Source organism: Mycobacterium sp. NGS48 (genome assembly GCF_059812585.1).
Window position 1 is genome coordinate 1 of sequence record NZ_JCALCY010000008.1, and the last position, 56,935, is coordinate 56,935.

Consider the following 56,935-nt stretch of genomic DNA (forward strand, 5'->3'; position numbering starts at 1 on the left):
GCGCAAATCCCACCATCAGCGCACAGTGGAATCCCTGAGCGCACCCTCGACGAAAAGAGCAAACCACCGTGCCAGCCGACGCTGACCTGCCCCGCCCGCCGCTAGACGCAGCGGTGATCGGCGACGGGCTGGTCGGGCCGGAGCTGGCATGGCGTCGGCTCGACGTGGTCGCCGAGACCGGCTCCACCAACGCCGACCTACTGGCCCGGTCGGCCGCCGGCGTAGACATCGACGGATCGGTGCTGCTGGCCGAATACCAGAACGCCGGTCGCGGGCGCCATGGCCGGCAGTGGTCGGCACCGCCACGCACCCAGGTCGCGTTATCTGTCGGCGTCGACGGATCGTCGGTGCCCCGGTCGGGATGGGGTTGGCTGCCGCTGGCCACCGGTGTTGCCGTCGTCGATGCGCTGGCCGCAGAAGCCGACGTCGCCGCGGGCCTCAAGTGGCCCAACGACGTGCTGGTCGGTGACGGCAAGCTGGCCGGGATTCTCGCCGAAGTTGCCGCGCCGGCGGCGGCGATCGTCGTCGGGCTGGGCCTCAACGTGACACTGACGGCGGCGGAAGCACCCGACCCGGTGGCCACCTCGCTGCTGATGACGGGATCGGCAGTTGATCGAAATGCGTTGGCCCACCGCATACTTCGCGAACTGGCCAGCCGAATCGATGCTTGGCGAACCGCTGGCGGCGCCGATCCGAAGCTGTTCGCCGACTACCAGCGCTACAGCGTGACGTTGGGTTCACGAGTGCAGGCGCTGCTGCCCGGCGATCGGGAGGTCGTCGGCGTGGCCCGGGGCGTCGACGAGTTGGGCCGACTGTGCGTGGACGCCGGTGCTCAGACCGTGACGGTGTCGGCCGGAGACATCACGCATCTGCGTTCCGCCGTCTAGAGTGCTGCCGTGGGTTACCCCGATAACGTGCTGGCCGGCGACGAACAGGTGGTCCTGCATCGACACCCGCACTGGAAGCGGTTGATCGGCGCGGTCTGTGTCCTGCTGCTGGCCACCGCGCTGGCCTCATTCGTCGCCGCCGTTGTCAGCACCACCGATTGGGATCGCAACGCCAAGAACATCATCTTCGCGGTCATCTGGGCGATCTGGCTGGTGGTCGTCGGCTGGCTGACGCTGTGGCCGTTTCTGACCTGGTTGACCACCCATTTCGTGATCACCGACCGGCGGGTGATGTTTCGCCACGGAGTGTTGAGCCGCAGCGGAATCGACATTCCGCTGGCCCGCATCAACAGCGTGGAATTCCGGCACGGCATCGTCGATCGGATCATGCGTACTGGGACGCTGATCATCGAGTCGGCGTCACAAGATCCGTTGGAGTTCTATGACATTCCGCGCGTGGAGCAAGTCCACGCGCTGCTGTATCACGAGGTCTTCGACACCCTGGGATCCGAGGAATCGCCGAGCTGAGAAAACCGGCTGCGGCGTGACCGCCAGGCGCGCAACAGCGTGACATTGCCGCTGCCCTCGATGTTGTTCTCGAGCACCTCGGCGATCCCGCCGGCGGTGAGAGCGGATTCCAGCGCCTGATCCGCGGTTCGGCCGAACTCGTCGGGGAATACCCAGCGCCGGAACGCCCAGAACCGGAATCCCATCTGCAGCAGGTTGCCGATGATGTAAGCCGAGATGAAGTCGGCGATGTTCTCCACCGTCAGCGACACGTGCGGCACCCGCAGTTCCAGGATGTAGCTGGAGAACCACAGCGGCGCCATGGACAGCAGCACGCCGACACCGCTGAACACGAAGAACAACAGCGCCTCGTGGTGGCGTTCCCGGCCGCCGCGCTGCCGGAAGCTCCATTCCCTGTTCAGGATGTAGGACGCGATGACTGCGACGATGCCGGCGATGACCTTGGCGGTCACCGGCTTGGGCTCCAGAATCGTCAACTTGAGGGTGTAGAAGATCGCCGAGTCGATGATGAATGTGGTGGCCCCGACGATGGCGAACTTGATGAGTTCGTGATGACGTTCCGCATACGGTCGGATCAGCCGCGGCAACCGCTCGATCGTGGCATCGGCAAAGGACACAGTGTCGCAGTGTACGTTTTGTCGGTTACTGGTGCGTCACGACTGTGTCACCACCGTCAAATACCGCGGTCAGCCGCCATGACACCATGATGGCCGTGCCAAGTACACCCTCCACTCCGCCGGTGGTCGCGATGGTCGGCGGCGGCCAACTGGCCCGGATGACCCATCAGGCCGCGATCGCGCTGGGCCAGACGCTGCGGGTGCTGGCCGCCGACGCCGACGACCCCGCCGCCCAAGTCAGCCCCGACGTGGTGATCGGTTCGCATACCGATCTCGATGACCTGCGCCGGGTGGCGGCCGGGGCCAACGCGTTGACCTTCGACCATGAGCATGTCCCCACCGAGCTGCTGGACAAGCTGGTCGGCGAGGGCGTCAATGTGGCGCCGCCCCCGCAGGCACTGGTGCATGCGCAAGACAAGCTCGTGATGCGGCGCCGGCTGGAGGAATTGGGGGCGCCGGTGCCGCGCTACGCCGCGGTCGACGAGCTCGACGATCTGGACGCGTTCGCTGCCCGCGTCGACGGCCCGCTGGTGGTCAAGGCGGCCCGCGGCGGCTACGACGGGCGCGGGGTGCGGATGGCCGCCGACCTGGCGCAAGCCCGGGAGATCGCCCGCGACATCGTGGACTCTGGCGTGCCCGTGCTGGTCGAGGAGCGGGTCGCGATGCGGCGCGAACTGTCGGCGCTGGTGGCACGCTCGCCGTTCGGCCAGGGCGCGGCGTGGCCGGTGGTGGAAACCGTGCAGCGCGACGGCATCTGCGTGGAGGTGATCGCGCCGGCGCCCCAGTTGTCCGCTGACGTGGGCATCGAGGCGCAGGAGTTGGCGCTGCGCTTGGCGGCGGAGCTCGGGGTCGTCGGTGTGCTGGCCGTCGAGCTGTTCGAGACCGTCGACGGCGCTCTGCTGGTCAACGAGCTGGCGATGCGGCCGCACAACTCCGGGCACTGGACCATGGATGGCGCCCGAACCAGCCAGTTCGAACAGCATCTGCGCGCGGTGCTGGACTATCCGCTCGGCGACACCGACGCCACAGTCCCGGTGACGGTGATGGCCAACGTCTTGGGAGCGCCGCAAACGCCGACGATGAGCGTCGACGAACGCCTGCACCATTTGTTCGCGCGGATGCCCGAAGCCCGGGTCCACCTGTACGGGAAAGGGGAACGGCCGGGCCGCAAGATCGGCCACGTCAACTTCTTGGGCTCCGACATGGCCGAGCTGGCGACGCTGCGTGAACGCGCCGGGCGGGCGGCACACTGGTTATCACACGGGCAGTGGACGGACGGATGGAACCCACATGGTTAACCAGGCGAATCAGCCCCGAGTCGGCGTGATCATGGGCAGCGACAGCGACTGGTCGGTGATGCACGATGCCGCCGACGCGCTGGCCGAATTCGAGGTGCCCTACGAGGTCGGGGTGGTCTCGGCGCACCGCACACCCGAGCGGATGTTCGGCTACGCCCGGGACGCGGGCGACCGCGGCATCGAGGTGATCATCGCCGGTGCCGGCGGCGCCGCTCACTTGCCGGGCATGGTCGCGTCGGCCACCCCGTTGCCGGTGATCGGGGTCCCGGTGCCGCTGGCCAAGCTCGACGGCCTGGACTCGCTGCTGTCGATCGTGCAGATGCCGGCCGGGGTGCCGGTGGCCACCGTCTCCATCGGCGGCGCCCGTAACGCGGGCCTGTTGGCGGTGCGCATTCTCGGGGCGTCCGATTTGGTGCTGCGCAGCCGGGTGGTCGCGTTCCAGCAGCAGCTGGCGGAGACCGTGCGAATCAAGGACGAAAAGCTGCGGAGTAAAGTTACCGGCCAGTAGCCCGGCGACGATGCGGGCTGGGCGGCCCGCGATGGAGCCGGGCAATCGAACTGTGCAAGGAGGTCGGTATGGCTGGATGGGCCGGAGATCCATCATTTGATCTGTTCAAGTTGCCCGAGGAGCACGACGAGCTGCGGGCGACGGTTCGGGCGTTGGCGGAAAAAGAAATCGCGCCCTATGCCGCCGAGGTCGACGAGGAGTCGCGGTTCCCTGAAGAAGCACTAGTGGCGCTCAATTCCTCCGGCTTCAACGCCGTGCACATTCCCGAAGCGTACGGCGGTCAGGGCGCGGACTCGGTGGCCGCCTGCATCGTGATCGAGGAGGTGGCCCGGGTCGACGCGTCCGCCTCGTTGATTCCGGCGGTGAACAAGCTGGGCACCATGGGGCTCATCCTGCAGGGTTCGGAGGAGCTGAAAAAACAGGTGTTGCCGAGTTTGGCCACCGACGGGGCGATGGCGTCGTACGCATTGAGCGAGCGCGAGGCCGGCAGTGACGCGGCGTCGATGAAAACCCGGGCAAAGGCCGACGGCGATGACTGGATTCTCAACGGCGCCAAGTGCTGGATCACCAACGGCGGCAGGTCGACCTGGTACACCGTGATGGCGGTGACCGATCCGGACAAGGGTGCCAATGGTATTTCGGCGTTCATGGTGCACAAGGACGACGAGGGATTCAGCATCGGCCCGAAGGAAAAGAAGCTCGGCATCAAGGGCTCGCCAACAACTGAGCTGTATTTCGAGAGTTGCCGCATCCCGGGCGATCGGATCATCGGTGAGCCCGGCACCGGGTTCAAGACCGCGCTGCAGACTCTCGATCACACCCGTGTCACCGTTGGTGCGCAGGCCGTGGGTATCGCGCAGGGCGCGGTGGACGCCACGGTTGCTTACACCAAAGACCGCAAGCAGTTCGGCAAGTCGATCTCGGAGTTCCAGGGTGTGCAGTTCGAGCTGGCCGATATGGCGATGAAAGTCGAAGCCGCCCGGTTGATGGTCTACACGGCGGCTGCGCGCGCCGAACGCGGCGAGCCGAATCTCGGATTCATTTCCGCGGCCGCAAAGTGCTTCGCCTCCGACACCGCCATGGACGTGACGGAATCGGCGGTGCAACTCTTCGGTGGCGCCGGCTACACCACCGACTTCCCGGTCGAGCGGTTCATGCGCGACGCCAAGATCACCCAGATCTATGAGGGCACCAACCAGATTCAGCGGGTGGTCATGTCACGCGCGCTGCTGCGTTGACGTGACATGCGCTCGGCCACCGATAGAGGACGCTCCGCGCCGCTTTGCCGGGTCCGTCATGAGGGGCTATCGTCCATAATTGTGGACGACAGCGCCAAAGACCCGGCGATCGTTCTGCCTTACCTGGTCGGCAGGCCGCTGGCGGCTACTGAGGTTTACGAAGCCTTCGGCTACCGCAAGTCCGCCTATTACAAGGCGGCTCGCGAGGGCCGGCTGGTCACCGCTGACAACCTGATCAAGGCGGCTAGGTACTTCGGGCTGAACCCGGTTGAACTGCAAGTTCGCTACGGGTTGATCGAGCCGGAATCGGTCGCCGAGTTCGTCGAGTCAGAGCGCCGCCTGCCCAGAATGCGCGAACTATATCCTGATCCCAACAGTCCGCCCGTCTAAGCGGCGCTGCTGGAAACCACCTGATGATAAAAACCACCCTCATCGCCGCGACGCTGGTTGCGATCGCGTACAGCCTGTGGATCCGCCGTCATACATGGCAATCCAGTTGGGAGGCTGGCGCGACCCTGAACGTCGCGCTGCAGGGTTGCGCGGTGTTGCTGATGTCGCACTGGGCGGCTGCCGTCCTCGGGCCGCCCCTGCACCGCATCTTCGGGCTGTGGAATGTGCAACATCTCCTCGGGCACATCTGCTGGATCTTTGCGGTGACGGCGATAATCCAGCATGGGCTGGCCCGGCTCGCCAACGAAACCCACGTCCGCGGACTGCTGCGCAAATTCGTGGCGCGCCCGGTGTGGTTGGGTGTTCCGCTGCTGGTGGCCGTGTTCGTGATCGCCGACGAGGGCCATCACCCGGACATGTTCGCCGCCCATGTCACCGACGTCTGGCTAGGGGTCTACTGGCTGGTGCTGGGCGGGTTGCTGATCTACCTGCTCGGCTACGCCGTTCAGGTGCTGCTGATCCTGCGCAGAGACCCCCGCTCGACGACAACCGTTGACCTCTACCTGATCTCGGCCGGGTTCGGGCTGGTGGCTCACGTGATCCAGATAGGCACGGCCTGGGCACACATCGATGTCGCCTTGCCGGTCTGGTTGTGCGCGTGCCTGGGCGCGATCGGCTTCGCCTATGCATCCGCCCGGTCCTGGCAAGCCAAGGTTGCCTGGTTTACACCCGGGAAATAGCCCCGGGGCTTGACGGTGGCCTACCCGGCCGACAGCGGGCGCGCCATCACGCTGTGGCGGAACCCGTACCGTTGGCCGATGTCGCCGCCGGACTGCCGGCCCGAACCCGGAAAAAGCGGAATTCCGCGCAGCATGCCCTCTGGTCTACCTCCGGCGCCGGCGCTGATGCTGCTGACAGGTGAAGCCGCGCTCGCAGCATTTGTCGCCGGTGCCGCTGCGGCCCAACTCTGCGGCACCGACAAGTTGCCGACCGTGCCTGCGTGACCCACACTCGCCGAGACGCCCGCTGACATGGGCCCACCGCCGCCCAGCATTCCACCGACACCGGGCAGGCTGGCCGCCGCTGCAGCCCCTTTGCTTGCTGCCGCGGCGGGAAGCACATCCTCCCAGACCTTGATCATGTGATCCCAGCTGCCCAGGCCGGAATAAGCGCCGCCCAGGAGGTTGGAATACATGGAAGGCGTCAAGAGCTTGCCGATCGGCGATGTGGGCGAGCCAGGCGACCCCGGGGATTCACCCAGCAGTCCGCTGAACACTGACCTCAAACTCCATAGCCCGGAGGTTGGTGAACTGGACGACGATGTGGGCAAAGCCAGGGCCTGCAACGCGGCGGGCACCGACGGCAGGGGCTGCGCACTCGTGCCGGCAGCCGTCTCGGCGGCGTGAGCAACCGCAGCGGCCTGACCGGCATGCCCCAGCGGATTGGTGGTCGGCGGCGGCTGGTCGAACGTAGTCAACGTCGATGCGGCCGCTGAGGCGCCGGCGTAGCCATACATCGCTACGGCATCCTGGGCCCACATCTCCGAGTAATGAATCTCGGTCGCCGCGATAGCCGGAAAGTTCTGCCCGAAGAAGTTCGTCGCGATCAGCGTCATCAGTTGGACCCGGTTAGCCGCGATCACCGGCGGCGGCACCGTCATCGCAAAGGCGGCCTCGTAGGCGATGGCGGCCGCCTTGGCCTGGACCGCCGCCTGCTCGGCCCGCGCCGCGGTGGTGGACAACCACGCCACATAGGGCGCGGCCGCCGCGGCCATCGAAATCGACGCCGGGCCCGACCACAGGCCACTGATTTCGGAGATCGCCGAGCCGTAGCAGGATGCCGTGGTGTACAGGTCGGCGGCCAACACGTCCCAGGCTGCGGCGGCCGCCAACATCGGTCCCGCGCCGGCGCCGGCGTACATCCGGCCAGAGTTGACCTCCGGCGGTAGCGCTCCGTAATCCACTACGTGACGCCCTGGCCTCGCCGCCGGTCGCGGGCCCCCGCCGATCTCCTCGGCTTTGTTGTCACGGATGCGATGCCTTTCCTCGCCACTGTCGACAGCTGCGATCCACCATCTGAGACATAAGTTCACTTATGAAGATATAAAGCTTCTATTGGCGTCATCGGTACGTACTGATGAACTCTTTCTATCTCTAGGTGAACACTGGTCGTTGGTAGTGCACAATCGGCTCCCGGCCATCTAACGTCGCTAGCGAGCGGCTCGTGAAGGCCGCTGAGACCGATCACTGAGGAGAAATCAGCGTGGCGTTCGTAGAAACCCAGCCGGAGGTGCTATCCGCTGCAGCTCGCAATTTGGCTGCTATCGGCGCGTCTGTGGCGGCGCAGAATGCGGCTGCGGCAGGCCCGACGACGGGAATAGTTCCGCCGGCAGCCGATGAAATTTCGGCGCTGACGGCGGCGCAGTTCGCCACGCATGCCCGGATGTATCAGGCGGCCAGCGTCCAAGCCGCGGCAATTCACGACATGTTCGTGAACATGCTGGGCACCAGCGCCGGTTCGTACGCGGCCACGGAAGCCGCCAACGCCGCCGCGACCAGCTGAGGACACGCAGTGCTGGATTTCGGGGCGCTACCGCCAGAGCTCAACTCCGCTCGCATGTATACCGGGCCGGGGTCGGCGGCGATGATGTCCGCGGCGTCGTCCTGGCGGTGGCTGGCCGCCGAGTTGGAGTCCGCCGCAATCGATTACGACAGGGTGATCACGCAGCTGACCAGTGAGTGGCGCGGCCCGGCGTCGGCGCAGATGGCCGACGCGGCCGCACCCTATATCGCGTGGATGAGCAGCAGCGCCGCCCAAGCCGAGCAAGCGGCTGCCCAGGCCAGGGCCGCGGCCGGCGCTTACGAGGCTGCGTTCGCCGCGACGGTACCTCCGCCGCTGATCGAGGCCAACCGCATCCAGCTGGCACAGGCGGTATCGACCAACGTTCTCGGTCAAAACGTGCCGATCATCGCGCAGTTGGAAGCCCAATACGGCGAGATGTGGGCCCAAGATGCCGCGGCGATGTACGGGTACGCCGGTCAGGTCGCGCCCACCACAAAGGTGACGCCGTTCACCGCCCCGGTGCAAACCACCAACCCCGCCGGACAGGGCATGCAGGCCGCCGCGGTCACCCAAGCCGCTGCCACATCGGCCGGAACCGGCGCGCAGTCGGCCGAGTCGCAGCTGCTGTCGTCGGTGCCACCCGCGTTACAGACTCTCGCAAGCCCGGGGATGGCGAGCGCGTCGACACCGTCGTCGCTTTCGGACGCGCTGGGAAAAATTCCCATAGTGGACCTATGGGCGGAATACATGAGCCCTGCTCAAAACACCGTCGCGATGATGTATCGCTTCACCGGCATGTCGACCCACTTTTTGTCACTCTCCAAGGCGCTGGCGCCGGCCGCCAAGGCTGCCAGCGACGGGGCCAAAGCTGCGGCGGGCTTACCCGGTTTAGGGGGACTGCTGGGCGGCCTGGGGGGCGGTGCGCCGGTCTCGGCGGGCCTGGGCGCTGCGGCCCCGGTCGGCGGGCTTTCCGTGCCGCCCGCCTGGGGTGCGGCGGCATCACCGGCGGCGGTCCCCGGCGCTTCGCCATTACCGGTCAGCGCCGTCACGGCAACTCCCGAGACGGCGGCGGGAGGCAACCTGCTGGGCGGGATGCCACTGGCGGGCGCGGGCGCCGGCGCGAGTGGTGCCGGACCGCGATACGGGTTCCGGCCCACCGTCATGCTGCGTCCGCCATTCGCCGGATAACTGCCAATCTCAGTGAGGCGTTTCCCGCGCAGCGGCCAGAAACTCGTCGTTGTGGGCGCCCAACGCCGGCGGTGGATCTGTCACCGCGGAGTTGAAGGAGGAGTAGCGCGCCGGTGCGCGAATCACCGTAACGGTGTCGTCGTCGCTCCCGACCTCCAATGCGAGATCGTTTTCGGCGAACAGGGGTGTACCGACAACCTGCTTCCAGGTATACGGGAGGCAAGCCATGATGCCGTTGGCGCACAGCAATTCGGCCCACTCGGTTGCCGGTCTGGTGCTCAGCGCGGCCTCCAATTCATCGGTCAACTCGCCGTAGTTGATCGACCGTGAGCGCTGGTCGGCGAACCGCTCGTCGTCCAGAAGGTCGGGCCGGCCGATCGTATGGCATAGCAGCTCCCAGTGTTTGGGCACGTAGGCGCTGATGACGATGTACCCGTCGGCGGTGCGGAACGCGTCGGACGGCTGGGTGGCAAAGCCAACGCCTTTGCGCCGCTTGGGTTTCTGCACCGGCAGATCGCTGGGCCGGTTGAGGTGCACCATCAGCTGGTTGGCCTGCAGGCTCACCGCGACGTCATACATTGCGACGCGCACGATGTCGGCGACGCCGTGCCGCTCGCGGTTGAGTAGTGCGGCAAGCACGGCTTGCGCCAGGACGTGGCCGCTGGCGTTGTCGACGAGTTGAAACGGGATGATTTGCGGTTTGCCGTCCGCTGTGCGCATTCCCGACGTCATCCCGGCCTCGGCGGCGACCATCAGGTCGACGCCCGGCCGGTTGCCGTGCGGGCCGTTGCCGCCATATGCCGACAGCCGGGCATAGATCAATTTCGGGTTGCGGGACTGCAATTCGCCAGGCCCCAGGCCGAGTTTCTCCATCACCCCGGGCCGGAATCCTTCCAGGACGACATCGGCAGTGTCGGCCAGTCGCAGTATCTGCTGCCTGGCTTCGGTGGTGCTCAAATCCATGCACACCGATTTCTTGCCCCGGTTGTTGGGCAGGAAATACGTTGCCAGCGGTGGACGTCCGGGAAGCACCGAGGTGATGTGCCGGCCGGCTTCCCCGGCGGGCGCCTCGATCTTGATGACTTCGGCGCCCAGGTCGGTCATTACCTGGCCGGCCAGCGGGCCCGCGACATTCTGGGTGAAATCCAAGACCCGATACCCGTCGAGAGGTTTGGGGCTAGCGCTGCTCACGATCCCGGCCCAACACGGCGGTGCAGTAGTAGTTGTGGCTGTCGGCGCTGAGCATCGGTAATCCGCTGTCGGCCAACAACTGGTTGGCCAACGTGCGATCCGTCCGCCAGCCTCGCTCGCCCAGATAGGCCGCCACATCATGGCGCTCGGCGGGGTAGCCCAAGTTGTCGATGTGCACATCCAGGCCGTTCTCGTACCACTTGCGGGTTGCGGCTTGCTGTGCTTGCACGGATTCCGGGGAGTTCAAGAAAATCTCGACGATAGCTCGGCTGCCTTCGGCGCTGAGCTCAGTGATGTTGTCCAGCAAGCGGTCCTGGGCCTCCGGCGGCAGGAATGCGACCAGCCCCTCGGCGATCCAGGCGGTCGGCTTTGCGGGATCGAACCCCGCTTGCTGCAGCGCGGCCGGCCAGTCGTGGCGCAGATCGATCGGCACCGCCCGCAGATCGGTGGCCGTCTGGGCGCCGAGCGTGGCCAGGGTGGCGGCCTTGAATTCGAGTACCTGCGGTTGGTCGATCTCGAACACCGCCGTCCCCGACGGCCAGGACAGCCGATAGCCGCGCGCGTCGAGGCCGGAAGCCAAAATGACCGCCTGGCGGATGCCGGCTGCGCCCGCCTCGGCGAAGAATGTGTCGATGAAGCGGGTGCGCACCGCCAGCAGGTCCGTCATCGGCTGCATGCCCCAAGGCAGGTCGGGAATGTCGACCTCGGTGGAGTCGAGTTCGCCGGTGGCCCACCGGGTGAAAAAGTCGATTCCGACCGCTCGTACCAACGGATCGGCGAACCGGTCGTCGATGAGCCCGGATGCGGTGGCGCGCGCCCTGCCGGCGGCCACCATCGTCGCCGTCGCCCCCACGCTGCTGGCCAGGTCCCAGGTGTCGTTGTCGGTGCGCGTCATGCTGAGCAGCGTAGCGACCCTTAAGATCGTCTGGTGACCGTCTCGCACTCGCACAACCCCGCCGCCCTGGCCGGCGACGCCTGCCGCGAACGGGACGCGGGATGGCTTCGGCGCGCCCGGTGGGCGCGACGGCTGGCCTGGGTCAGCATGCTCGCGATGCTCGTCGAAGGTGTGCTGGGCTTGTGGCAGGGCCTGGCGGTCGGCTCGATAGCGCTGACCGGCTGGGCCTTGGGCAGTGCCCCCGAAGGCTTGGCCAGCGCCATGGTGGTCTGGCGGTTCAGCGGCTCACGCACACTTTCGACGACTGCGGAGCGGCGGGCACAAATCGGTGTCGCGGTATCCTTCTGGCTCACCGCCCCGTATATCGCCGCGGAATCGCTGCGCCACCTGCTCGAAGAGCACCACGCCGAGACATCGGTCATCGGTATCGCGTTGACTACTGTCGCCCTGGTGCTGATGCCCACCCTCGGTCGCGCCAAACACCAACTGGCGGTGCGGTTGCACTCAGCGGCCACCGCGGGCGAAGGCACCCAGAACTACCTGTGCGGAGCACAGGCGGCCGCGGTGCTGGTCGGTCTTGCGGTCACCGCCGCCTGGCCCGGCGGTTGGTGGCTAGACCCTGCGATCGGTCTGGGTATCGCCGCCGCTGCGGTCTGGCAGGGTATTCGGTCCTGGCGCGGCCAGAACTGCAGCTGCTGAACCGGCGTCACCCGTGCCGAAAGCCGTTGCCGGCGCGGTCCAGCGGGTCGGGGCCCAGCCCCAGGTAGTCGGCGCGCAGCCGCTCCCACAGTTCCAGCTGTCCCCAGGCGGGCTGGTCGCGGATCTGCTGATCGTTGGTCAGAAACGGATTCGGCAGCATCACCGTCATCAGCTGTTCGTCGCGCCCGTTGTAGAGGCGCACTCCCCACGAGGTGGGGTAGCCGTCGTCGGCGATCCGACGATACATTTCGGCGCGCGCGCATCTTCGGATCCGGCCGAGGTCGGGGCCGCTTGCCGTGTGTTCCCCGATGCACAGGTGGAAGTGCCAGCGGCCGAAGTCGACTGTGGCGTACCCGTCGTACATCGAGATGCGCTTGGGCGCGTTGGGCGCCGCCACTTCCCAGGCCGCGCCTTCGACGATGATGCCGAACCAGATTTCGTCCCAGTACTCGTCGAAGCACAGGTGGATCAGATCGAGCAGCCGCGCTTCGTCGGTCGGTAACGGCCAGCGCTGCTCCTGCCCGCCGTCCTCGGTCTCGACGACGGCGGGATCGGCTTCGGTCATAGCGTCTCCTTTTTCCGCTTGGCCGCCAGCACACACTCGCCGCAGAACCCGCCCACCGGCGTGCGGTAGTACAGGCAGCAGCTGGTACGACGATAGCTGCCGTTGCTGAAATGGATTGTACCGGTGAGTCTCTCGTCGTCACACAGTCTGCGGGCCAACTGCCACCCCGCGCCGGATGCGCACTTGTCGTCGAACACACGGGCAGCCCCGAGCAGCGCGGATGCCGCATTGCCCCGCAGCACCTTTGTCGAGATCGGCCCGAGTCGGCGCACCGCCGCGGACAGCGGCGCCAGGTGTGACTCGAGGACCATGTCGGCCAGCATCGGCTCCAGATCATCGCCCCGCCACCCAACGGGGTGCTCGATGTGCAGGTGCAGCTGACCGTCGGTTTCGCGAAACAGCAGATGCTCGGGACACAGATCAGGCAGCAGGCGATGACCGGCAACCGCGCCGAGCCCGATCGACCACAGCCGCGCAGCGAAGCCGAGCTGAAACGTCGACACCGCAACCCGACGCTCCGCGGCGCCGATGCGGATCTGCACCCGGCCAACGATGCCGTCGAGCACGTCGGTGTCGGTATAAAGCAGATGCACTGGCCGCCAATCGCTTTCAGCCATCGGTCCGGTGCTCACCGCGAAATACGGGCTGACCTTCGACAATTCGGCGTGCATCGCCGCCGTGATCTCCTCGGAAGCACAGTCGCTACCGCCGGGTGGATGGTCGCGCAACAACGCCGGCAGCCCGCCCAGCGCCGTCAATACCGCCGGACGACCGCCGGCCCGCAGTGTGATCTTCTCCGGATCGGCGGCGGAGACCACGATCTCGGCGGGTTCGCATGTGCGCCAACCCTCCCTGGCGAGCACCCGTTCGACGGCGCCCTCCAGCGGATCGGATGCGTAAACGCGCGCGTTTCTCCCGGTTGTGCCCCGCACCACGAACACCCCGCCGACCGCGTCGAAACGCAATGTGCCGCAGTCGAATAGCTCGCCGATGTGTCCGGCGAGCATGAGTTCCTCGGGGATGGCGTCGAGCAGAGCACCGTCCGGACCGAGCAGCCACACCCGGTCGGCGACCCGTAACGCGAGTTCCAGGTCATGAGTTGACATCACGATCGCCAGGCAATGGTCACGGGCCAGGCCTCGCAACATCTCGACCAGGCCGGCCCGCGACGGCACGTCCAGGAAGGCCGTCGGCTCGTCGAGCACCAGCACCGAAGGCTGTTGCGCCAGCGCCCGAGCCGTGAGCACCCGCTGCCGTTCGCCGTCGGAGAGTTCGACGGCCGGGCGCGCGGCCAGGTTGCTTGCGCCGACCGCGGCCAACGCCCAGTCGATGACCGCGGTGTCGTCAGCCGTGAGCCGCGCGCTGCGGCTCAGGTACGGGATGCGGCCCAGCCCAACGAGTTCACGCGCCGAGAGCAGGCCCGGGTCGATGCGGTCGGTGAGCACCACCGCAACCCGCCGGGCCAGCTCGTCGGGCGGCACCGCAGCCACGTCACTCCCGTCCAGCAGCACCTGCCCCCCGAGAGCGGGTTGCAATCCGCACAGGGTTCGGATCAGCGTGGACTTCCCGCATCCGTTGGGCCCCAACACAACCGTCAGCTCACCGCGGCGGGCCACCGCCCGCAGCCCGGCGGCCACGGTGCTGGTCCGACGCCGGCTGCGGTAGCCGATGGCCAGCTCACGCAACTCGATCATCGCTCGATGCCCACACCGCGACGGCTGCGCAGCAGCACGGCGACGACAATCGGTGCCCCGATCAGCGCGGTGACCGCGTTGAGCGGCAGCACGGCGTCGCTCCCGGGCACCTGGCTGACAATCGCGCAACCCAGCGCGACAGCCGCACCCATCAGGACCACTCCGGGAATCAACACGCGGTGATCGGAGGTGCCCAACGCAATACGGGACAGGTGCGGAACCGCCAGCCCGAGAAAGGCGATCGGACCGCAGAACGCCGTCGTCGCACCGGCCAACAGCGACGCCGACGCCACCGCGACCGCCCGGGCCCGCCCCACGTCGATACCCATCGTGCGGGCGTAACCCTCGCCGAGCAGCAGCGCGTTGAGAGCGCGGACCGTCATCGCCGCAGCCGCCACGCCGACTGCGACGCACGGCAACAGCAGGCGCAAGTCGGCCCAGGTGGTGCCGGCGAAGCTGCCCAGCCCCCACAGCAGATACTGCTGGACACGCTGGGGATCCGCATACACCAGAAGCACACTGACAACCGCGGTACTGGCCGCGCCCACCATCACGCCGATCAACAGCAGCGTCGCGGCCGACCGCACCCAGCGGGCCAGCGCCAGCACCATCGCCAGCACGATCGCGGCCCCCAGCGCCCCAGCGAGCACCACGCCGGCGCGACCGCCGCCGGCCAAACCCGCGGTGAATCCGGCGGCGGATCCGGCGCCCGCGATCACCACGACGGCCACCCCGAGGCTGGCCCCCGAGCTGACGCCCAACACGTACGGGTCGGCGAGCGCGTTGCGGAACAGCGTCTGCATCTGTAGCCCGGCCACGCCCAGCCCGGCCCCGGCCGCGATCGCGGTCAGCACGCGCGGCACGCGCATGCTCGCCACGATCACCTGCCAGCGAGGGTCCGACGGGTCGGCACCGGCCACGACGCGGACCGTGTCGAACAGCGGCACCCGCACCGGACCCAGAGCAATTCCCAGCAGCGTCAGCACCACCACCGCCGCTGCCAGCGCCGTCAACGCGGCCGCCGCCCTGCTCACGCGCCGGTGACCTGTCGATAGAACTCGAAGCGGTGGTTGAGTGCCAGCTCGGGGTGCAGGATCGCCACCAGATCTGCCAGCACCAGGTCCGGTCGGGCCACGCCGCGCTCCCAGTAATCGTTGCCGCCGCCGGGCCCGATCGCCTTGGCCGCCGACCAGACTTGCCCGTCGCGGACCGCCGTCAACTCGCCATAGCGGTTGTCGGCGGCCAGTGCATCATCGAGCGTTGTCCAGCCGGTGCTCACCAGCCACACGGGAGCATGTCCGGCCTTGGCGTAGACGGATTCGAAGCTCAGCTGCAGGCTTCCGGTGTTGGGGTCGCGCGACCACGGATATTCACCGCCGGCGTCGACAATCAACCGGCCGGCGTAGTCGCCGCCGGCCGGCACCGACCAGGTGCCTTGGTACATCGTTCCGGGCAGCACCTCGGCGGGCCGCACGCCGGCCGTCTTGGCTGCGACGTTGCGATAGTCGTCGCGCAACCGGTCGTAGATTCCACCGGCCTTCTTCTCGGTGCCGGTCAGCGCGGCGAACACCTTGACCCACTCCGCCCGGCCCAACGGCGTCGTCTCCAGCCATTCGGCGTCGGCAACCATCCGGATCCCGGCGTCGCGCAGCTTGGCGTAACTCGGATCGTCGGTGCCGCCAGTCACCAGCACATCGGGATGGCCGGCGATCACCGACTCGACATTGATCTGCTGGCCAGGCGCGTAGTCGACGACCTTGCCGGCATCGACGCGCCGGCGGATCTGCGGACTGACGGTATTGGCGGTATCGGCCAGGCCGGTGACCACGTCGGTTTGGTCGAGTTCGTCGATCATGCCCAGATGGGTGGTCGACGCCGAATACAGGCTGGTGACGGGCACCGTGATCTGCGGTGCGTGGGCCAGGTTGCCGGTCAACGCCGGCGCCGGCGCCCCACAACGCACCAGGACATACGACTGAGGCGATCCGTTCGGGTAGGGCTGTTTGACGGTCAGGACCTGATAGCTGTTGTGGTAGCTGATCGTGAAATTGGTGGCGTCCTGGACCGCCGACTTGTCCGGGAAGTAATCGGCATTCGGGTCGAAGTCGCTGATGCAGCCTGGTTTATCGGGGGCGCTGGTGTTGGACGGCTTGTCCGACGACGCGCAGGCGCCCACGGTGAGCGCCAGGGTGGTGATGACGACGAGGGCTATCCACGGCGGACGTGACATCGGTCAGCTCTCTCGGGGTGCACCGCCCCGGTTCGCAGGACGCGATGACGCCAGTGTCCTGGCTTTCGGATCGTCGCTCGCCTCGCCTTCCAGCCTGCTGGCCGTGGCCGATGAGGGTCGCTCCCCGATGACAGTGGCGGGACCGCGCCGGACTCACACCGGCTTCCTGCATCGTCATCGCCTTAACGGCGACATTGTTGCACGGCGCCGCTAATCCAAGCGGTAGCGGATCAACCGCGAGCTGTTGGCGACGACGGCCACCGACGACGCGTTGTGCAGGATCGCGGCCAGCACCGGCGACAGTGCGCCGCCCGCGCCGATCAGCAGCCCGGCAGCATTGACCGCGATGGACATGCCGTAGTTCTGCCGGATCACCTCGACCGCACGCGACCCGAGATCGCCCACATCGAGCAGGCGCCGTAAATCGTCGTTGGCCAATGCGACGTCGGCGGTTTCGACGGCGACGTCGGTTCCGGCCAGCCCCATGGCGATTCCGATGTCGGCGGCCGCCAGCGCGGGAGCGTCGTTGATGCCGTCGCCGACCATCCCGACAACATGCCCCTCGTCCTGCAACTGGCGTACCACTTCGAGTTTGTCCTCCGGCAACACCTCGGCCCGCCACTCGTCGATGCCCAAGTCGGCGGCAACCACCTTCGCGATCTCCGGGTGGTCGCCGGTGAGCATGACGATGCGGCGAATACCATTGCCCCGCAACTGCTGTAAGACATCGGTGGCCTCGGAGCGCACTTCGTCTCGCAAGCTGATCAGTCCCACCAGGATGCCGTCGACCGCCAGCAGCAGCGGCGTTTCGGCCTGCTTGCGCAACTTGTCCACCCAGTCGGCCGCTTCGGTTGACACCGCCACGTTTTCGGAGCGCAGCAGCGACGGGCTGCCCAGCAACAGCGTGCGACCGTCGGCCCAGGTCCGCATGCCCAGGCCGACCAGCACCTCGCATTCCTCGTGCGGCGGAATGATGATGCGGCGTTCCTCGGTGGATCGGATCACCGCCTCGGCAAGCGGATGCCGGGAATGCAGCTCCGAGCTGGCGGCATAGGCCAGGACCTGCTCGGGTTGCCAATCTCGGTGGATGGCAATGATGTTGGTGACGACCGGACGGCCGACAGTGAGCGTTCCGGTCTTGTCGAACACGATGGCGTCCACCCGGCCGGCCTGCTCGAGGTGTGAACCGCCCTTGATCAGGATACCGCGACGAGCACCGTTGCCGATCGCCGCGCTGATCGCTGTCGGTGTCGCCAGCCCCACGGCGCACGGGCATGCGATGAGCAGCATGGTCATCGCGCGTCGCACATCTCCGGTGACCGCCAGGGTGATCGCCGAGACGATGAACGAAATCGGAACGAAGCGGCGGGAGAAGTTCTCGCCGACGGTTTGGATTGGCGCTCGATCTTGTTGCGCCTCTTCGACTCTGGTGACGATACGGCCGATGGCTGTTTCGTTGCCGACCGCGCGGGCGCGCACTACCAAACGCCCGCGCAGCACCACCGATCCGGCATGCACGTCAGAGCCGGTGACGATGCTGACCGGCAGGGTTTCGCCGGTGATTGCAGACTGGTCGACTACCGCCTCGCCTTCGACCACTTCGCCGTCGACCGGTATCGCCACGTGGTCGTAAATCACCACGTCGTCTCCGACCTGCACGGTGTCGATCGGCACCTGCACCTCGTTGCCGCCGTCCAGCCGTATCCAGGCGGTGTCGGCGGTGCCGCGCAGTAGATCCGAAATGGCCCGTCGGGTCCGTCGCAGCGTCAAATCTTGTAGATACTCACCGATATTGAGCAGCCACAGCACCGTGAGCGCGACGACGTTCTCGCGCAGCACCAGGCTGGCGACCGTCGCCGCGGTCACCAGCGCATCGGTGCCGGCACGGCCGGACCGCAGCGATCGCAGCGCGCCGCGCAGGAAGGGATAGCCCATGAACACCGTTGCGCCGGTCGCAACCAACTGGCCGCTCGAACCCAGCAGCGGCGGCCGATTGAAGACGTAGCGGCGCACCCCGAGCAATGCCAGCGCCGCGCCGCCGACCACCATGCGCAGCACCTCGGTGTTGCGGACATCGGCCGAGCGTGGCGTGCGTGCGGGAATCAGTTCGGCCGCAACGTGTTCGGCCGAGTCGATCGCGACAAGCACCGCCGAGCGGTCGCAGCGTTTCGGCGAATACCACACGACGACCGAGCCGGTGTGCGGGTAGGCGTGCACCGCCCGCACCCCGTTCTGCTTGTCAACCGCCTCTTCCACCGCGACGGCGCGCCGGGAGTTCGACCGCACCCACGGGACCTGCACCCGCATCCGCCCGGCCGCGTCGGAAATGACGGCAAGGTCAGTCATGACCAAAGATCAGTGTTCGTGGTCGCCGTGGTCGCCGATCGCCGGCGGCGGCGCCTCTTCACCGATGCGCTCGCGCGCCTCGGCCACCACGTCGGCCACTTTGAGCCGGGCCGACTCCGCTGCCTCCTCGGCGCGCCGCGTTCCGCGCAGACTCCACTCGGTCGCGGTGACCGCGGCGTTGTGAACCGGCGCCGAGCCCAGCGCTTTGCGCAACGCTTCGTAGGCACTTACCCCGACCAGCCCGGTGACCACCGTTCCGGCCGCTTTCCCGAGTAGCCCGTGCACCAACATCGCCACACTCCATCCTGTCGGGGCTGTCCGCTTCCGACGTTAACATAGAAATATTGCGATACCAATATATGTAGGTCGAAGGCTAGTCGAGAACACGGGTGACTTTCTCGGTCTCCACCTTGCGTGGCAGCGCCGCGGCATCCGGGTTGGCGACCTGCACCAGCGACCCGCCGGCCGCCAAGATCGCCAGCAAGCGGTCGACCAGTTCAGCTGGCTGCTCCCACGGCGCGGTCGCAAGTACCCGGTCTGCTCCCGTCAATCCCCGCGCTGCAGCGGAGCTTTGACAGTCGGCGAAGATGTCGTCGGCTGATCGGCCCGCCAGAGCGGGGCCCGGGTGGCGCTCGGCGACGATCTGGTCGCCGTGGACGCGCACCGCGGTCGCGTAGTCGGTGACGCCGACCGGCAGGTCGGGCACCGGGCGGCCGAACGGATCCAGCGACAGCACCGCCACCTCCGCGGCGCCGGTGCTGTCAGCCTCGTCCAGCCGGGCCGCGGTGCACAGCGCGATGTCGGCCTCGGGCCCGTCGAGCAGGGCTTCGGCGCCGATCCACCACACGCCGAACAACGCCGCCGCGGTCTGCCAATGGGCCGGCAGCAACACCGCCACCCGGCTGCCCGGCCCAGCGCCCAGCTCGTCGCGCAGCAGGTTGCCGGTCTTGGCGGCCCAGTTGGCCAGTGTCACCGCCGAGAGCTCGATGCGCTCGCCGGTGGCGTCGTCGTAGTAGGTGATGCGCGGGCCGACCGGGTCGGCGCGCAGCATCGGGTCGAGAATCGCCTCGCTGAGGTTGATCGCTTTAGTTGACACACTCCGGATTGTCCGACCCGGCGGTCAGGATCGGCGACGGCGGGGGAGCGGTACTGTCGCTTGTGCCGGCGTTCGATGCCGCCATCGGCATCACGCCGCCGTCGAGCCCGGAGCCCGGGCCGGTGTAGTCGTTGGCCAGCACCACCCGCACCGACCCCGGCGGCACCGAGGTATTGGCGATGACCGGCAGCCCGCCGAGATCTTTCGCGACCGCCTGCGCGCCCAAGTCGTCGGCCTTGGCGGCTTGCACCTGACTGCCCGTCACATGTCCGGCGTCGTTGTTGCCGACGCTGCCACTGTTGAAACCTTTGGACGCCAACACATCTGAGACTGCCGCTGCCAACCCGTTGATGTCGGTGTCGTTGAGGACGTTGGCGGTGGTCTTGGAGGGTGTGTAGGCGATCTCCTCGGTTTTGCCCTCGTCTTGGTCATGCAGCAGACCGGCGACCCAGTCCTGAACCTGATGCGGATTCACCCGCACTACGCTGTGCATGCCGTCGTCACTCCAGCCCGCCTCGTCGAGCACCGGAATGGTGGCGAAGGCCACGTTCCCGCCGGCGAGCTTCTCCAGCTGTTGCACGAAATCCATGATGTCCCAACCGGAAGACAGCACCACCGAGCGCTGAATGGCGCCTTGGAGCCGGTCCAGCGTGGCCGGGCTGGACAACGTCTTGCCGGAGATCACCTGATGGGCCAATGACGCCATCACCACCTGCTGGCGCACCACCCGGTCGAGGTCACCGCGCGGTAGGTCGTGGCGCTGACGGACAAAGCTCAGCGCTTGCGGGCCGCTGAGCTTCTGCCAGCCGGCCGGGAAGTCGGCGCCTGAAAGTGGTTCGTACACTGGCTCTTTGAGGCAGACGTTCACTCCGCCGAGTGCATCGGTGATCAACGCGAAGCCCAACAGCCCGATTTCCGCGTAGTGGTCGACCGTGACGCCGGTGAGGTCTGCAACGGTCTTGATCAGGGCCTCGCGCCCGGCTTCGGTTCCGCGGCTCTCGGCCTCGGCCGCGTCGATCCCCGATTCGACGAGAGTGACCCTCTTTTCTTCCTTGACTTGGCCGTAGACGCCGTTGATTTTCGTCTTGCCCAGCCCGGGCGCCTGCACATAGGTGTCGCGCGGAACCGAGATTGCGGTGGCGGACTTCCCGTTGTTGGGCACCCGCACCAAGATGATCGTGTCGGTGTTGGTGGCGACCTCGTCGCCGGCCCGAAGCGTCGCCAGTTCCTCGGCGCTCAACGGGTTGCCGTGGGCGTCGGCGCGGCTGTCCATGCCGACCAGCAGGATGTCGATCGCGCCATCGTCGCCGCCCTGGCCCAGTGAGGGAGCGAAGACGTGGTAGATCCCGTCCTCGAATGACCGGATTCTGCTCCACGCCACCCCGGTGCCGAGCACGACGACGACGGCCATCACGGTCGCAACCACACGAACCACGCGTTCCGCAGGCATCACAATAGATTACTTACGCCACAGCCGTATCGCTGGTAGCCGAGGCTTCGGCGTGGCCGGGCCGTGCCAGACTTGTGACCGTGCGCAGCAGGATCGTGATCACTGGGGCCGGCGGGCAGGTCGGCAGGTTGCTGGCAGAACAGGCCGGCCAGCAGGGACGCGACGTGCTGGCGCTGACTTCGTCCCAGTGGGATATCACCGACCCGGCCGCTGCCGACCGGTTCATCGAACGCGGCGATGTCGTTGTCAACTGTGCGGCCTACACCGATGTCGACGGAGCAGAAAGTGACGAGAAGACCGCGCATGCGGTCAATGCGGAAGGCCCTGAGCACCTGGCGCGAACGTGCGCGCGAGTGGGCGCGCAACTGGTCCATATCTCCACCGACTACGTGTTCAGTGGCGACTTCGGCGGCTCGGCGCCGCGCCCCTACGAGCCCGGCGATCAGACCGCACCGCTGAGCGTGTACGGACGTACCAAACTGTCCGGCGAGCTGGCCGTGCTGTCGGCGTTGCCGGAGGCCACCGTGGTGCGCACCGCCTGGGTCTACACCGGCGCAGCCGGCAAGGACTTCGTCGCCACCATGCGCCGGCTGGCCGGCGGCGATCGCACCCTGGAGGTGGTCGACGACCAGATCGGCTCACCGACCTATGCCGGTGATCTGGTGGGTGCGTTGCTGCAGGTGGTCGACGGACGGGTGACCGCCCCGGTGGTGCACGCCGCCAACCAGGGCGCCGTCTCCCGGTTCGAGCAAGCCCGCGCGGTGTTCGAGGGGGTGGGGGCCGACCCCGAACGCGTACGCCCGGTGAGCAGCGACCGGGTGCCGCGGCCGGCGTCCCGACCGCCCTACACCGCGCTGTCCAGTCGAGCCTCCGCGCAGGCCGGGCTCTCACCGCTGCGGCCATGGCGGGAAGCGTTGAGCCAAGCGCTGTCCGTGCCCGTGGACGCCTGACCGTTACCCTCTACGCGTGAGTGACGTCCTGCCGGTCGTGACGGTGACCTATTCGCCGGGCCCGCACCTGGACCGCTTTTTGGCTTCGCTGTCGCTGGCCACCGAGCGGCCGGTGAGCGTGCTGATGGCCGACAACGGCTCGACCGACGGAGCGCCGCAGGCGGCGGTCGAGCGGTACCCGAACGTGCGGATGTTCTCGACGGGCGCCAACCTCGGCTACGGCAGCGCGGTGAACCGCGGGGTCACCCAATTGGGCGACGGTGAGGAATGGCTGATCGTGGCAAACCCGGATGTGCAGTGGGGCCCGGGCAGCATCGACGCCCTGCTGGACGCCGCCGCCCGGTGGCCGCACGCGGGGACGCTGGGCCCGCTGATCCGCGAACCGGACGGGTCGGTGTATCCGTCGGCGCGGCATCTGCCGAGCCTGGTCCGTGGCGGCATGCACGCCGTCGTCGGCCCGCTGTGGCGCAACAACCCGTGGTCGACGGCGTACCGCCAGCAGCGGCTGGAGCCCACCGAGCGGGCGGTGGGCTGGCTGTCGGGGGCGTGTCTGCTGGTGCGCCGCGCGGCCTTCGATCAGATCGGCGGCTTCGACGAGCGCTACTTCATGTACATGGAGGACGTCGACCTGGGCGACCGACTCGGCAGGGCCGGCTGGCTGAACGTCTACGTCCCGTCGGCCGAAGTGCTGCATCACAAGGGCCACGCCGCCGGACGCGATGCGGCCCGCAACCTGGTTGCCCACCACGAAAGCACCTATAGATTCCTCGCCGACCGGCATTCTGGGTGGTGGCGCGCCCCGCTGCGCGGGGCCATGCGGAGCGGGTTGAAGGTGCGTGCGCGGCTGCAGGTGCGTAGCTCGCGGCGCAACCTGAAAGAAGGATGACAGTGGCGAACCCCCAAGTCGATGCGGTTGTGCTGGTCGGTGGCAAGGGCACCCGACTGCGGCCGCTGACCCTGTCGGCGCCCAAGCCGATGCTGCCGACCGCTGGGCCGCCGTTCGTCACCCACCTGCTGTCGCGGATCGCCGCGGCCGGTATTGAGCACGTCATCCTGGGCACTTCGTATCAGCCGGCGGTGTTTGAGGCGGAGTTCGGCGAAGGCTCCGAACTTGGTTTGCAGATCGAATACGTCACCGAAGACCAGCCGCTGGGCACCGGCGGCGGAATCGCCAACGTCGCGCCGCGGCTGCGCCATGACACCGTGATGGTATTCAACGGTGATGTGCTCTCTGGCGCAGACCTGGGGCAGCTGCTGGATTTCCACCGCGCCAACGAGGCCGATCTGACTCTGCATTTGGTCCGGGTCTCCGACCCCCGGGCGTTCGGCTGCGTCACCACCGAAAACAGCAGAGTAACCGCGTTTTTGGAGAAGACACAGGATCCGCCGACCGACCAGATCAACGCCGGCTGCTACGTGTTCTCCCGCGAGACCATCGACCGGATTCCGCGCGGCCGGGAAGTCTCGGTGGAACGCGAAGTGTTCCCGGCGCTGCTCTCCGACGGGGTGAAGGTGTGCGGCTACGTCGACACCAGCTACTGGCGGGATATGGGTACGCCGGAGGATTTCGTGCGCGGCTCGGCGGACCTGGTGCGCGGCATCGCACCGTCGCCGGCGCTGCGCGGGCATCGCGGCGAACAATTGGTGCACGACGGCGCGGCGGTGTCGCCCGGCGCGCTGTTGATCGGCGGCACGGTCGTCGGGCGGGGCGCCGAGATCGGCCCTGGCGCCCGGTTGGACGGCGCGGTGATCTTCGACGGAGCGCGGATCGAGGCAGGCAGCGTGATCGAGCGCTCGATCATCGGCTTCGGCGCCCGGATCGGCCCGCGAGCGCTGATCCGCGATGGCGTGATCGGCGACGGCGCCGACATCGGCGCCCGCTGCGAGCTGCTGCGCGGCGCCCGGGTGTGGCCCGGAGTCTCGATCCCCGACGGCGGAATTCGCTACTCGACCGACGTCTAGGTGCCATCTTCACCCGACGGTCCTGCCAAAAAGTTCGAGTCAGTGAAGTCTGCTATACTCGAACATATGTTCGATGAGGCGGCGCGGGTGGCGGTGATCGCTCGGTTTGATGAGCTGTTCGAGCGGCGCCATCCCTCGACCACGCCGGAGTCGAGTGCGCTGGTGGAGCGGATCTGTGCGTCCTCGCGGGCGGAGAACCAGGCAGCGGCCGCGCAGCTGACCGCGATTGGGGAATTGTTCGGTTACCGGTTGTCGCGGTGCTCGAACACCGAAGAATGGGCCATTGATACTGAAGAGGCGGTGACGGCTGAGGTGGCCGCGGCGCTGCGGATCAGTCAGGGGCTGGCGGCAAGTCGGCTGCGGTATGCCCGGGCCATGCGCGAGCGGCTGCCGAAGGTGGCAGCGGTGTTCAAGGCCGGCGATATCGACTATCGGGTGTTTCAGACGATTGTGTTTCGCACCGATTTGATCACCGATCGCGACGTGTTGGCCGCGGTGGATGCGCAGTTGGCCGTGAATGTGCCGCGTTGGCCGTCGATGACGCAGGGTCGCCTTGCCGGGCAGGTCGACAAGATTGTGGCCAGGGCTGACGCCGATGCTGTGCGGCGGCGCAAACAGCGCCAGGGTGATCGAGACATTTGGATCGGCGATGCCGACTCGGGTATCTCGGAGATCCATGGGAGCCTGCTGACTGCCGATGCGCATGCTCTCGACCAGCAATTGGATGCGTTGGCTGCCACGGTGTGTGAGCACGATCCGCGGACTCGCGATCAGCGCCGTGCTGATGCGTTGGGTGCCCTTGCGGCACGGGCTGATCGACTGGGCTGTCGTTGTGGGCGGCCCGATTGTGCCGCTGGAAAGCAGCCTGCTGCATCACCTGTGGTGATCCATGTGGTCGCCGAGCAGGCCGCGATCTCGGGCAGCGGCTCGGCAATGGCTTCCGAGGTCGGGGCCGATGGGCTGATCCCACCTGAACTGGTTGCGGAGCTGGCTAAAACGGCCAAGCTGGTGGCGTTGGTTCACCCGGGCGATGCGCCACCCGAGCCGGGGTATGTGCCGTCCAAGGCGTTGGCGGATTTTGTGCGGTGCCGGGATTTGACGTGTCGCTGGCCGGGCTGTGACCGGCCGGCAGGCGATTGCGATCTCGACCATACGATCCCGTATGCCGTTGGCGGGCCGACGCATGCGTCGAATCTCAAATGTTATTGCCGCACTCATCATTTGGTGAAGACGTTTTGGGGTTGGCGCGATCAGCAGTTGCCCGACGGCACCCTGATTTTGACGTCGCCTTCGGGTCAGACCTATGTCAGCACTCCGGGCAGTGCGCTGCTGTTTCCCAGCTTGTGCCACTCCACCGGCGGCATCTCGGCGATCGAAGCCGATCTCCCGGATGACTACTGCGGCGAGCGCAGCGCGATGATGCCCAAACGCCGCCGCACCCGCGCCCAAAACCGCGCCCACCGCATCGCCGCCGAACGCCGAGCCAACCACGAGGCACGCACAGCACGGCGAGGCGAGCGCATGAGCTACTTCGGACTGCCCCCACCCGACCCAAACGACGAACCACCACCGTTCTGAGTTGAGCCCACGCTCGAAGCCCGGGCGACCAAATACGCCAGCGCGGCGTCGCTGCCTACGGGCAATGCGTCGGCCGGCCACCACCGCAGGTCCTCTGATTCGTCGCTGAGGACGATCTGCGCGTCGGGCGGCGCGTGTGCGACGAACTCCAGGTCGAGATGGCGGGTCGGCACGCCCAGCGAGCAGGTGACCGGATGTACATGCACGGCAACGAGATCGGGTGCAAGCCGCAGGCTCGCGACACCGGATTCCTCGGTAGCCTCGCGCAGCGCCGCAGCGAGAATGTCGTCGTCGCTGTCCTCGCAGTGCCCGCCCAGCTGAACCCATCGGCCCAGCCGCGGATGCAGGGTGAGCAGCACCTGGGCGCCGGACTGGTCGAGCACCAGCGCTGAGGCTGTGACGTGCCCGGGCACGCACTCGCGGCGGCAGGCGTCCTCGCGGGCATACAGGAAGGCGAGCACGGCATGCCGCAGTGCGTCCTGCGCCGGATCCGGCGCCTGCCAATCGGACAGCAGCGCGATCGCGGAGTCCCGCACGCTCACTTGCGCACCAGCAGATCGGCGACGGGTACCGGATCTTTGGGCTCCTGCGGCTGCGCCGGGTAGCCAATCGCGATGGCGCCCAACGGCTCCCAATCGCGCGGAAGTCCCAGCTCGTCGCGAACCAGGTCGGCGGCAAAGATCGTCGAGCCGATCCAGCAGCTGCCCAGCCCGCGTACCGCCAAGGCGACCAGCAGCCCTTGCACCGCCGCGCCCACGGCGACAGTGAACATCGTCCGCTCGGCATCGGTGCGGGCAGCATCGGGGTAGCTGTGCGCGCCGTCGGGGGCCAGCATGGGGACGATGACTTCCGGAGCGTCGTAGAGGATCTGGCCGCGCGCCACTCGCCGCTCGATGGCATCGGCGGGCTTGCCGTCACCGGCCAGGTCGGTGCGCCACTTGTCGCGCATGCGGTCCAGCAGGCGGGTGCGGGTCGACGGAGTCTGCAGCCACACGAACCGCACCGGCCGGGTGTGGTGGGGAGCGGGTGCGGTGAGCGCCTCGGCGACAGCGGCCTCGACGAGGTGCGGCGGTACCGGCTCGTCGGCGAACTGGCGTACCGAGCGGCGCAGCAACTGAGCCTGCCGGCGGCCCTGCTCCAGCGCTTCGGCGGTACCGAGCCAAAACAGGTCTTCGGTGCCCGGCCGAACCAATTGCCGCGCCGTCGTGCCGTCGTCGAGTATGGGCAGGCCGCGCACCACGGCCACGGGGATCGCGGTCAGCTTGCCCTTGACCAGATCGGCGGCAGCCGCGATCTCGTCGGCGACGGCGACCTCGGTGACGACCAGCTCGTTGCCGTGCGGGTCGACGGCGCCGGCATAGTTGTGCAGCACCGCCAAACCCGCCGAGCCGACGGTGGCGTCGATCTGCCCGTTGCGCCAAGCGCGACCCATCGTGTCAGTGATCACCACGGCGACGGTGATTCCCAGCCGCTCATGCAGTTGGGTGCGCAACGCCGCGGCGCTGGCGTCGGGGTCGATGGGCAACAGCGCCAGCTCCGCGACGCCGACGTTGGAGCCATCCACGCCCGCAGCGGCCTGCACCAGCCCCTGTCGGTTTTCGGTGATCAGTGTGCGGCCCTTGCGGGCCAGTACTCGCACCGCCTCGCTGTCGACGAGCTTGCGCCGCAACGTGTCCCGCGCATCGGGGTCATCGGGCGCTGGGACCAGTCGGCCCTCGCATTTGGACACCACCTTGCTGGTGACCACGACCACGTCGCCGTCGCGCAGCCAGGGTGCGGCCGCGGCGATCCCGGCGCTCAAATCGTCGCCCGGGCGGAATTCGGGAAGACCGGGGACGGGCAGGATTTCGACCGCCGACGCACTGCCGTGCTCGCGAGCGCTGCGCTGCTCTGGCTTGTCGTCGGGGGTCACGCCGCCACGCCTGCGAGTTCCAAACCGGCGCTGACCATCTGCGCCGTCGCATCGGGATCGGCCATCAGCAGTGGTATCGAGCGCACCGCCACACCGTCGATGTCGGCATGGTCACCGTCGTGGATCAGCCAGCAGTCCAGGATGCCGGTACCTGCGCGCGAGCCGTAGTGCCGACCCACCGCCTCGGCGGTGGATGGCACGCCGATGACGGTCAGACATTCATGAGCCATGCCGCGCAGCGGTTTTCCTCCGACGATGGGGGAGTAGCCGACGACGGGAGCACTGGTCGACCGCAACGCGCCACGGACACCGGAAATAGCAAGGAGGGCGCCGATGCTCACCACCGGGTTGGACGGCGCCAGCAGGACGATATCGGCATCGGCGATCGCATCCGCGACTTCGGTTGTCGCCTGAGCCTTTTCGGCGCCAACAAAGGCGAAGCTGTGGGTGGGCACCTGGGCGCGGTAGCGCACCCACCACTCCTGGAAGTGGATCGCACGTTGATTGCCGTCGCTGGGATCGGTGATGACCACATGGGTTTCGCAGCGGTCGTCGCTGACCGGCAACAGCGTTGCGCCCGGTTGCCACCGGTCGCACAGCGCGGCGGTGATCTGTGACAGCGGATAGCCGGCCCGCAGCATCTGGGTACGCACCAAGTGGGTCGCCAAATCGCGGTCACCGAGCTCGAACCAGTCCGGCTGCACGCCGTAGCGCACCAGTTCCTCCTTGGCGTGCCAGGTTTCGTCGCGATGACCCCAGCCGCGCTGTGGGTCGACACCGCCGCCCAGGGTGTACATGCAGGTGTCCAGATCCGGGCAGATACGCACGCCGTGCATCCAGGCGTCGTCGCCGATGTTGACGATTGCGGTCAGTTCGTGCTGATCGCCTGTCGGCCCGGGGGCGAATTGGCCCAGGCTCAGCAGCCGTTGCACACCGATGAGGAAGCGGGCGCCGCCGACCCCGCCAACGAGAACCGTGACCTTCACATCGCACGACAGTACGCGCGACGAGGAGGCCCGCCGAACAGCGGCGTGAGGCGCGCACGGCGAGGTGGTCGGGTCTTCGGAGAAGCGTCGCCGACCCACCCGGGCCCGACACGCGGAGGGTCAACCGGGGCAGTGCCATCAAAAAATGGTCACGAGATGATATGGAATTCCGTCCAATCGCTTGACCTGCGGTGCTAACACGTGTGTAATCTCATCAGTGTCATTTCCCGGTTAGCCGGCCGGATTCGGTGTCGCAGACCGAGATTCGATCGTTTGTTCGAATCGAGATGGCCGCACATCAAAACAGTGGCGACATTCACGATCAACGAAACCAGGTGAGGAGGCGGAGCATGTCCTATGAACACCTTCGGGGCCTAATGGGAAGCACACCGCACACCACTGTCGGCTCGGCGATGATGGGGGCCACCGCACGACCCCATTTGAGTTTGGTGCCCGAAGCACCGGAAGTCTTTGAGCCGACGCCGGTTACACCCGACCAATGGCAAGACCGCGCCTTGTGCGCGCAAACCGACCCCGAGGCGTTCTTTCCCGAAAAGGGCGGCTCCACCCGCGAAGCCAAGAAGATTTGCCTGGGCTGCGAGGTGCGCACCGAGTGCCTGGAATACGCCTTGGCACACGACGAGCGCTTCGGCATCTGGGGTGGCCTTTCCGAACGGGAACGCCGCCGCCTCAAGCGCGGGATCATCTAGCAGCGCGTGGCTACTCGTCGTCGATCGTCGGGTCGATGACCGAGGGCTCGACGTCCAGATAAGTGGCCACCTGCGCCACCAGAATCTCGTGCAGCAAGTCGGCCAGCTCGACAGTGTCTTTCGCTCGCCGCTCGATCGGCTTGCGGAACAATACGATCCGCGCCCGGGTGGCACTGCCCCGCACGTCGACACCGGCGGGGATCAACCTGGCCAGTGCGATGGGCCCGTCAGCGACTACCTCGGGCGGCCACTGCACGCTGGCGGGATCTTTGGCCGAGATCCGCGGGATCTCGTCGACCGCCACGTCGAGCCCCGACAACCGCTCCTGCCAGCGGCGCTCGATCGGCTCGTAGGCCTCGAGCACCGCCATATCGAACCGCTCGCCGCGCGTGCGCCATCCCGGCACCGTCGGCGGCAGCAGAGGACCGCGCATATCGCGACCGCGGCGGGAAACCGGTCTGCGTATCGACCGGCCGGAGCTGCGCGAATCGCTCACGCGCCGATGGTAACGGTTGGGAATCGCGTCCGACCGCAATGCGCGTGTCCGCCGCTGTGGGGGCCTTTGGGCGCGATAGCCTTCCGAACGTGAATCTTCCGCGTCGCTGCTGTCGGCCGGGGTGCCCGCACTATGCGGTGGCGACGCTGACGTTCGTCTACTCCGACTCGACGGCGGTGGTCGGCCCGCTCGCGACCGCGCGTGAGCCACACTCCTGGGACCTGTGCGTCAGCCACGCCAGCCGCATCACCGCGCCGCGTGGGTGGGAGCTCGTCCGGCATGCCGGCCCGCTGCCCATCTATTCCGACGACGACGACTTGATCGCGTTGGCCGAAGCGGTGCGCGAGGGCCGCGAGGTGGTGGCGAGCGGACCGCCGGTCAACGGGTTTTCCGAGGCTCACAACGGCGGTGTGTCGCCCGCGGTGGCCGACGGCGGCGTGCTGGCGTCGACCGTGCAGCGGCCCACCGGCACCGGGCGCCGGCGCGGTCACCTGCGGGTGCTTCCAGACCCCGCTGATTAATACGATCGATCCTCCGCACGCTTCCGGACCGACCCGGCCTGCATCGTCGCCGGGCTAAGCTGACGGCCAAGAGTCCCCATAGTCAGGAGCCTTTTCATGTCTCGGCCCGCCGCGGCTGTCAACCGTGTGATCAAGGCTTATGACGTGCGGGGCTTGGTCGACGACGAGATCGACGAATCGTTTGCCGCCGACGTCGGCGCAGCCTTCGCCAAGCTGGTGCGCGACGACGAGGCCGGCCGGGTCGTCATCGGCTACGACATGCGGGACAGCTCACCGTCGTTGGCGGATGCCTTCGCGACAGGGGTCACCGAGCAGGGTCTGGACGTCGTCCGCATCGGTCTGGCATCCACCGATCAGCTCTACTTCGCCTCCGGGATGTTGGACTGCCCCGGGGCGATGTTCACCGCCAGCCACAACCCGGCCGCCTACAACGGCATCAAGATGTGCCGGGCCGGGGCCAAGCCGGTCGGTGCCGAAACCGGGTTGACCGCCATCCGCGACGATCTCGTCGCCGGCGTCCCGCACTACGACGGCGCGCCGGGCAGTATCGCCGAGCAGGACGTGCTGGCCGACTACGGCGCCTTCCTGCGCTCGCTGGTAGACACCTCCGGGCTGCGTCCGCTGCGGGTCGCCGTCGACGCCGGCAACGGCATGGCCGGCCATACCGCGCCGGCGGTGCTCGGCGCCATCGAGTCGATCACGCTGTTGCCGTTGTACTTCGAGCTCGACGGCACCTTCCCCAACCACGAGGCCAACCCGCTGGACCCGGCCAATCTGGTGGACCTGCAAAAGTATGTGCAGACCAGCGGGGCCGATCTCGGCCTGGCCTTCGACGGCGACGCCGACCGGTGTTTCGTGGTCGACGAGTGCGGCCGGCCGGTGTCACCGTCGACAGTGACTGCACTGGTCGCCGCACGGGAGCTCACCCGAGAAATCGGCGCCTCCGTCATTCACAACTTGATCACCTCCCGCGCGGTACCCGAATTGGTGGTGGAGCGCGGCGGCACACCCGTGCGCTCCCGGGTCGGGCACTCCTACATCAAGGCCCTGATGGCCGACACCGGCGCGATCTTCGGTGGCGAGCACTCCGCGCACTACTACTTCCGCGACTTCTGGGGTGCCGATTCCGGGATGCTGGCGGCGCTGCATGTGCTGGCGGCACTCGGCGAGCAGCAGCGGCCGCTGTCGGAGCTGACCGCTGACTACCAGCGGTACGAATCCTCCGGCGAGATCAACTTCACCGTCGCCGACGCCGCGTCGGCCACCGAGGCGGTCCTGAAGTCTTTCGGCACGCATATCCACTCCATCGACCACCTGGACGGGGTGACGGTGGACCTGGGCGACGGCAGCTGGTTCAACCTGCGCAGCTCCAACACCGAGCCGCTGTTGCGGCTCAACGTGGAGGGCCGCTGCGCCGAAGACGTCGACGCGGTGGTGCAACAGGTCAGCGCTCAAATCAACGCCGACATCGCCGGGCAGACATAGGCCGTCCCGTGAACGCGACACACGCCACCATCGACCTCGACGACACCGACGCCCTGATCGCCGCCGACCACGACGGGCTGCTGAGGGCGGCGTCGATGGCGGGCGCGCAGGTGCGCGCGACGGCCGCTGCGATCGACGAGGGCGCCCTGGATCCGGTGCGCGGCGACGATCGTCCCCGGACGGTGATCTGGGTGGCCGGCCGCGGCACCGCCGAGACCGCTGGCAGCCTGCTCGCCGCGACGCTGGGCCGGTCGGCCGCCGAGCCGATCGTGCTCGCCGCGGAAGCCCCGCCCTGGGTCGGCGCGCTCGACGTGCTGGTCGTGGCCGGCGACGACCCCGGCGATCCGGCGCTGGTGGGCGCCGCCGCCACCGGCGTTCGCCGCGGTGCGCGGGTCGTGGTCGCGGCACCCTACGAAGGCCCGCTACGCGACACCACCGCCGGGCGGGCGGCGGTGCTCGAGCCACGGTTGCCGGTTCCCGAGGAGTTCGGCTTGCCCCGGTACCTGGCCGCCGGCCTGGCCGCGTTGCACGGCGTCGACGCCGGCCTGCGCACCGACTTGGCTGCGCTGGCCGACGAGCTGGACGCCGAGGTGTTGCGCAACAGCGCCGGGCGCGAATTGTTCACCAATCCGGCCAAGGCACTGGCCGCGCGCATGTCGGGACGCCGTGTCGCGCTGGCCGGCGATTGTGCGGCGACGCTTACGCTGGCCCGGCACGGGTCTTCGGCGCTACTGCGGACGGGTCACCAGGTGGTCGCCGCGACCGGCCTGGCGGATGCGCTGATCGCGGTACGCACCGGGCTGCCGTCCGGATTCCGGGATCCGGCAGACGCGCTGTTTCACGACGACCAGATCGACGGGCCGTTGCCCGACCGGCTGCGGGTGCTGGCTCTGACGCTGGCCGCCGAGCGGACGGTGGTCGCGGCCAGAGTCGGCCGCCTCGAGGACGTCGACGTCGTCGGCGCGGGGGATGTGCCCGACGCGTCCGAAGCGGCCGGCGGGCCGTCGAGCCCGCTCGGCCCGCAGCGGCCCGAGCACCAGCTGGCAATATTGGCTGTTCGGTTGGAGATGGCCGCGGTTTACCTGCGCCTGCTGGGGGAATAGACGACAGAAGTGGAACTACTACGGGGAGCGATACGGACGTACGCCTGGGGCTCGCGTACGGCCATCGCCGAATTCACCGGACGACCGGTCCCGGCCGCCCATCCGGAAGCCGAGCTCTGGTTAGGTGCACATCCGGCCGACCCGGCCTGGCTGGCGACAGCAGGCGGCGAAACCTCGTTGTTGCAAACATTGGTCGCCGACCCCGACGGCCAACTCGGCTCGGTGGCCCGGGCGCGGTTCGGCGATGTGCTGCCGTTTTTGGTCAAGGTCCTTGCGGCTGACGAGCCGCTGTCGCTGCAGGCCCATCCCAGCGCTGAGCAGGCGGCCGAGGGGTACCTGCGCGAGGAGCGGCTGGGCATTCCGGTGTCGTCACCGGTGCGCAACTATCGCGATTCCAGTCACAAACCGGAGCTGTTGGTGGCGCTGCAGCCGTTCGAGGCGCTGGCCGGGTTCCGTCCGGCGGCGCACACCATCGAACTGCTGCGGGCATTGGCGGTCTCCGACCTCGACCCGTTCATCGAGCTGCTGAACGACCAGTCCGACGCCGATGGTTTGCGCGCGCTGTTCACCACCTGGATCACCGCCCCGCAGCCTGACATCGACGTGCTGGTGCCCGCAGTGCTCGACGGCGCTATCCACTACGTCAGTTCCGGCGCAACGCAATTCGCCGCCGAAGCCAAGACCGTGCTGGAGCTGGGTGAGTGTTATCCCGGCGACGCCGGTGTGCTGGCCGCGTTGCTGCTCAACCGCATCAGCCTGGCGCCCGGCGAGGCGATCTTTTTGCCGGCCGGCAACCTGCACACCTATCTACGTGGCATCGCCGTGGAGGTTATGGCCAACTCCGACAACGTGTTACGGGGCGGCTTGACGCCCAAACACGTCGACGTGCCCGAATTGCTACGGGTGTTGGATTTCACGCCCACCACCGAAGCGCAGCTGCGGCCGCCGACGCACCGCGACGGGCTGGCGCAGGTTTACGACACCCCGAGCGATGAGTTCGCGGTGTCGGTGCTGACCCTCGATCACGATTACCTCGGTCACGAGGTCGACGCGCCGTCGCGCCACGACGGTCCGCAAATCCTGCTGTGCACCGAGGGCCGCACCACGGTGCACGGGAAAACCGGGGTGTTGACGCTCGAACGCGGCGCAGCCGCTTGGGTGGGCGCCGATGACGGGCCGATCCGACTTGTCGCTGACCAGCCCAGCAAGTTATTCCGGGCGACCGTCGGCCTGTGAGCGAGGCCGGTAGCACCCGTGCGATTCTGGCCGCGCTGGCCGCCAACGCCGGCATTGCCGTCGCCAAGTTCTTCGGATTTGTGATCACCGGCAGTTCCTCGATGCTCGCTGAGGCGGTGCACTCGGTGGCCGATACGTCCAATCAGGCACTGCTGCTGTTGGGGCAGCGCGAAGCGCGCAAACAAGCCGACGCCCTGCACCCGTTCGGCTATGGCCGCAGCCGGTACTTCTGGTCGTTCGTCGTGGCGTTGGTGTTGTTCACCCTCGGTGCGGTATTTGCCCTCTACGAGGGCTACCACAAGATCGCTCACCCCACCGAGCTCAATTCCCCGGTGGTGGCGCTGATCATCCTGTTCGTGGCAATCATGTTGGAGACGTTCAGTTTTCGCACCGCCATGAAGGAATCACGGCCGCTGAAGGGCGACGCGAGCTGGTGGCGTTTCATCCGCAACTCCCGCAATCCCGAACTGCCGGTGGTGTTGCTGGAGGACACCGGTGCGCTCATCGGGTTGGTGTTCGCGCTGGCCGGTGTCGGCTTGACCGTCGCCACCGGTGACCCGGTCTGGGACGGGATCGGCACCATCGGCATCGGGCTGCTGCTGGGCCTGATCGCGATCATCCTGATGGTCGAGATGCACAGCCTGCTGATCGGCGAAGGCGCCACCATTGCCCAAACACAAGCGATCCGGGCGGCGCTGGAGTCAACCGAGCACGTCGATCGGCTGATCCACCTCCGTACCCAGTACCTGGGCCCCGACGAGCTGCTGGTGGCGGCCAAGATCGCGGTGGGCCCGCACGTCGAGTTGGCCACGGTCGCGGCCACCATCGACGCGGCCGAGGCCAACATCCGGGCGGCGGTGCCGGCTGCGCGGGTGATCTACCTCGAACCCGATTTGGATCGCACGCTTTCCGGGTAGCCCCGACCCCGGGCTTGCCGGCGCTCGGTCAGCCAAAGTCGCATGTTGTGTCGGATCGCGCGGCCGACGAGTCGCGCCGAGGGCACCATGTAGAGGCTGTCGAGCAAGGAGAATCGGCGCAAAAACCATTCGGCCAGAACGGGATCCGTCTCGGCGGCGCCGAGGAACTGGTCGAACAAGTTACCGATCGGGCGATACCAGCGCGGCATCGGGCCGCCGGCGTGATGGAACGAATAGTCGCCGATGGCGTTCATCGTCCACACCGGGAAGGTGGTCTTGGCGGTGGCCCGGTTCAGTTCGCTCGCCACATCGCCGTCCGGTTGCTGCAGCGCCCGGCGAAGGTGGCCGGCCTGCAGCGACGTCATCGTCATCCCTTGCCCGTAGGTCGGGTCGAAGCTGGCTACCGCATCCCCGAGCGGGACGATCCCCGCCGGGAAGCGGTCGAGCTTGTCATAACGGCGCCATCTGCTGGTCGGGAAGCGATGGAAGGCCATCTCGCCGATTGGTTCGGCCTGGTCGAGCGCGGCGGTGAATTCGGCGGGCAGCAGCTTTTTGGCAAGCGCCAGCATTTCGGAAAAGTCATGCGGTGGTTCGGCTTTGGCTACGCCGAAGGTCGTCAGCATCCAGGTCCCATCCTCGTAACCCAGCATGCCCAGCCCGAGCGGCTGCCGGCGGGATGCGCCGGCAACGACCACCCGTTCCCGGATGACTGCATCGGGCAGGCGGAACTGGTGTGAGGCATAGCCGATGCCGACGTCGACCACGTCCTCACGCGGCCGCTGATATCCCCACTGCTCCAGCCACACCGGTAGCCGGGTGCCCCGGCCCGCTGCGTCGACGACGAGGTCGGCGGCGACTTCGGTCGGGTCATCGTCGCCCGCTACCAAGACGCCGGTCACCCGTTGCGCGGCAGCATCGAAGCGTGGTTCGCCGACTGCGCGTCGCTGGATCTCGACGTTGCCGATTTCGCGCACCCGGCGCCGGATCTGCCATTCCAGTTGCGGCCGGCTGGGTACATAGGCGGTGAACTCGTCGCGCAGGGTGTGGCCGGTTCCCAGCACATGGCCGGCGGCGCCGAAGTAGATGCAGTCCGGCCGGTTTTCCAGAATCGGCACCCCGGCGGCCACCATGTCGTCGAGCAGACCCGGGAACAACGCCTCGAATTCCACCGCGCCGCGCGCCATCAGCAGGTGCACATGCCGGCCCTGCGGGACCGCCGAGCGGTTGGCGGGCTCGCTGGGCATCTCGTCGCGCTCGAACACCGTCACCCGGTCATAGAAATCCGAGAGCACCCGCGCAGCGCAGAGCCCTGCGATGCTGGCCCCGATGACGGCTGCATGCCGCCGTGTGCTGTCCCCACCCATTAACCGCAGCGTACTCGGTACTGTGCCGTCAGATCGTGGGGAAAGGATGGGGGCATGGCCGGTCGATGGCGCACCAAATCGGTCGAACAGTCGATCGCCGACACCGACGAGCCGAGCACCAGGTTGCGCCGAGATCTGTCCTGGTGGCATCTGACCGTCTTCGGGGTCTCGGTGGTGATCGGCGCGGGGATCTTCACCGTCACCGCCTCGACAGCGGGCAACATCACCGGTCCGGCCATCTGGGTGTCGTTTTTGATCGCCGCCACCACCTGCGGATTGGCGGCGCTGTGCTACGCGGAGTTTTCCTCGACGCTTCCGGTGGCCGGCAGCGCCTACACTTTCTCCTACGCCACCTTCGGTGAGTTCCTGGCCTGGGTGATCGGCTGGAACCTGGTGCTGGAGTTGGCGATTGGCGCCGCTGTGGTGGCGAAGGGCTGGTCGAGTTACCTGGGCATGATCCTCGGATTCCAAGCGGGCGTGGTCATCTTCGATTCGGTCATGCTGGACTGGGGTGCGCTACTCATCGTCGCGCTGGTGGCCACGTTGCTTGCGTTGGGCACCAAGCTCTCATCGCATTTCTCCGCCGTCGTCACTGCGATCAAGGTCGGCGTGGTGGTGTTGGTCGTGATCGTCGGAGCGTTCTACGTCAAACGCGCCAACTATTCACCGTTCATCCCGCCGCCCGAAGCCGAGCACGCCGGAACCGGTGTCGACCAGTCGGTGTTGTCGCTGCTGACCGGTGCACAGAACAGCCATTACGGCTGGTACGGCGTGTTGGCCGGGGCATCGATCGTGTTCTTCGCGTTCATCGGGTTCGACATCGTCGCCACGATGGCCGAGGAGACCAAGCACCCGCAACGCGATGTCCCGCGCGGCATCTTGGCCTCGCTGGGAATCGTCACCGTGCTCTATGTCGCCGTGTCGATCGTGCTGTCCGGGATGGTGCCGTACACCGTGCTTCGGGACCGCCCTGATGGCCGGCACGCCAACCTCGCCACTGCGTTCACCGCCAACGGCGTGCATTGGGCCTCCAACATCATCTCCGTCGGGGCGCTGGCCGGCCTGACCACCGTGGTGATGGTGCTGATGCTCGGCCAGTGCCGGGTGCTGTTTGCGATGTCACGCGACGGGTTGCTGCCCCGACAATTGGCCAGGACCGGCCCGCGAGGCACCCCGGTGCGCATCACCGTGGTGGTCGCACTGCTGGTGGCGTTGTCCGCCTCGGCGTTTCCGATGACCAAGCTCGAAGAGATGGTGAACGTCGGGACACTCTTCGCCTTCGCACTGGTGTCGGCCGGTGTGATCGTGCTGCGTCGGACCCGACCGGACCTGCCGCGCGGCTTCCGCGCCCCCTGGGTGCCGTTGCTGCCGATCACGTCGGTGTGTGCGTGCCTGTGGCTGATGCTCAACCTGACCGGGGTGACCTGGATCCGGTTCGGCGTGTGGATGGCCATCGGCATCGTCATCTACGCCGGCTACGGGCGTCGGCATTCCGTCGTGGCAATCCGCGAGGCCGAAGCCGCCAACGTCCAAGTGGCCGCTAGCACCGCCGGGCCCTAGGCACTAGTTTTACAAAATAGGCCTTTGTGTCTAGACAAGAGACACGCGAGCAGTTAGTGTCAATCTCAACGTGCTCTGATCCACAAGGAGGGATTGACGATATGACCGCCGGACCCGGCCTCGACACGATGGTGTGGCAGGACAAAAAGCGCTACCTCTGGCTGCTCGGGCTGATCGCTCCGACCGCGTTGTTGGTGATCCTGCCCCTCGTGTGGGCGATGAACCAGGCCGGTTGGCGGGCCGCCTCGACGGTGCTGTTCTGGATCGGGCCGATCCTGGTCTATGTGGTGCTGCCCCTGCTCGACGTGCGCTACGGGCCCGACGGGCAAAACGCGCCCGACGACGTGATGGAACGGCTGGAGAACGACAAGTACTACCGCTACTGCACCTACGTCTACATCCCGTTCCAGTACCTTTCCGTCATCGTCGGCGCCTATCTGTTCACCGCGTCGGACCTGAGTTGGCTGGGTTTCGAGGGGGCGCTCAACTGGCCGGCCAAGATCGGTTTGGCGCTGTCGGTCGGCGCGCTGGGCGGTATCGGCATCAACACCGCCCATGAGATGGGACACAAGAAGGACTCGCTGGAACGCTGGCTATCCAAGATCACCCTGGCGCAGACCTGGTACGGGCACTTCTACATCGAGCACAACCGCGGCCATCATGTGCGGGTGGCCACCCCGGAAGACCCCGCGTCGGCCCGCTTCGGCGAGACGTTCTGGGAGTTCTTTCCCCGCAGCGTCATCGGCAGCCTGCGTTCGGCTTGGCGGCTGGAAGCACAACGGATGCGTCGGCTCGAGAAGAGTCCGTGGCACCTGTCCAACGACGTGCTCAACGCCTGGCTGATGTCGGTGGTGTTCTGGGCGGTGATGCTCGCGGTCTTCGGGCCGGCGCTGATTCCGTTCGTGATCATCCAGGCGGTCTACGGATTCTCGTTGCTGGAGTCGGTCAACTACCTCGAGCACTACGGTCTGCTGCGACAACAACTTCCGAATGGTCGCTACGAGCGCTGCACGCCCGAACACAGCTGGAACTCCGACCACATCGTGACCAACCTGTTCCTGTATCACCTGCAGCGGCACAGCGATCACCACGCCAACCCGACCCGGCGCTACCAGACGCTGCGCAGCATGGCTGAGGCGCCGAATCTGCCCAGCGGCTACGCATCACTCATCGGGCTGACCTACTTCCCGCCGCTGTGGCGACGGCTGATGGACCACCGGGTGCTGGAGCACTACGGCGGCGACATCACCCGCGTCAACGTGCAGCCGCGGCTGCGGGAGAAGATGCTGGCTCGGTATGGGGCGGTGGCGTGATGGCGTCGTACCGGTGCCCGGGCTGCGGCTACGTGTACGACGAAGCCAAAGGCGTTGCCCGGGAGGGCTTTCCGGCCGGCACGCCGTGGGACCGCGTTCCCGACGATTGGTGCTGCCCCGACTGCGGCGTTCGCGAGAAAGTCGATTTCGAGATGGAGGTAACCCAATGAGCGACTACAAGCTGTTCGTCTGCGTGCAGTGCGGCTTCGAGTACGACGAGGCCAAGGGCTGGCCGGAAGACGGCATCGCCCCCGGCACCCGCTGGGACGACATCCCCGAGGACTGGAGTTGCCCGGACTGCGGTGCGGCCAAGTCCGACTTCGACATGGTGGAGATCGCGCGCTCGTGACAACTACCCTCACGCATGTGAAGCAACGGGTCCCGTACGCCGAGGCGTCGCGGGTCCTCTTGCGCGATTCGGTGCTCGACGCGATGCGCGAATTGCTGGGCACCCGTGACTGGTCGGCCATCACGCTGGCCGACGTGGCCGGCGCTGCGGGCATCAGCCGGCAGACCATCTACAACGAGTTCGGGTCGCGCCAAGGCCTGGCGCAGGGCTACGCGCTACGACTGGCCGATCGGTTGGTCGATGCCGTCGCCGACGCGATTTGCTCCAACGTCGGCGACATCTACGCCGCATTCCTGCAGGGCTTCCGCAACTTCTTCACCGAGTCGGCCGCCGACCCGCTGGTCATATCGTTGCTCACCGGCGTCGCCAAGCCCGATCTGCTCCAGATCATCACCATCGACAGCGGCCCGATCATCACCCGGTGCTCGCAGCGGTTGACGGCCACGTTCCAGCACAGCTGGGTCAAAGCCAGCGAGGAAGATTCCGGGATACTGGCACGCGCCGTCGTGCGGTTGGCCATCAGCTATGTGTCCATGCCGCCGGAGGCCGATCATGACGTGGCAGCCGATCTGGCCAGGCTCTTCACGCCCGCCGCTGAACGCTACGGGGAGCTCGGCTAGCGGGCAGGTGGGCGCACGGCGCACTGGAGCAATAGGGTTAGGCGGGACCGACTGAACCCGGCATTCGCGCGCCGGCTGCATCGGACTAATGTGTATGCAAGCTAACTAGTTGAACAGACGAGGATTGGGCCCTAGATGACGACCACCGAAAACGCGCTGAGCGCCGACGTTCGCAACGGCATCGAATACAAGGTGGCTGACCTGTCGTTGGCGGAGTACGGGCGCCTGGACATCGAGCTCTCCGAACAGGAAATGCCGGGGCTCATGTCGCTGCGCCGCGAGTACGCCGAAGTGCAGCCGCTCAAGGGGGCACGCATTTCCGGCTCGCTGCACATGACCGTGCAGACCGCGGTCCTCATCGAGACCCTCGTCGACCTGGGCGCCGAAGTCCGGTGGGCGTCGTGCAACATCTTTTCTACTCAGGACCACGCCGCAGCAGCCGTGGTCGTCGGCCGCCACGGCACCCCCGAGGAGCCGAAGGGCATCCCGGTGTTCGCCTGGAAGGGCGAGACGCTCGAGGAGTACTGGTGGGCGGCCGAGCAGATGCTCACGTGGCCCGATGAGCCGGCCAACATGATCCTCGACGACGGCGGCGACGCCACCATGATGGTGCTACGCGGTGCGCAATTCGAAAAGGCCGGTGTGGTGCCGCCCGCCGAAGACGACGACCCCGCCGAGTGGAAGGTCTTCCTGAACCTGCTGCGTCGTCGTTTCGAAACCGATAAGGACAAGTGGACGAAGATCTCCGAGTCGGTCAAGGGCGTCACCGAAGAGACCACCACCGGCGTGCTGCGGCTCTACCAGTTCGCCGCGGCCGGCGACCTGACGTTCCCGGCGATCAACGTCAACGACTCGGTGACCAAGTCCAAGTTCGACAACAAGTACGGCTGCCGGCACTCGCTGATCGACGGGATCAACCGCGGCACCGATGTGCTCATCGGCGGCAAGAAGGTGTTGGTCTGCGGTTACGGCGACGTCGGCAAGGGCAGTGTCGAGTCGCTGGCCGGTCAGGGCGCGCGGGTGACCGTCACCGAGATTGACCCGATCAACGCGCTGCAGGCTTTGATGGAAGGCCACGACGTCAAGCGAGTGGAGGACGTGATCGGCGAGGCCGACATCATCGTCACGACCACCGGCAACAAGGACATCATCACGCTCGAGCACATGAAGGCCATGAAGGACAAGGCGATCCTGGGCAACATCGGCCACTTCGACAACGAGATCCAGATGGCCAGGCTGGAGAAGTCGGGCGCCACCAAGACCAACATCCGCCCGCAGGTCGACCTGTGGACGTTCGGCGACACCGGCAAGTCGATCATCGTGCTCTCCGAGGGCCGGCTGCTGAACCTCGGTAACGCCACCGGTCACCCGTCGTTCGTGATGAGCAACAGCTTCTCCAACCAGGTGATCGCTCAGATCGAGCTGTGGACCAAGAACGACGAGTACGACAACGAGGTGTACCGGCTGCCCAAGCACCTCGACGAGAAGGTGGCCCGCATCCACGTCGAGGCGCTCGGCGGTGAGCTCACCAAGCTGACCAAGGAACAGGCCGAGTACATCGGCGTCGACGTCGAGGGCCCCTACAAGCCGGACCACTACCGCTACTAAGCGCAGGTCTAGACGCGCTATCCGGTCGCCTCGTCGCGGTCCAGGCCCGCCAGCAGCGCATCGCGGGCGCGGGCGACTCGGGATCGGATGGTGCCCACCGGGCAGCCGCACACCGCGGCGGCGTCGGCATAGGACAGACCGAGGAACTGTGTGAGCAGCAGTGCCTCCCGCTGCTCGGCGTTGAGACCGGCGATCATCGTGGTCACCTCGACGAGGTCCTCGAATCCCCGGGCGGGGCGGTCGCGGTTGAGTAGCTGCTCAGGATCAGCGCCGTGGGCGGTGCGAGGCCGGGATCGTGCATGACGGATGTGATCGGCGACGACTCGTCGCGCGATGGCCAGCAGCCAGGTTCGCGCGCTGGAACGCCCGGAGAAGCGCTGGATGGCGCCGATCGCCCGAAGAAAGGTTTCCTGGGCCAGGTCGTCGGCGCTGGCGCCGTCCGACAGGTACGCCACAAAACGCCACACGTCTTGTTGAGTGGCTTTGATGAACGCCTCGAGAGCCCGGGCGTCGCCGCGCGCGGCGGCCAAAGCAAGCGCGGTAACGGCTTCGTCGTCGCTACGCGCGGTCATGACCACTCACCTTAAACTCGACCGACTCACCCGTCTACGACGGGCCGTCGTAGACCATCATGCTCAGGCCGCCGAACGGTTGACCGGGCGCAGGTGTCCGCGCCGTCGAGCACTGGTCACCGCCGCGGTCAGCACGAGTTCGCTCGTCGCCTCGTCGCCGGCCGCACTGGGCTGACTTGATCCGGCGCGGTTTCGCGCCACCAGCAACGCGAACAGCAAACCAACCAGCAGCGGTAGGTGGCTGGCGACCCGAGAAGCCGTCACCTGCCCGCTGTAGCTGTCGACGGCCACATAACCCAGCAGCGCAACCGCATACGCGCCGGCGATCGCCGCAACACCTACCGCGGCGGTGGTCCAGATGCCCGCGGCAATCATCGCGGCTCCGAGCGCCAGTAACCATGCAGTGGACTCGTGCAACAGGTGCGCGCCGGTTGCCGCGCCGTGCGTGTGGGTGGACACCATGCCGAAATCGATGCCGGCGATCTGCGCCGACGCCAGCGCGACCTGGATCAGCCCCGCCAGGATCAGCGCCCACCGGCGGTAGTCCGAGACCAGCCCTCGCCACCAACGCCGATGCGGCGCAACGGGCGCCACGCCGACAGCCGCCATGATCTGCTCGACCATGTCCGGTCCGTGGCCCGCTTCGAGCGAGGCCAGTTGTCGGGTTTGTACCGCCACGCCGATCAGCCAGGCACGGCAATCCGGACACGATCCCAGATGGGCATCGACCCGCTGGGCCGGCACCTGCTGCGGCTCGCCGTCCAGCCGCGCCGATAGCGCTTCACGCGCAATCTCACACCGCATCTTTGTATCGTCGCTCATTTCTGTGTCTTTTGCACAAAGGCTTCTTCGGCGGGAACCAAACCGCGCCGCGTGCCGACCACTGTAGGTACACAACGCGAGATTCCGGAAGGGGTGTTTGTGTCCCTGCGAGTTGTTCCCGAGGGCCTCAGCGCGACCAGCGCTGCCGTCGAGGCGTTGACCGCGCGGCTTGCGGCCGCGGAGGCCGGTGCATCCCCGTTGATTTCGGCGGTGCTGCCGCCCGCCGCTGATCCGGTCTCGCTGCAGACGGCGGTCGGCTTCAGCGCACATGGCGCCGAGCATTCCGTCATGGGCGCCCAGGGCGTGGCCGAGCTCGGCCGCGCGGGTGTCGGCACTGGTGAGTCCGCTGTCAGTTATGCCACCGGCGATGCCTCGGCGGCATCGTCATATCTGATCGCCGGCGGCCTATGACGGCGCCAATCTGGATGGCCTTGCCGCCGGAAGTGCATTCGGCAATGCTCAGCAGCGGCCCGGGCCCCGGGTCGTTGCTGGCGGCCGCGGCGGCGTGGTCCTCGTTGAGTGTCGAGTACGGTTCGGCGGCAGGCGAACTCAGCACGGTGTTAGCCGGCGCGCAGGCGGCGTGGGACGGGCCCAGCGCGGTGCGATATGTGTCCGCGCACGGGCCGTATCTGAGCTGGCTAGCTGAGAGTGCCGAGAAGAGCACAGTTGCGGCGGCTCTGCACGAGACAGCTGCCGGCGCCTACGTGTCCGCGCTGGCCGTCATGCCCACGCTGCCGGAGCTCGCGGCAAACCACGCTATCCACGCGACGTTGGTGGCCACCAACTTCTTCGGGATCAACACCATCCCGATTGCGCTCAACGAAGCCGACTACGTGCGCATGTGGGTACTGGCTGCCGAGACGATGACCACCTATCAGGTGGTTGCCGGCTCGGCTCTGGCTGCAGTGCCCGCGACGGTGCCTGCCCCACCGATCATGGTGCCGGGGGGTGAAGCCAGCACCGCGGCTGCGACCACCCAATCGGCTGCCGCCGCCCCGGCGGCTGACGCCGGCGCCCATCTCAACAGCGCGGACGCGAGTTCGTCGTGGCAAGACCGCCTGGCGGCCCGTCTCTCAAACATCACCCAGAACATCCTTTGGCCCCTCGGCAAGGAGATCTACCCCGACGGATGGCCGATTCCGGCGGTTCCATTTGTCAATGGCATCACCTCGATATTGATGCAGATCCCCGGAATGTCGCCAGCGCTCGCAACCGCTATGGGCTGGTTCATCTTCCATTCGTTGATGCTGGTGTGGCCTTTCGTGCAGATGGCTCCGACATTGTTGATGGCTGTTGTTCCAGTGGTGGGGGCCGCCGCAATCGGCGGCGTGGCGGGAGTAGCGGCCGGGATCGCCGCCGCCGCGGCCAGCGTCACGGTCCCCCCGGTAGCGGACATGCCGGCCACGGCGCCAATCCCGGCGCCCCTGGGTTCGGCACCGGCGCCGCTGACGGCGGGCGGTACCGCAACAACGGTGACGAACGCCCCGAGCACATCGACCGCCGCGACCCCGAGCACGGCGTCAGCGATGGGCGGCGGACCGGCCGGCGGCGGTCCCGGCGTCGGCTTCGGTCCGACCGCCACCGACACGCTGGGAGCCAACGCGTCGATGACCGACGTGTCGTACGCGGTGGGCGCAACGGGACTGTCGGCCCGGAGCAGCGCCGCAAGCCGTCGCTCACGCGGTCAGGAGCAGGAGTCACCGGTGGACAATCCCGCGGCGGCCGCCGCGAAGGCGGCAACCACCCGCGAGCAAAAACGGGCCCGGCGGCGCGCGAAAGTGCAGGAACTGGGCCGCGGTTACGAGTACATGGATCTGGAGCCGGGGACCGACGACGACGCAATTGACGCAGTGAGCGCCTCGGATTGGGGTGCTGGACCGCTGGGTTCTGCCGGGAACGGACGGCAAGGCTCGACGGCCGAGGCGGCGGGGTTGACCACGTTGGCCGGTGACGAGTTCGGCGGTGGCCCGGCGATGCCGATGGTGCCGGGCAGCTGGACGCCCGGCAGCGCTACGGACCGTAGTTAAAAAGGAAAGGGAACAGGATGAGTTTGTTGGATGCCCATATTCCGCAGTTGGTGGCGTCGCAGTCGGCGTTTGCGGCGAAGGCGGGGTTGATGCGGTCCACGATTGGGCAGGCGGAGCAGGAGGCGCTGTCGGCGCAGGCGTTTCATGTGGGGGAGTCTTCGGCGGCGTTTCAGGCGTCGCATGCCCGGTTTGTGGAGGTGGCGGCCAAGGTGAATGCGTTGTTGGATATCGCGCAGGCCAATTTGGGTGATGCCGCGGGCACCTATGTGGCGGCGGATGCTGCTGCGGCCAGTGGCTATTCCGGGTTCTGAGTCGAAGGGATCAGATGATGTCGCAGATTATGTACAACTACCCGGCGATGTTGGCGCATGCCGGGGATATGGCGTCGTATGCGGCGACCATGCAGGGGTTGGGGGCGGATATCTCTAGTGAGCAGGCCGCGTTGTCGGGTGCTTGGCAAGGGGATACCGGGATGACGTATCAGGCGTGGCAGGCGCAGTGGAATCAGGCGATGGAGGAGTTGGTGCGGGCCTATCACGCGATGGCGGGTAATCATGAGGCCAACACCATGGCCATGCTGGCCCGCGACCAAGCCGAAGCCGCCAAATGGGGCGGCTGACCCTCAGCATCGAGACTGCGGTTAGCGCGGGCTAAACAGGCGTCGAAGGGCCGCGGCGATAGGCTCGCCCGGTGTTGATCGCAATCGAAGGCGTCGACGGCGCCGGCAAGCGGACCTTGTCGGGCGGGCTGCGCACCGCCTTCGAAGCCGCCGGTAAGTCGGTGGCCACGTGTGCGTTTCCCCGCTACGGGCAATCGGTGGCCGCCGACGTCGCGCACGAAGCTCTGCACGGCCAGCATGGTGACCTCGCGTCGTCGGTGTATGCGATGGCCATGCTGTTCGCGCTGGACCGTGCCGGCGCGGCCGAGCAGATCCGCGAACTGTGCCGTGAGCACGATGTGGTGATCCTGGATCGCTACGTGGCGTCCAACGCCGCCTACAGCGCCGCGCGCCTGCGTCAGCACGCCGACGGAGACGTAGCGGCGTGGGTGCAGCAGATCGAATACCAGCGGCTGCAGCTTCCCGCACCCGATTGGCAAGTGCTGCTTGGCGTTTCGGCTGAGCTGGCCGGACAGCGCGCCCGCCGGCGGGCGCGTCAGGAAGCGGGCCGGGCGCGTGACGCCTACGAACGTGACGACGCGCTGCAGCAGCGAACCGGGGCCGTGTACGCCGGCCTGGCCGCCGCGCGGTGGGGTGGGCGATGGCTGGTGGTCGACGCCGATGTCGACCCCGAAAAGCTGGCGGCTACCCTCGTCGGCCGCTGAACTGAAAGAAACCCGCGTGTGGTAGCCCAGTTTTGTCCCGTTCTGGTGACACCATGGACACCATGAGGCAAAGGATTCTCGTCGTCGACGACGACGCTTCGCTGGCCGAGATGCTCACCATCGTGCTGCGGGGGGAAGGTTTTGACACCGCGGTCATCGGTGACGGCACCCAGGCGCTCACCGCCGTGCGCGAACTGCGCCCCGATCTGGTGCTGCTGGACCTGATGCTGCCCGGCATGAACGGCATCGACGTGTGCCGGGTGCTGCGCGCGGACTCCGGTGTGCCGATCGTCATGCTCACCGCCAAGACCGACACCGTCGACGTGGTGTTGGGCCTGGAGTCGGGCGCCGACGACTACATCATGAAGCCGTTCAAGCCCAAGGAACTGGTAGCCCGGGTGCGGGCCCGGCTGCGGCGCAATGACGACGAGCCTGCCGAGATGCTGTCCATCGCCGACGTCGATATCGACGTGCCGGCGCACAAGGTCACCCGCAACGGCGAACAGATCTCGCTGACGCCGCTGGAATTCGACCTGCTGGTGGCGCTGGCACGCAAACCACGCCAGGTGTTTACTCGTGATGTGCTGCTCGAACAGGTGTGGGGATACCGCCACCCAGCGGACACCCGCTTGGTGAACGTGCATGTCCAGCGTCTGCGGGCCAAGGTCGAAAAAGACCCGGAGAACCCGACCGTTGTCCTGACCGTTCGAGGAGTGGGATACAAGGCCGGACCTCCGTGATTTGGGGCGGACCTCGGTGATCTTCGGGTCGCGGCGACGCATTCGCCGGCGGTCCCCGCCATTGCTCGGCATGAGTGCGCCCCGTCGAGCGGTGGCCGTTGCCTGGCGCCGCTCGCTGCAGCTGCGGGTGGTCGCCCTGACGCTGGGGATGTCACTGGCGGTGATCTTGGTACTCGGTTTCGTGTTGACCAGCCAGGTCACCAACCGGGTGCTCGACGTCAAGGTCCGCGCGGCCACCGAGCAGATCGAGCGGGCCCGCACCACGGTCAGCGGAATCGTCAGCGGCGAGGAGGCGCGCTCGCTGGAGAGCAGTTTGCAACTGGCCCGCAACACGTTGACGTCGAAAACCGACCCGACCTCCGGCGCCGGTCTGGCCGGTACGTTCGACGCGGTGCTGGTGGTACCCGGCTACGGGCCCAGGCCGGCGGCGGCGGCCGGGCCCGTCGACCAGTTGCCCGCCGCGCTGCGCGAATTCGTCAAGGCCGGACAGGTGGCCTACCAGTACGCGACGGTGCACACCGACGGCTTTTCCGGGCCGGCGCTGGTGATCGGCACGCCGACGTCGTCGCGAGTGACCAACCTCGAGCTGTACTTGATTTTCCCGCTGGGCAACGAGCAGAGCACGATCTCACTGGTGCGCGGCACCATGGCCACGGGCGGGTTGGTATTGCTCGTACTACTGGCCGGTATCGCGCTGCTGGTGTCGCGGCAGGTGGTGGTTCCGGTTCGGTCGGCGTCGCGCATTGCCGAACGGTTCGCCGAAGGCCACCTCTCCGAGCGGATGCCGGTGCGCGGCGAAGACGATATGGCCCGGCTGGCGGTGTCGTTCAACGACATGGCCGAGAGCCTGTCCCGCCAGATCGCCCAACTCGAGGAGTTCGGCAATTTGCAGCGCCGGTTCACCTCCGATGTCAGCCACGAACTGCGCACGCCGCTGACGACGGTGCGGATGGCCGCCGACCTGATCTACGACCACAGCGCCGACCTCGATCCGGCGCTGCGCCGCTCAACCGAACTGATGGTGAATGAGCTGGACCGGTTCGAGACGCTGCTCAACGATCTACTGGAGATCTCCCGGCATGACGCGGGTGTGGCTGAGTTGTCGGTCGAGGCGGTCGATTTGCGCTCGACGGTCAACAGCGCGCTGGGCAACGTGGGACATCTGGCCGAAGACGCCGGGGTCAAGCTGATCGTCGACATGCCGTCGGATGACGTGATCGCCGAAGTGGACGCCCGCCGCGTGGAGCGCATCCTACGCAACCTGATTGCCAATGCGATCGATCACGCCGAGCACAAACCGGTTCGGATCCGGATGGCTGCTGACGAAGACACCGTGGCGGTTACGGTGCGCGACTACGGAGTTGGGCTGCGGTCGGGTGAGGAAAAGCTGGTGTTCAGCCGGTTCTGGCGCTCCGACCCGTCGCGGGTGCGCCAATCCGGCGGGACCGGGTTGGGCCTTGCGATCAGTGTGGAGGATGCGCGCCTGCATCAGGGCCGGCTGGAGGCCTGGGGCGAACCGGGCAAGGGCGCCTGCTTCCGGCTGACGCTTCCGCTGGTGCGCGGGCACAAGGTGACCACCAGCCCGCTGCCGATGAAACCGGTTGCCGGGGAAAGCAAAGAGCGTCAGTCTCGTCAGCGCGAACATGCCGAGAGAGGTGCGTGATGCGGCGATTGGCCGCGCTGCTGTTCGCCGTTGCGGTAGTGCTGTCCGGTTGTGCCGGAGTGCCCAGTTCGTCGGCGCCGCAGGCCATCGGCACCGTCGAGCGGACGGCGCCGTCGAACCTGCCCAAACCGGCCCCAGGCATGGACCCCGACGTGCTGCTGCGCGAATTCCTCAAGGCCACAGCCGATCCGGCCAACCGGCATCTGGCAGCGCGGCAATTCCTCACCCAATCGGCGTCTAACGCATGGGACGACGCCGGTAGCGCACTGCTGCTCGACCACGTGGTGTTCGTCGAAACACGCAGCGCCGAACGAGTTTCGGTGACAATGCACGCCGACATCCTGGGTTCGCTCTCGGACATGGGCGTGTTCGAAACCGGTGAAGGTCAGCTGCCGGATCCAGGACCCATCGAGCTGGTGAAAACGTCGGGCGGTTGGCGCATCGACCGACTGCCCAACGGAGTATTTCTGGACTGGCAGCAATTTCAGGCCACCTACAAACGCCACACGCTGTACTTCGCCGATCCGACCGGCAGGACCGTCGTTCCGGATCCACGCTATGTCGCGGTGTCTGACCCCGACCAGTTGGCCACCGAGTTGATGTCCAAGCTGATCGCGGGCCCACGCCCGGAGATGAGCAAAAGCGTGCACAACATGCTCGGACCACCGGCGCGGTTGCGCGGACCAGTCACCCGGGCCGACGGTGGCAAATCCGGGATCGGTCGAGGCTATAGCGGGGCCCGGATCGATTTGGAAACGCTCACGATCGCCGATCCGCGCAGTAGGCAATTGCTTGCCGCGCAGATCATTTGGACGTTGGCCCGCGCCGATATCAGGGGACCGTACGTGATCAACGCCGACGGCGCCCCACTGGATGACCGCTTCGCCGACGGGTGGAACACCTCCGACGTGGCCGCCACCGACCCTGGAGTGGACGAAGGCGCCGCGGCCGGTGTGCACGCGCTGATCGGTGGCGCGCTGGTGTCGCTGGACGGGCAGCACTCGACACCGGTAGGGGGTGCGTTCGGCCGGCCGACGAATCAGACCGCCGCCGCGCTGTCCCGTAGTGGTCACCGCGCGGCGTCGGTGGTGACCCTGCGGCCGGGCGCACCCGATGTGGCCGCGTCGCTGTGGATCGGCGACCTGGGCGGTGAGGCGGTGGAAGCTGCTGACGGACACAGCCTTTCGCGACCGACATGGTCGCTGGACGACGCGGTGTGGGTGGTCGCCGACGGCAACAACGTACTGCGCGCGATCCAGGAGACGGCATCGGGGCAGCCGGCGCGGCTTCCGGTGGATTCGGCCGCGGTATCGAACCGCTTCCCGGGTGCGATCACCGAGTTGCAGTTGTCCCGGGACGGAACGCGGGCGGCGATGGTCATCGAGGGGCAGGTGATCCTCACCAGTGTCGAGCAGACTCAAGCCGGTCAATTCGCGCTGACCTATCCGCGCCGCCTCGGGTTCGGGCTGGGCTCCTCGGTGGTGTCGCTGTCGTGGCGCACCAGCGACGACCTTGCGGTGAGCCGCACCAATGCCCAGCATCCGGTGTCGTATGTGAACCTCGACGGGGTGAATTCCGATGCGCCGGGCGGCAATCTGCAGCTTCCGGTGACAACGATCGCGGCCAACCCGTCGACCGTGTACGTGGCCGACCCGCGGGGGGTGCTGCAGCTTTCGAGTTCGGGTGCCGAAGGAACCCCGGCTTGGCTCGATGTCCGGGCGTTCATGGTGGGCGGCGCAGTACCGGTGTTGCCTGGATAGCAGTCTGCTTATTGCTTGCGGCTGGATTGCTGCTACTTCTTGGCGTGGCCGAGAGTTTCCGGGTTGCGACACGGTCACGGATGCATACCCATCCGTATATCACTGGTCACACCGGGCACATTGGTCACTACTGTCACAGAGGCCAACTGCGGGCGTCAATGCGACGTCCTGCCCCTGGAAAGGTGTGACATGTCGCCGATTCGTCGAATCGTATCCATATACGTGGCGTCGGCGACCGCACTAGGACTCGTAATTCCGGTGGGTCTCGCGCCAACGGCGTCCGCGCTGCCGTGCAGTGCGCCCGAGGCCAATGTCGAACCACCTGCGGCGGCACCAGCAATGCCGCCGCCGTCGCCCGTCGTCCGGCCACCGACTGGACGAAAGCCTCGAGGTGCTAACGAAAAGGCGCCGCTACCCAAACTGGGGCCGCTGATCTCTTCGTTGCTTCGGCCCGGGAGTTCTCGCTACTCCGCACCGGTGCAACAGGAAGCGGCGATAGTGCCGCCGGGACCCACTCCTCCCGGCGCGGCCAACCAACAGCTCCCGAACGCAACTGAATTGACTCCGAACGCGGCGCCGGTTCCGCAGCCGCCGGAACCAGCGCCTCCTGCTGCGATCGCCGGGGCTCCGACATCGGTTGTTGACTGGGTGACCGGCCCCAACGGCCCGAACAGCACTCTGCAACGTTTCGGGATCTCCGGCACCGACCTCGGAATCCTCTGGGACAACGGCGATCCCGTCAACCGTCAGGTGCTGATGGCCTTCGGTGACACGTTCGGCTATTGCCGCGTCCACGGCCAGCAATGGCGGCACAATGTGCTGTTTCGCAGTCAAGACAACAATCTCGCCGATGGAATAACCGTGCCGCCGGGTTCGACGAGCGACAAATACTCCGGCTCACCGGTACTGGCATCGGGTATTTCCAGGGCGATTCTGCCCGGCGTCAAGTGGGCGCCCAATGAGACCGGAATGATCCCGACTGCCGGCATCTCGGTCGGGAATACCCAATACATCAACTTCATGTCCATCAGGGAATGGGGCCGCGACGGCGAGTGGTCGACGAACTATTCGGCAATCGCGACTTCTCCCGACAATGGCCAGCACTGGGGGATCTACCCGGGAAGCGTCCGCACGCCCGCGCCCGACAGCATCCCGGGAGCCCGCCACATTGCGGGGAACGAGAATTTCCAAATGGGGGCGTTCATGCGGTCGGGCGACGGTTACGTTTACTCGTTCGGCACCCCGTCCGGGCGCGGCGGTTCGGCTTACTTGGCGCGGGTCCCGCAGAACTCCGTGCCGGATGTCACCAAATACCAGTACTGGAACGGCGAAGGTAACGGGTGGGTCCCGAACAACCCGGGCGCAGCCACCCCGGTGATCCCTGGCCCAGTGGGCGAGATGTCAGCGCAGTACAACAACTATCTCAAGCAGTACGTGGCCCTCTACACCAACGGCGGCAACGACGTCGTGGCAAGAACCGCGCCGGCCCCACAAGGGCCGTGGAGCCCCGAGCAAATGCTGGTGTCGTCATTCCAGATCCCCGGTGGCATCTATGCGCCGATGATCCATCCCTGGTCGTCGGGCAAAGACCTGTACTTCAATTTGTCGTCCTGGTCGGCCTATGACGTGATGTTGATGCACACCGAGCTGCCGTAGCTGCAGCCTCCGCTTGTCACCCCCGCCCGCCACACTGCACCCATGCTCGATCTCGTCCTGCCACTGGAATGCGGTGGCTGCGGCGCACCGTCGACCCGCTGGTGTGACACCTGCGCGCAAGAATTGACCGTCGCGCCCGACGCACCCCACGTTGCGAGCCCGCGCGTCGACCCCCAGGTACCGGTGTTCGCACTCGGCCGCTACGCCGGCGCCCGCCGGAACGCCATCGTGGCGATGAAGGACCACGGCCGCACCGACCTGATAACACCACTGGCTCACGCTCTGGCAATCGGCGTGCATCGCCTCACCACATGGGGTCTGCTCGACGTGCCGCTGACGATCGTGCCGGCGCCGACTCGCCGTGCGGCGGCGCGAAGGCGGGGCGGTGACCCGGTCACCCGCATTGCAGAAGCCGCGGTCAAAGACCATCCCCAGATCGCCGTCGTGCCGGCACTACGAATGAAAGCGCTGGCCCGGGACTCGGCTGGCCTGGGCACCGCCGAGCGTGAGCGCAACATCGCCGGACGGGTGGTGCTGCGAAGGCCGGTCAAAGCCGAGGTGCTGCTGGTCGACGACATCGTCACCACCGGAGCGACCGCGCGTGAGTCGGTCCGCGTGCTGCGGTCAGCAGGCGTCCAAGTGGCCGCGGTGCTGACTATCGCAGCCGCGTAATGATCGTGAAGAAGTCGCAACACAAAAGTACTGGCACTTCCACCTGCCCGCGGCTACCGTCGGGATCAAGCACCCGTGAACGCCTCACGGCGGCGCCGTCCAATAGGCGCCATGTCACCGACGTCGGTAGGGGGTGAATTTTCGACACCTCGCACCGGCGGGCGGCCTCCGTCATCGACACCAACCCCGTCGGCGCATTCATTTGAAGCCAGTCACGTCATACAGTGCGTGCGTCGCGAGAGGGAAACGAGTTGTCAAGTATGTCAAGGCAAACCGCGGATTCCAACCAACTTCTGGCCGACCCCGAAGAGCGGGATGAACCCACGTTGCAGGCTGAGGTCGTCGTCAAAGGCCGCAACGTCGAGGTCCCCGACCACTACCGCGTCTACGTCTCGCAGAAACTCGCCCGCTTGGAGCGGTTCGACCGAACCATCTACTTGTTCGACGTCGAACTAAAACATGCCCGTAACCGGCGCCAGCGCAAGTCGTGCCAACAGGTGGAAATCACCGCCCGCGGCCGCGGCCCGGTGGTGCGCGGCGAGGCCCGCGCAGACAGCTTCTACGCCGCTTTCGAGGCGGCGGTCGACCGGTTGGAAAGCCGGCTGCGTCGTGGCAACGATCGGCGCAAGGTGCACTACGGCGACAAGACCCCGGTGTCGGTGGCCGAGGCGACCGCGGTGGCGCCTCCGCTGCAGCCGGCCGACAGCGGCCAACTGCCGCCCGAGCACGACGGCGTCGACGGGCACCGCGAGCCGGGACGGGTCGTCCGGACCAAGGAGCATCCGGCCAAGCCGATGTCGGTGGATGACGCCCTCTACGAGATGGAACTCGTTGGACACGACTTCTTTCTCTTCTATGACAAGCACACCGAGTGTCCATCGGTGGTTTACCGCCGGCACGCCTACGACTACGGCCTGATCCGGCTGTCCTGACGCGCTCAGGGCGGCGTGGGGAACGGCACGTCACCTAGGATGGTGAGCGCCAAAGACTCCAATTCTCCCCGCAAGCGGGAGGTACCCCCAAGGGGATTTAACTGTGCTGTCGAAGTTGCTGCGCCTTGGCGAAGGTCGCATGGTCAAGCGCCTCAAGCGCGTTGCCGACTACGTCAATACCTTGTCCGACGACGTCGAGAAGCTCACCGACGCCCAACTGCGGGCCAAGACCGACGAGTTCAAGAAGCGCCACGCCGACGGCGAAAGCCTCGATGACCTGCTGCCCGAAGCATTCGCAGTAGCCCGCGAGGCGGCCTGGCGGGTGCTCGACCAGCGCCCGTTCGACGTGCAGGTGATGGGCGCCGCGGCGCTGCACTTCGGCAACGTCGCCGAGATGAAAACCGGCGAGGGCAAGACCCTGACCTGTGTGCTGCCGGCCTACCTCAATGCCCTGGCCGGCAACGGCGTGCACATCGTCACCGTCAACGACTACCTGGCCAAACGGGACAGCGAGTGGATGGGGCGGGTGCACCGCTTCCTGGGCCTACAGGTCGGCGTGATCCTGGCCGGTCTGAACCCCGACGAACGCCGCGACGCCTACTACGCCGACATCACCTATGGGACCAACAACGAGTTCGGCTTCGACTACCTGCGTGACAACATGGCCCATTCGCTGGAAGACCTCGTGCAGCGCGGGCACAACTACGCCATCGTCGACGAGGTCGACTCCATCCTGATCGACGAAGCCCGCACCCCGCTGATCATCTCCGGCCCGGCCGATGGCGCCTCCAGCTGGTACACCGAGTTCGCCCGGATCGCGCCGCTGATGGAAAAAGACACTCACTACGAGATCGACCTACGCAAACGGACGGTCGGCGTGCACGAACTCGGCGTGGAGTTCGTCGAAGACCAACTGGGCATCGACAACCTCTACGAGGCCGCCAACTCCCCGCTGGTCAGCTACCTCAACAACGCCCTGAAGGCCAAGGAGCTTTTCCAGCGCGACAAGGACTACATCGTCCGCGACGGCGAAGTGCTCATCGTCGACGAGTTCACCGGCCGGGTGCTGATCGGCCGGCGCTACAACGAGGGCATGCACCAGGCGATTGAGGCCAAAGAGCATGTCGAGATCAAGGCCGAGAACCAGACGCTGGCCACCATCACGCTGCAGAACTACTTCCGGCTCTACGACAAACTCGCCGGCATGACCGGCACCGCCCAGACCGAGGCGGCCGAGCTGCATGAGATCTACAAGCTCGGGGTGGTGTCGATCCCGACCAACAAACCGATGATCCGCGGCGACCAATCCGACCTCATCTACAAGACCGAGGAAGCCAAGTACATCGCCGTCGTCGACGACGTCTCCGAGCGCTACGAAAAAGGGCAGCCGGTGCTGATCGGTACCACCAGCGTGGAGCGCTCGGAGTATCTGTCCCGGCAGTTCCAGAAGCGGCGCATCCCGCACAACGTGCTCAACGCCAAGTACCACGAGCAGGAGGCCGGCATCATCGCCGAAGCCGGCCGGCGCGGCGCGATCACCGTGGCCACCAACATGGCCGGCCGCGGCACCGACATCGTGCTGGGCGGCAACCCGGATTTCCTCGCCGATAAGCAGCTGCGCGAGCAGGGCCTGGACCCGGTGGAAACACCCGACGAGTACGAGTCCGCCTGGGACGAGCTGCTTCCCCGGATCAAGTCCGAAGCCTCCAGCGAGGCCGAGGAAGTGATCGACGCCGGCGGTCTGTACGTGCTGGGCACCGAACGGCACGAGTCCCGGCGCATCGACAACCAGCTGCGGGGCCGGTCCGGTCGGCAGGGCGACCCCGGCGAGTCGCGGTTCTACCTGTCGCTGGGTGACGAGCTGATGCGCCGATTCAACGGCGCCGCACTGGAATCGCTGCTGACTCGGCTCAACCTGCCCGACGACGTGCCCATCGAGGCCAAGATGGTGACCCGCGCCATCAAGAGCGCGCAGACCCAGGTCGAGCAGCAGAACTTCGAGGTCAGAAAGAACGTCCTCAAATACGACGAGGTGATGAACCAGCAGCGCAAGGTCATCTACGAGGAGCGTCGTCGCATCCTGGAGGGCGAGAACCTGGCCCAGCAGGCCCACGACATGCTCGTCGACGTGATCACCGCCTACGTCGACGGGGCTACCGCCGACGGGTACGCCGAAGACTGGGACCTGGACAAGCTGTGGGAGGCGCTGAAGACGCTGTACCCACTGGGCATCGAGCACAAGGACCTGTTCGATCCCGACGCGATCGGCGAACCCGGTGAGCTGACCCGCGAGGAGCTGCTCGATGCGTTGATCAAAGACGCCGAACGCGCCTACGCGGCGCGCGAGGCCCAGCTCGAGGAGCTGGCCGGCGACGGTGCGATGCGTCAGTTGGAACGCAACGTGCTGCTCAATGTCATCGACCGCAAGTGGCGCGAGCATCTCTACGAGATGGACTACCTCAAAGAGGGCATCGGCTTGCGTGCGATGGCGCAGCGCGACCCGCTGGTCGAATACCAGCGCGAGGGCTACGACATGTTCACCGGCATGCTCGAGGGGCTGAAAGAGGAGTCGGTCGGCTTCTTGTTCAACGTGGCCGTCGAGGCGGTCCCGTCGCCGGAGGTGGCTCCGGTGGCTGAGCCCGGGGATTTGGCCGAGTTCGCCACCGCCGCCGCGGCCACCGCCCAGCAACGAACCGCCGCGTCCGGCGGAGGCCGC

Annotated in this window: 57 protein-coding genes and 1 riboswitch (1 of these 58 cut by a window edge); of the genes, 38 read left to right on the forward strand and 19 right to left on the reverse strand. The window is 67.0% G+C overall.

Going from position 1 to position 56,935, the window contains the following annotated elements; translation table 11 throughout:
* The first annotated feature begins 68 nt into the window (after nt 1–68).
* Together AC5Y42_RS15565 and AC5Y42_RS15570 are read left to right on the forward strand one after the other, a co-directional pair.
* Complete coding sequence (locus tag AC5Y42_RS15565; protein ID WP_499899370.1) at nt 69–887, forward strand: biotin--[acetyl-CoA-carboxylase] ligase; 819 nt, start codon at nt 69–71, stop codon at nt 885–887.
* A 9-nt stretch (nt 888–896) separates the two neighbouring features.
* The gene (locus AC5Y42_RS15570; RefSeq protein ID WP_499899371.1) at nt 897–1,415 is read left to right on the forward strand and encodes a PH domain-containing protein; all 519 of its coding nucleotides are present in this window, start codon (nt 897–899) and stop codon (nt 1,413–1,415) included.
* On the opposite strand, the gene AC5Y42_RS15575 is transcribed toward AC5Y42_RS15570, so the two are convergent.
* Entirely contained in the window at nt 1,370–2,032 is a 663-nt protein-coding gene (locus AC5Y42_RS15575) for a GtrA family protein (RefSeq protein ID WP_499899373.1), read from the reverse strand. The genes AC5Y42_RS15570 and AC5Y42_RS15575 overlap by 46 nt on opposite strands.
* 86 nt (nt 2,033–2,118) lie before the next feature.
* Here AC5Y42_RS15575 and AC5Y42_RS15580 point away from each other — a divergent pair, with 86 nt between their 5' ends.
* From AC5Y42_RS15580 to AC5Y42_RS15600, 5 genes are all read left to right on the forward strand, one after another.
* A complete protein-coding gene (locus AC5Y42_RS15580) occupies nt 2,119–3,330 on the forward strand; it encodes a 5-(carboxyamino)imidazole ribonucleotide synthase (RefSeq protein WP_499899374.1) in 1,212 nt (403 codons plus the stop codon).
* Entirely contained in the window at nt 3,323–3,838 is a 516-nt protein-coding gene (gene purE, locus AC5Y42_RS15585) for a 5-(carboxyamino)imidazole ribonucleotide mutase (RefSeq protein ID WP_499899376.1), read from the forward strand. Before AC5Y42_RS15580 ends, purE begins: the two co-directional genes overlap by 8 nt.
* 68 nt (nt 3,839–3,906) lie before the next feature.
* The gene (locus tag AC5Y42_RS15590; protein WP_499899378.1) at nt 3,907–5,076 is read left to right on the forward strand and encodes an acyl-CoA dehydrogenase; all 1,170 of its coding nucleotides are present in this window, start codon (nt 3,907–3,909) and stop codon (nt 5,074–5,076) included.
* Between the two features lie 81 nt (nt 5,077–5,157).
* Entirely contained in the window at nt 5,158–5,466 is a 309-nt protein-coding gene (locus AC5Y42_RS15595; protein ID WP_499899379.1) for a hypothetical protein, read from the forward strand.
* Between the two features lie 23 nt (nt 5,467–5,489).
* A complete protein-coding gene (locus AC5Y42_RS15600) occupies nt 5,490–6,206 on the forward strand; it encodes a hypothetical protein (protein WP_499899380.1) in 717 nt (238 codons plus the stop codon).
* 20 nt (nt 6,207–6,226) lie between these two features.
* Here the strand turns inward: AC5Y42_RS15600 and AC5Y42_RS15605 are convergent, their stop codons facing one another.
* Nucleotides 6,227–7,429, reverse strand: coding sequence for a PPE family protein (locus tag AC5Y42_RS15605; RefSeq protein WP_499899382.1), 1,203 nt, complete (start codon nt 7,427–7,429; stop codon nt 6,227–6,229).
* 299 nt (nt 7,430–7,728) lie between these two features.
* On the opposite strand from AC5Y42_RS15605, the gene AC5Y42_RS15610 reads away from it, so the two are divergent.
* Together AC5Y42_RS15610 and AC5Y42_RS15615 are read left to right on the forward strand one after the other, a co-directional pair.
* Nucleotides 7,729–8,028 (forward strand): PE family protein, encoded by a 300-nt coding sequence (locus tag AC5Y42_RS15610; RefSeq protein WP_499899383.1) that lies wholly within the window; start codon nt 7,729–7,731, stop codon nt 8,026–8,028.
* A gap of 12 nt (nt 8,029–8,040) precedes the next feature.
* Complete coding sequence (locus AC5Y42_RS15615; protein WP_499899633.1) at nt 8,041–9,216, forward strand: PPE family protein; 1,176 nt, start codon at nt 8,041–8,043, stop codon at nt 9,214–9,216.
* A gap of 9 nt (nt 9,217–9,225) precedes the next feature.
* Here AC5Y42_RS15615 and AC5Y42_RS15620 read toward each other — a convergent pair whose 3' ends face one another.
* On the reverse strand, nt 9,226–10,407 hold the full coding sequence (locus tag AC5Y42_RS15620) for a CoA transferase (protein ID WP_499899385.1): 1,182 nt from the start codon (nt 10,405–10,407) through the stop codon (nt 9,226–9,228).
* Entirely contained in the window at nt 10,394–11,302 is a 909-nt protein-coding gene (locus AC5Y42_RS15625) for a class I SAM-dependent methyltransferase (protein WP_499899386.1), read from the reverse strand. The genes AC5Y42_RS15620 and AC5Y42_RS15625 overlap by 14 nt, the downstream gene beginning before the upstream one ends.
* Nucleotides 11,303–11,449: 147 nt before the next feature.
* Here AC5Y42_RS15625 and AC5Y42_RS15630 point away from each other — a divergent pair, with 147 nt between their 5' ends.
* A complete protein-coding gene (locus AC5Y42_RS15630; protein ID WP_499899635.1) occupies nt 11,450–12,001 on the forward strand; it encodes a cation efflux transmembrane domain-containing protein in 552 nt (183 codons plus the stop codon).
* Between the two features lie 7 nt (nt 12,002–12,008).
* On the opposite strand, the gene AC5Y42_RS15635 is transcribed toward AC5Y42_RS15630, so the two are convergent.
* The 8 genes from AC5Y42_RS15635 to AC5Y42_RS15670 all read right to left on the reverse strand — a co-directional run bounded on the left by AC5Y42_RS15635 (nt 12,009) and on the right by AC5Y42_RS15670 (nt 21,385).
* Nucleotides 12,009–12,566, reverse strand: a complete 558-nt coding sequence (locus tag AC5Y42_RS15635) for a DUF7676 family protein (protein WP_499899388.1) — start codon at nt 12,564–12,566, stop codon at nt 12,009–12,011.
* Nucleotides 12,563–14,260 (reverse strand): ATP-binding cassette domain-containing protein, encoded by a 1,698-nt coding sequence (locus AC5Y42_RS15640; protein ID WP_499899389.1) that lies wholly within the window; start codon nt 14,258–14,260, stop codon nt 12,563–12,565. The genes AC5Y42_RS15635 and AC5Y42_RS15640 overlap by 4 nt, the downstream gene beginning before the upstream one ends.
* On the reverse strand, nt 14,257–15,294 hold the full coding sequence (locus AC5Y42_RS15645; protein ID WP_499899391.1) for an iron chelate uptake ABC transporter family permease subunit: 1,038 nt from the start codon (nt 15,292–15,294) through the stop codon (nt 14,257–14,259). Before AC5Y42_RS15645 ends, AC5Y42_RS15640 begins: the two co-directional genes overlap by 4 nt.
* Entirely contained in the window at nt 15,291–16,490 is a 1,200-nt protein-coding gene (locus tag AC5Y42_RS15650) for an ABC transporter substrate-binding protein (RefSeq protein WP_499899392.1), read from the reverse strand. Before AC5Y42_RS15650 ends, AC5Y42_RS15645 begins: the two co-directional genes overlap by 4 nt.
* 31 nt (nt 16,491–16,521) lie before the next feature.
* Nucleotides 16,522–16,712, reverse strand: a riboswitch (cobalamin riboswitch).
* Complete coding sequence (gene ctpC, locus AC5Y42_RS15655) at nt 16,701–18,836, reverse strand: manganese-exporting P-type ATPase CtpC (protein WP_499899393.1); 2,136 nt, start codon at nt 18,834–18,836, stop codon at nt 16,701–16,703. Its footprint overlaps the riboswitch before it by 12 nt.
* 9 nt (nt 18,837–18,845) lie before the next feature.
* The gene (locus AC5Y42_RS15660) at nt 18,846–19,127 is read right to left on the reverse strand and encodes a DUF1490 family protein (protein ID WP_499899636.1); all 282 of its coding nucleotides are present in this window, start codon (nt 19,125–19,127) and stop codon (nt 18,846–18,848) included.
* Nucleotides 19,128–19,209: 82 nt separating this feature from the next.
* The gene (locus AC5Y42_RS15665; protein ID WP_499899639.1) at nt 19,210–19,887 is read right to left on the reverse strand and encodes a TIGR03089 family protein; all 678 of its coding nucleotides are present in this window, start codon (nt 19,885–19,887) and stop codon (nt 19,210–19,212) included.
* A 34-nt stretch (nt 19,888–19,921) separates the two neighbouring features.
* Entirely contained in the window at nt 19,922–21,385 is a 1,464-nt protein-coding gene (locus AC5Y42_RS15670) for an LCP family protein (RefSeq protein ID WP_499899395.1), read from the reverse strand.
* A 77-nt stretch (nt 21,386–21,462) separates the two neighbouring features.
* Here AC5Y42_RS15670 and rfbD point away from each other — a divergent pair, with 77 nt between their 5' ends.
* From rfbD to AC5Y42_RS15690, 4 genes are all read left to right on the forward strand, one after another.
* Nucleotides 21,463–22,332 (forward strand): dTDP-4-dehydrorhamnose reductase, encoded by an 870-nt coding sequence (rfbD, locus tag AC5Y42_RS15675; protein ID WP_499899396.1) that lies wholly within the window; start codon nt 21,463–21,465, stop codon nt 22,330–22,332.
* Nucleotides 22,333–22,348: 16 nt separating this feature from the next.
* Entirely contained in the window at nt 22,349–23,218 is an 870-nt protein-coding gene (locus AC5Y42_RS15680; protein WP_499899398.1) for a glycosyltransferase family 2 protein, read from the forward strand.
* 2 nt (nt 23,219–23,220) lie between these two features.
* Complete coding sequence (gene manB / locus AC5Y42_RS15685; RefSeq protein ID WP_499899399.1) at nt 23,221–24,294, forward strand: mannose-1-phosphate guanylyltransferase; 1,074 nt, start codon at nt 23,221–23,223, stop codon at nt 24,292–24,294.
* A 66-nt stretch (nt 24,295–24,360) separates the two neighbouring features.
* The gene (locus tag AC5Y42_RS15690; protein ID WP_499899401.1) at nt 24,361–25,872 is read left to right on the forward strand and encodes an HNH endonuclease signature motif containing protein; all 1,512 of its coding nucleotides are present in this window, start codon (nt 24,361–24,363) and stop codon (nt 25,870–25,872) included.
* Here the strand turns inward: AC5Y42_RS15690 and AC5Y42_RS15695 are convergent.
* Genes AC5Y42_RS15695 through cofD form a run of 3 tightly spaced genes read right to left on the reverse strand, consistent with a single transcriptional unit; the run spans nt 25,821 to nt 28,770 of the window.
* Nucleotides 25,821–26,414 carry an NUDIX hydrolase gene (locus AC5Y42_RS15695; protein WP_499899403.1) on the reverse strand — a complete coding sequence of 198 codons (594 nt, stop codon included), beginning with the start codon at nt 26,412–26,414 and terminating at the stop codon, nt 25,821–25,823. The two genes, AC5Y42_RS15690 and AC5Y42_RS15695, sit on opposite strands and share 52 nt — an antisense overlap.
* Nucleotides 26,411–27,784: a coenzyme F420-0:L-glutamate ligase gene (locus AC5Y42_RS15700; protein ID WP_499899405.1), complete on the reverse strand. Its 1,374-nt coding sequence runs from the start codon at nt 27,782–27,784 to the stop codon at nt 26,411–26,413. The genes AC5Y42_RS15695 and AC5Y42_RS15700 overlap by 4 nt, the downstream gene beginning before the upstream one ends.
* Nucleotides 27,781–28,770, reverse strand: a complete 990-nt coding sequence (gene cofD / locus AC5Y42_RS15705) for a 2-phospho-L-lactate transferase (protein ID WP_499899407.1) — start codon at nt 28,768–28,770, stop codon at nt 27,781–27,783. Before cofD ends, AC5Y42_RS15700 begins: the two co-directional genes overlap by 4 nt.
* Nucleotides 28,771–29,147: 377 nt before the next feature.
* Between cofD and AC5Y42_RS15710 the strand changes: the two genes are divergently transcribed.
* Nucleotides 29,148–29,480 (forward strand): WhiB family transcriptional regulator, encoded by a 333-nt coding sequence (locus tag AC5Y42_RS15710; RefSeq protein ID WP_499899641.1) that lies wholly within the window; start codon nt 29,148–29,150, stop codon nt 29,478–29,480.
* 10 nt (nt 29,481–29,490) lie between these two features.
* Here AC5Y42_RS15710 and AC5Y42_RS15715 read toward each other — a convergent pair whose 3' ends face one another.
* Nucleotides 29,491–29,913 (reverse strand): metallopeptidase family protein, encoded by a 423-nt coding sequence (locus tag AC5Y42_RS15715; protein WP_499886231.1) that lies wholly within the window; start codon nt 29,911–29,913, stop codon nt 29,491–29,493.
* A gap of 152 nt (nt 29,914–30,065) precedes the next feature.
* On the opposite strand from AC5Y42_RS15715, the gene AC5Y42_RS15720 reads away from it, so the two are divergent.
* The 5 genes from AC5Y42_RS15720 to AC5Y42_RS15740 all read left to right on the forward strand — a co-directional run bounded on the left by AC5Y42_RS15720 (nt 30,066) and on the right by AC5Y42_RS15740 (nt 35,238).
* Nucleotides 30,066–30,497, forward strand: coding sequence for a DUF3499 domain-containing protein (locus tag AC5Y42_RS15720; protein WP_499899409.1), 432 nt, complete (start codon nt 30,066–30,068; stop codon nt 30,495–30,497).
* A 96-nt stretch (nt 30,498–30,593) separates the two neighbouring features.
* A complete protein-coding gene (locus tag AC5Y42_RS15725; protein WP_499899411.1) occupies nt 30,594–31,982 on the forward strand; it encodes a phosphomannomutase/phosphoglucomutase in 1,389 nt (462 codons plus the stop codon).
* A gap of 8 nt (nt 31,983–31,990) precedes the next feature.
* Nucleotides 31,991–33,085 (forward strand): TobH protein, encoded by a 1,095-nt coding sequence (locus AC5Y42_RS15730; protein ID WP_499899413.1) that lies wholly within the window; start codon nt 31,991–31,993, stop codon nt 33,083–33,085.
* Nucleotides 33,086–33,094: 9 nt separating this feature from the next.
* A complete protein-coding gene (gene manA / locus AC5Y42_RS15735) occupies nt 33,095–34,321 on the forward strand; it encodes a mannose-6-phosphate isomerase, class I (RefSeq protein WP_499899415.1) in 1,227 nt (408 codons plus the stop codon).
* The gene (locus tag AC5Y42_RS15740; RefSeq protein WP_499899417.1) at nt 34,318–35,238 is read left to right on the forward strand and encodes a cation diffusion facilitator family transporter; all 921 of its coding nucleotides are present in this window, start codon (nt 34,318–34,320) and stop codon (nt 35,236–35,238) included. The genes manA and AC5Y42_RS15740 overlap by 4 nt, the downstream gene beginning before the upstream one ends.
* Here the strand turns inward: AC5Y42_RS15740 and AC5Y42_RS15745 are convergent.
* The gene (locus AC5Y42_RS15745) at nt 35,199–36,602 is read right to left on the reverse strand and encodes an FAD-dependent oxidoreductase (RefSeq protein ID WP_499899419.1); all 1,404 of its coding nucleotides are present in this window, start codon (nt 36,600–36,602) and stop codon (nt 35,199–35,201) included. The genes AC5Y42_RS15740 and AC5Y42_RS15745 overlap by 40 nt on opposite strands.
* Before the next feature lie 54 nt (nt 36,603–36,656).
* Here AC5Y42_RS15745 and AC5Y42_RS15750 point away from each other — a divergent pair, with 54 nt between their 5' ends.
* The 6 genes from AC5Y42_RS15750 to ahcY all read left to right on the forward strand — a co-directional run bounded on the left by AC5Y42_RS15750 (nt 36,657) and on the right by ahcY (nt 42,052).
* Entirely contained in the window at nt 36,657–38,162 is a 1,506-nt protein-coding gene (locus AC5Y42_RS15750; protein ID WP_499899421.1) for an amino acid permease, read from the forward strand.
* Nucleotides 38,163–38,263: 101 nt separating this feature from the next.
* Nucleotides 38,264–39,475: an alkane 1-monooxygenase gene (locus AC5Y42_RS15755; RefSeq protein WP_499899423.1), complete on the forward strand. Its 1,212-nt coding sequence runs from the start codon at nt 38,264–38,266 to the stop codon at nt 39,473–39,475.
* A complete protein-coding gene (locus AC5Y42_RS15760) occupies nt 39,475–39,645 on the forward strand; it encodes a rubredoxin (RefSeq protein WP_499899425.1) in 171 nt (56 codons plus the stop codon). Before AC5Y42_RS15755 ends, AC5Y42_RS15760 begins: the two co-directional genes overlap by 1 nt.
* Nucleotides 39,642–39,824 (forward strand): rubredoxin, encoded by a 183-nt coding sequence (locus tag AC5Y42_RS15765; RefSeq protein ID WP_499899427.1) that lies wholly within the window; start codon nt 39,642–39,644, stop codon nt 39,822–39,824. Before AC5Y42_RS15760 ends, AC5Y42_RS15765 begins: the two co-directional genes overlap by 4 nt.
* Entirely contained in the window at nt 39,821–40,444 is a 624-nt protein-coding gene (alkX, locus tag AC5Y42_RS15770; RefSeq protein ID WP_499899429.1) for a TetR family transcriptional regulator AlkX, read from the forward strand. The genes AC5Y42_RS15765 and alkX overlap by 4 nt, the downstream gene beginning before the upstream one ends.
* A 135-nt stretch (nt 40,445–40,579) precedes the next feature.
* Nucleotides 40,580–42,052, forward strand: a complete 1,473-nt coding sequence (gene ahcY, locus AC5Y42_RS15775) for an adenosylhomocysteinase (protein WP_499899431.1) — start codon at nt 40,580–40,582, stop codon at nt 42,050–42,052.
* Between the two features lie 17 nt (nt 42,053–42,069).
* Here the strand turns inward: ahcY and sigC are convergent, their stop codons facing one another.
* Nucleotides 42,070–42,624, reverse strand: a complete 555-nt coding sequence (sigC, locus tag AC5Y42_RS15780; protein WP_499899432.1) for an RNA polymerase sigma factor SigC — start codon at nt 42,622–42,624, stop codon at nt 42,070–42,072.
* A 63-nt stretch (nt 42,625–42,687) separates the two neighbouring features.
* Nucleotides 42,688–43,446 (reverse strand): DUF2275 domain-containing protein, encoded by a 759-nt coding sequence (locus AC5Y42_RS15785; RefSeq protein WP_499899435.1) that lies wholly within the window; start codon nt 43,444–43,446, stop codon nt 42,688–42,690.
* Between the two features lie 99 nt (nt 43,447–43,545).
* On the opposite strand from AC5Y42_RS15785, the gene AC5Y42_RS15790 reads away from it, so the two are divergent.
* The 12 genes from AC5Y42_RS15790 to secA all read left to right on the forward strand — a co-directional run.
* Nucleotides 43,546–43,857, forward strand: coding sequence for a PE family protein (locus tag AC5Y42_RS15790; RefSeq protein WP_499899437.1), 312 nt, complete (start codon nt 43,546–43,548; stop codon nt 43,855–43,857).
* Nucleotides 43,854–45,473 carry a PPE family protein gene (locus AC5Y42_RS15795; RefSeq protein ID WP_499899439.1) on the forward strand — a complete coding sequence of 540 codons (1,620 nt, stop codon included), beginning with the start codon at nt 43,854–43,856 and terminating at the stop codon, nt 45,471–45,473. Before AC5Y42_RS15790 ends, AC5Y42_RS15795 begins: the two co-directional genes overlap by 4 nt.
* Nucleotides 45,474–45,490: 17 nt before the next feature.
* The gene (gene esxG / locus AC5Y42_RS15800) at nt 45,491–45,784 is read left to right on the forward strand and encodes a type VII secretion system protein EsxG (RefSeq protein WP_499894829.1); all 294 of its coding nucleotides are present in this window, start codon (nt 45,491–45,493) and stop codon (nt 45,782–45,784) included.
* Between the two features lie 17 nt (nt 45,785–45,801).
* The gene (locus tag AC5Y42_RS15805) at nt 45,802–46,092 is read left to right on the forward strand and encodes a WXG100 family type VII secretion target (protein WP_499894831.1); all 291 of its coding nucleotides are present in this window, start codon (nt 45,802–45,804) and stop codon (nt 46,090–46,092) included.
* Nucleotides 46,093–46,163: 71 nt separating this feature from the next.
* A complete protein-coding gene (locus tag AC5Y42_RS15810) occupies nt 46,164–46,796 on the forward strand; it encodes a dTMP kinase (protein WP_499899441.1) in 633 nt (210 codons plus the stop codon).
* 53 nt (nt 46,797–46,849) lie between these two features.
* Nucleotides 46,850–47,536: a two-component system response regulator MtrA gene (mtrA, locus tag AC5Y42_RS15815; protein ID WP_015354856.1), complete on the forward strand. Its 687-nt coding sequence runs from the start codon at nt 46,850–46,852 to the stop codon at nt 47,534–47,536.
* 16 nt (nt 47,537–47,552) lie between these two features.
* Entirely contained in the window at nt 47,553–49,199 is a 1,647-nt protein-coding gene (gene mtrB / locus AC5Y42_RS15820) for an MtrAB system histidine kinase MtrB (protein WP_499899443.1), read from the forward strand.
* Nucleotides 49,199–50,959 carry an MtrAB system accessory lipoprotein LpqB gene (gene lpqB, locus AC5Y42_RS15825; RefSeq protein WP_499899445.1) on the forward strand — a complete coding sequence of 587 codons (1,761 nt, stop codon included), beginning with the start codon at nt 49,199–49,201 and terminating at the stop codon, nt 50,957–50,959. The genes mtrB and lpqB overlap by 1 nt, the downstream gene beginning before the upstream one ends.
* 189 nt (nt 50,960–51,148) lie before the next feature.
* Nucleotides 51,149–52,615 carry a glycoside hydrolase family 183 protein gene (locus AC5Y42_RS15830; RefSeq protein ID WP_499899447.1) on the forward strand — a complete coding sequence of 489 codons (1,467 nt, stop codon included), beginning with the start codon at nt 51,149–51,151 and terminating at the stop codon, nt 52,613–52,615.
* A 42-nt stretch (nt 52,616–52,657) separates the two neighbouring features.
* Nucleotides 52,658–53,287 (forward strand): ComF family protein, encoded by a 630-nt coding sequence (locus AC5Y42_RS15835; RefSeq protein WP_499899448.1) that lies wholly within the window; start codon nt 52,658–52,660, stop codon nt 53,285–53,287.
* 260 nt (nt 53,288–53,547) lie between these two features.
* A complete protein-coding gene (gene hpf, locus AC5Y42_RS15840; protein ID WP_499899450.1) occupies nt 53,548–54,219 on the forward strand; it encodes a ribosome hibernation-promoting factor, HPF/YfiA family in 672 nt (223 codons plus the stop codon).
* A gap of 103 nt (nt 54,220–54,322) precedes the next feature.
* Nucleotides 54,323–56,935: the 5' portion of a preprotein translocase subunit SecA gene (secA, locus tag AC5Y42_RS15845; protein WP_499899452.1), read on the forward strand. 216 nt of this gene lie beyond the right edge of the window; 2,613 of the gene's 2,829 nt are visible here — the first part of the coding sequence; its start codon is at nt 54,323–54,325; its stop codon lies off the right edge, out of view.

Excerpts from the sequence above, each read along its gene's own strand:
- AC5Y42_RS15635 (WP_499899388.1), bottom strand. The coding sequence starts at position 12,566 with ATGACCGAAGCCGATCCCGCCGTCGTCGAGACCGAGGACGGCGGGCAG.
- AC5Y42_RS15625 (WP_499899386.1), bottom strand. The coding sequence starts at position 11,302 with ATGACGCGCACCGACAACGACACCTGGGACCTGGCCAGCAGCGTGGGG.
- AC5Y42_RS15665 (WP_499899639.1), bottom strand. The coding sequence starts at position 19,887 with ATGCTGCGCGCCGACCCGGTCGGCCCGCGCATCACCTACTACGACGAC.
- sigC (WP_499899432.1), bottom strand. The coding sequence starts at position 42,624 with ATGACCGCGCGTAGCGACGACGAAGCCGTTACCGCGCTTGCTTTGGCC.
- AC5Y42_RS15690 (WP_499899401.1), top strand. The coding sequence starts at position 24,361 with ATGTTCGATGAGGCGGCGCGGGTGGCGGTGATCGCTCGGTTTGATGAG.
- AC5Y42_RS15750 (WP_499899421.1), top strand. The coding sequence starts at position 36,657 with ATGGCCGGTCGATGGCGCACCAAATCGGTCGAACAGTCGATCGCCGAC.
- AC5Y42_RS15765 (WP_499899427.1), top strand. The coding sequence starts at position 39,642 with ATGAGCGACTACAAGCTGTTCGTCTGCGTGCAGTGCGGCTTCGAGTAC.
- AC5Y42_RS15755 (WP_499899423.1), top strand. The coding sequence starts at position 38,264 with ATGACCGCCGGACCCGGCCTCGACACGATGGTGTGGCAGGACAAAAAG.
- AC5Y42_RS15835 (WP_499899448.1), top strand. The coding sequence starts at position 52,658 with ATGCTCGATCTCGTCCTGCCACTGGAATGCGGTGGCTGCGGCGCACCG.
- ahcY (WP_499899431.1), top strand. The coding sequence starts at position 40,580 with ATGACGACCACCGAAAACGCGCTGAGCGCCGACGTTCGCAACGGCATC.
- AC5Y42_RS15760 (WP_499899425.1), top strand. The coding sequence starts at position 39,475 with ATGGCGTCGTACCGGTGCCCGGGCTGCGGCTACGTGTACGACGAAGCC.
- AC5Y42_RS15640 (WP_499899389.1), bottom strand. The coding sequence starts at position 14,260 with ATGATCGAGTTGCGTGAGCTGGCCATCGGCTACCGCAGCCGGCGTCGG.
- AC5Y42_RS15580 (WP_499899374.1), top strand. The coding sequence starts at position 2,119 with ATGATGGCCGTGCCAAGTACACCCTCCACTCCGCCGGTGGTCGCGATG.
- purE (WP_499899376.1), top strand. The coding sequence starts at position 3,323 with ATGGTTAACCAGGCGAATCAGCCCCGAGTCGGCGTGATCATGGGCAGC.
- AC5Y42_RS15710 (WP_499899641.1), top strand. The coding sequence starts at position 29,148 with ATGGGAAGCACACCGCACACCACTGTCGGCTCGGCGATGATGGGGGCC.
- esxG (WP_499894829.1), top strand. The coding sequence starts at position 45,491 with ATGAGTTTGTTGGATGCCCATATTCCGCAGTTGGTGGCGTCGCAGTCG.
- ctpC (WP_499899393.1), bottom strand. The coding sequence starts at position 18,836 with ATGACTGACCTTGCCGTCATTTCCGACGCGGCCGGGCGGATGCGGGTG.
- AC5Y42_RS15785 (WP_499899435.1), bottom strand. The coding sequence starts at position 43,446 with ATGAGCGACGATACAAAGATGCGGTGTGAGATTGCGCGTGAAGCGCTA.
- AC5Y42_RS15715 (WP_499886231.1), bottom strand. The coding sequence starts at position 29,913 with ATGCGCGGTCCTCTGCTGCCGCCGACGGTGCCGGGATGGCGCACGCGC.
- AC5Y42_RS15805 (WP_499894831.1), top strand. The coding sequence starts at position 45,802 with ATGTCGCAGATTATGTACAACTACCCGGCGATGTTGGCGCATGCCGGG.
- AC5Y42_RS15600 (WP_499899380.1), top strand. The coding sequence starts at position 5,490 with ATGATAAAAACCACCCTCATCGCCGCGACGCTGGTTGCGATCGCGTAC.
- AC5Y42_RS15725 (WP_499899411.1), top strand. The coding sequence starts at position 30,594 with ATGTCTCGGCCCGCCGCGGCTGTCAACCGTGTGATCAAGGCTTATGAC.
- lpqB (WP_499899445.1), top strand. The coding sequence starts at position 49,199 with ATGCGGCGATTGGCCGCGCTGCTGTTCGCCGTTGCGGTAGTGCTGTCC.
- AC5Y42_RS15590 (WP_499899378.1), top strand. The coding sequence starts at position 3,907 with ATGGCTGGATGGGCCGGAGATCCATCATTTGATCTGTTCAAGTTGCCC.
- AC5Y42_RS15650 (WP_499899392.1), bottom strand. The coding sequence starts at position 16,490 with ATGTCACGTCCGCCGTGGATAGCCCTCGTCGTCATCACCACCCTGGCG.
- AC5Y42_RS15745 (WP_499899419.1), bottom strand. The coding sequence starts at position 36,602 with ATGGGTGGGGACAGCACACGGCGGCATGCAGCCGTCATCGGGGCCAGC.
- mtrA (WP_015354856.1), top strand. The coding sequence starts at position 46,850 with ATGGACACCATGAGGCAAAGGATTCTCGTCGTCGACGACGACGCTTCG.
- hpf (WP_499899450.1), top strand. The coding sequence starts at position 53,548 with ATGTCAAGGCAAACCGCGGATTCCAACCAACTTCTGGCCGACCCCGAA.
- AC5Y42_RS15795 (WP_499899439.1), top strand. The coding sequence starts at position 43,854 with ATGACGGCGCCAATCTGGATGGCCTTGCCGCCGGAAGTGCATTCGGCA.
- AC5Y42_RS15630 (WP_499899635.1), top strand. The coding sequence starts at position 11,450 with ATGCTCGCGATGCTCGTCGAAGGTGTGCTGGGCTTGTGGCAGGGCCTG.
- AC5Y42_RS15660 (WP_499899636.1), bottom strand. The coding sequence starts at position 19,127 with ATGTTGGTGCACGGGCTACTCGGGAAAGCGGCCGGAACGGTGGTCACC.
- AC5Y42_RS15830 (WP_499899447.1), top strand. The coding sequence starts at position 51,149 with ATGTCGCCGATTCGTCGAATCGTATCCATATACGTGGCGTCGGCGACC.